The following is a 57,671-nucleotide window of genomic DNA, read 5'->3' as shown; positions in this document are numbered from 1 at the left end:
GTCATCCTTCTTCTCCAACAAGTTCCAGCGCTCCATCGAGGAGATGATGGTCTCGCCGATGCCCAACTGGGTTATCCTGACCGGCTTCGTGCTGGGGGGGATGGCGCGCGGGCTGGGCGTAGGGCTGATCGTGACCATAGTGTCGCTGTTCTTTACGCGTATCAGCATGGCCCACCCAATTTTGACCATCGTGGTGGTGGTGCTGACCTCGGCGCTGTTCTCCATCGGCGGCTTCATCAATGCGCTGCTGGCCGACAAGTTCGACGATATCTCCATCGTGCCGACCTTCATCCTCACGCCGTTGACCTACCTCGGCGGGGTGTTCTACTCGATCTCGATGCTGCCAGCGCTGTGGCAGGGGGTGTCGATGCTCAACCCAATCCTGTACATGGTCAACGTGTTCCGCTATGGCTTCCTGGGCGTCTCGGACATCCCGGTGGTCTGGGCGCTGAGCGCCATCGTGGCCTTTATCGTGGTGCTGTTCGGCATTGCGCTGTGGATGCTCGAACACGGCAAGGGAATTCGTTCATGAGCCAGCATCGTCCCGATACCCTGCAACACGCTCCGCTGGGCCGCGAATCGGCCTACCCGGAGCGCTACGACGCCACGCTGCTCTATTCCATCCCGCGGGCCGCCAACCGCGCGCCGCTAGGCATCGAGGAGGGCGCCTTGCCGTTCGTTGGCGAGGACGAGTGGCACGCCTTCGAGGTCTCCTGGCTCAACGCCCGCGGCAAGCCGCTGGTGGCGGTGGCGCGCTTCCGGCTGCCGGCGGACTCGCCGAATCTGATCGAGTCGAAGTCGTGGAAGCTCTATCTCAACGGCTTCAATCAGACCCGCTTCGCCAGCCGCGAAGAGGTGATAGCGAAGCTCGAGCGTGATCTGAGCGGCGTGGCCGGATCAGCCGTCGAGGTAGCACTATTCGGCGTCGACGACCAGGCGCTGGCACCGCGGCGCCTGCCCGGCGAGTGCCTGGATGACCTGGACATCGAGGTCGACGACTACACTCCGAGTGCCGCCCATCTGAAGGTAGGGGAGGAGATCGTCGAGGAGACGCTGCACTCGCACCTGCTCAAGTCCAACTGCCCGGTCACCGGCCAGCCCGACTGGGGCAGCGTGATGATCCGCTACCGCGGCCCCCGGCTCGACCGTGAAGGGTTGCTGCGCTACCTGATCGGCTATCGCCAGCACCAGGACTTCCATGAGCACTGCGTCGAGCACATCTTCAGCGACCTGATGGTCCGCGCCCGACCCGAACGGCTGCTGGTGCTGGCGCGCTACGTGCGTCGCGGCGGCCTGGATATCAGCCCCTGGCGCGCGACCCCCGGCGAGCGCCCGCCGGAGCCGCTGCGCCTGGCTCGGCAGTAAGCCACTGCGGTAAGCTGGTGGCCTATTCGACACCACTACGAGGAGACGCCGGATGGATGCCATGACGCTGCTGCACGAGCGCAGTTCCATGGGCAAGCTGATGGGCCCGCCCCCTGACGCCGCCCAGTGCGAGGCGCTGTACCGCGCCGCGCTGCGCGCGCCCGACCACAAGGAATTGACGCCATGGCGCTTCATCGAGTTCTCCGGCAAGGGCCTCGACCGCCTCGGTGAGCTGTTCGCCGAGGCCGAGTACCGCGACGACCCGCACAGTGGCGATGACACCCTGAACGCCGCGCGCAAGAAGCCCCTTCGCGCACCGATGGTGATCGCGGTGATTGCCAAGGTGACCCCGGATCTGCCCAAGGTACCGCCAGTGGAGCAGGTGATTTCCGCCGGCTGCGCCGCCCACGGCATCGTACTCGCCGCCCATGCCCTGGGCCTCGGCGCCATGTGGCGCAGCGGCCACTACGCCTTCAACAGCACCGTGCGCAAGGGGCTTGGCCTTGGCGAGCACGACGAGATCGTCGGCTTTCTTTACCTCGGTCAGCTGGCCGGGCGCCACAAGCCGCTTCCCGAGCGCGACCCGGCCGACTTCGTCGAGCGCTGGGACTGATGGATATACCGCGCCGCCCCGGCCAGCCACACCCGCGCCTGGCGCTGCCGAAGGCGGGGCTGGGGGATGACCTGGAGGCATTTCAGCACTGGCTGCAGCAGGCCATACCCCAGGTGGCGCATCTCGGCATCCAGCGCATGGGACTGGACGGTGAGGCGCTCGAATGGCATCTCGAGTTGGCTCCCAGCCTCAACGACAAGGGCACCGGCTTCGGCGGCGCCATGGCCTCTCAGGCCATCCTGATCGGCTGGTGCTGGCTGACCCTGTGGCTGCGCCAGCAGGGGCGTGCTCAGGACGTGGTCATCGCCGATGCCCGGCAGCGTTTCCTGGCCCCGGTCAGCGGCGACTACCGCCTGCGCTGCGAGCCCGCCTCGGCGGATGGCGTGGCCGCGTTGAGGGAACGACTCACCAACCGCGGCAAGGGCCGCATCAGTCTCGTTCAGCACCTCTACTGCGGCGAAACGCTCTGCTTCGAGGCTGGCGGCGACTATGCCGTACTGCCCTCATCGCCCACCTGACGCCCCGCCCGCAGCGGAAAAACGGCTTGCAATCACAGGCTTGGCTCGTTACAGTGTGCGCCGTTCTGACGCATAGGCCGAGCCGCTAACGCCGCCCGATCCTGCGAAAGAGCCACAATGTGGAGGGGTGTCCGAGTGGTCGAAGGAGCACGCCTGGAAAGTGTGTAAGTCGAAAGGCTTCGAGGGTTCGAATCCCTCCCCCTCCGCCACAAATATCGAGAAAGCCGCTGATTTCAGCGGCTTTTTCTTTTTCTGGCGGTGTCACTACCTCGCGTCCTTGCCCTTGCCCTTGCGCGAGTCGACGGCCTTTCTCGTTCAGCCCGGCATTACCCATCTCTTATGGGTTATGGGGTGGCACGCAACTGTCTGTTATTCGCTTCGTGCTCTTGTCGTAAATTCATCGCCGGCGGTGGCCAATCACCGTATGCAGGACGGCAGGCCAGCGGAGTGAATTACCTGCTACGCTTTGTAATGTTAAGCAAACTCCTGATAAGTAGAGAGACCTATCGTGGTGAGCATCATGATGGCTATCACGTGGGACCAAAAGAAGGAAGGAGGCTGATTTCTTGAATACATACAAGGCGAAATGTAACGGGAGGAGGTGAGCATGGCGATGAACGACTGGCGTCACAGGCAGTACCGCCTTGTTACGCGAATGAGTGACGCGAATAAAAAGCGGCGTTAAAAATGCGTGCCACCACCGGGCTCATCACGGGTAAAGCGTTTGCCTGACGGTGCTGGTTCTACCCTGACGAACGGGAGAACGTTCATGGCTACTGGTGTTTGGATTAGCTTGTTTGGTTACTTTGCGCTGATGATCGCCATCGGCATCTATGCCATGCGCAAAGCGACGGCCTCATCCGAGGATTATATGCTGGGTGGCCGAGGCCTCAGCCCGCAAGTGGCGGCGTTGTCAGCCGGCGCATCGGACATGAGTGGCTGGCTGCTGCTGGGGCTGCCCGGGGCAATGTTCGTCTCCGGCCTGGGCTCGGCGTGGATCGGTATCGGCCTGCTGGTGGGTGCGTTCTTCAACTGGACCCTGGTGGCGCCGCGGCTTCGTGAGCAGACCGTGCATTACGGCAATGCGATTACCATCCCGGCGTTCCTGGCCAACCGGTTTCCGACTCGGGCGCTCTCTCTGCGGACGGTGTCCGCCATCGTCATCGTGATCTTCTTTGCGGTCTACACCGCGTCAGGCTTGGTAGCGGGCGGCAAGCTGTTCGAAAGCGCGTTCGCCGGGATATACAACTTCGGCGACATGAGCAACTACGCCATGGGGGTCATGATCACCCTCGGCGTGGTGCTGATCTATACCGTCGTCGGCGGCTTCCTGGCCGTGAGCATGACCGACTTCGTGCAGGGCTGCATCATGATGCTGGCGCTGGTGATCATGCCGGCGGTGGTGCTCTTCGGCGAAGGGGGCGGCGGTTTTAGCCAGGCCTCACAGACCTTGAATGAAGTCGATCCCACGCTGCTCTCCTGGACCTCGGGGCTGACCTTTATCGGCTGGCTGTCGGCGGTGACCTGGGGGCTGGGCTATTTCGGTCAGCCGCATATCATCGTGCGCTTCATGGCGATCCGCTCGCTGAAGGACGTTCCGGTTGCCCGCAACATCGGCATGAGCTGGATGCTTATCTCGCTGATCGGTGCGGTCTCGCTGGGGATCTTCGGCCGCGCCTATGCGATCCGCAACGGCATGGACGTCGAGGACCCGGAAACGATCTTTATCATCCTCGCGGAGCTGCTGTTCCATCCGCTGATTACCGGCTTCCTCTATGCGGCGCTGCTGGCGGCCATCATGAGCACGATTTCCAGTCAGCTGTTGGTGTCGTCTTCGTCGTTGACCGAGGACTTCTACCGCCTGTTCCTGCATAAGAACGCGACCGAGCAGCAGTGCGTGGCCGTGGGCCGCGTGTGTGTGGTGCTGGTGGGTATCGTGGCCGCCGTGATTGCGTCCGATGAAGACTCTCAGGTGCTGGGGCTGGTCAGTAACGCTTGGGCGGGCTTCGGGGCGGCATTCGGCCCGCTGATCATTCTGTCGCTGATGTGGCCTCGCACCAACGGCGCCGGCGCCATCGCCGGCATGGTGGTGGGTGCCGCCACCGTGATGATCTGGATCACCCTGGGCTGGAACGGTGAGTTTATGGGTGGCCCCGGTGTATACGAGATTATTCCTGGCTTCATCGCTTCCTTTGTTGCCATCATGGTGGTGAGCAGCGTGACGGCCGATGCTGGTGAATATCAGCACATCACTCGCTAGCAGGGCGCAGTCCACGTAGTGAGAGAGCTCCTGCGGGAGCTCCAACTATGCGGCGCATCAATGCTACGTCTCGGGTAGCAAGGAGAGATTCAGCATGAACGACGCCAAGCGATATCTGCACATCGATTCGGCAGACCTCCGGGCACGCATCCGCGCCAACTACGACGCCGATGAAGCAGCGGTGCTGCAGGCGCTTGTCGAGCGTATCAAACTGTCGGAGGAGGAGCGCCGCGAGGTGGCCGCCGTGGGCGCCAACTATGTGGCACGGGTGCGCAAGGAGAGGTCGCCCTCGATGATGGAGGCGTTCCTGGCCGAGTACGGACTCTCGACCACCGAGGGCGTGGGCTTGATGTGTCTGGCTGAAGCGCTGCTGCGCGTGCCAGATGCGGAAACCATCGACGATCTGATCCACGACAAGATCGAGCCGTCCGACTGGGGTGCCCACCTGGGCAAGTCGTCCTCGTCGATGGTCAACGCCTCGACCTGGGCGCTGCTGCTGACCGGCAAGGTGCTGGAAGAGGATCCCAAGGGGCCGACGCGGGCGCTGCGCGGTCTGGTCCGCCGCATGGGCGAACCGGTGGTGCGCAAGGCCGTTGGCCAGTCGATGAAGATCCTCGGCCGCCAGTTCGTGCTCGGCCAGACCATCGAGGAGGGCATGAAGAATGCCCGCGAACTCGAGAAGCAGGGCTACACCTACTCCTACGATATGCTCGGCGAAGCGGCACGCACCGACGAGGATGCCGTCCGCTATCACCGGGCCTACGCCAAGGCGATCAGCGCGATTGCCAAGCAGGCCAAGGGCGATGTGCGCGGCAGCCCCGGCATCTCGGTGAAGCTCTCGGCGCTGCATCCGCGCTATGAATATACCCATCGTGACACGGTGATGGCGGAACTCGTGCCACGCGCCAGGGAGCTGGTGCAGCAGGCGGCCAAGGCCAATATCGGCTTCAATATCGACGCCGAGGAGCAGGACCGGCTCGACCTCTCCCTCGACGTGATCGAAGCGCTGATGTCGGACCCCAGCCTCGATGGCTGGGACGGTTTCGGGGTCGTGGTACAGGCCTATGGGCGCCGCGCCGCGCCGGTCATCGAGGCGCTCTACGAGCTTGCCGAACGCTTCGACCGCAAGATCATGGTGCGCCTGGTCAAGGGTGCCTACTGGGATACCGAGATCAAGCTGTCCCAGGAGATGGGGGTCAAGACCTTTCCGGTCTACACGCGCAAGGTCAATACCGACGTCAGCTATATGGCCTGCGCCCAAATGCTGCTCGACCGTCGTGACCGTATCTACCCACAGTTCGCCACCCACAATGCCCACACCTGCGCCGCCGTGGTGGCCATGGCCGGCGGTGACAAGGAGAGCTACGAATTTCAGCGCCTGCACGGCATGGGTGAATCACTGCACCATATCGTCAAGCAGGCGGAAGGCACGCACTGCCGTATCTACGCCCCGGTCGGCGCGCACCGTGACCTGCTGGCCTACCTGGTGCGCCGCCTGCTGGAGAATGGTGCGAACTCCTCGTTCGTCAACCAGGTAGTGGATAGCTCGATCCCTCCCAGCGAGGTCTCGAAGGATCCGGTGTCCGGGTTCCAGCAGCTTGGCAAGGACGTATCAAGCCCGCTGATTCGCCAGCCCGGCGAGCTGTTCGCGCCCGATCGCAAGAACTCCAAGGGCTACCGCATCAACGAACCCGCCTCGATCCTGCCGCTGCTCAAGGCGCGTGAGGCCTTTGCCGACGCCACCTGGACGGCAGGCCCCATGCTGGTGGGCAGTCCGGCACCGCAAGGGCCGGCTCGCGACGCCCTGTCGCCCGCCGACGGCTCGCGGGTGATTGGTAAGGTACATGAAGCGACACTGGAGGAGGTGGCCGCCGCCCTCGATGCCGCCGAGCAGGGCTTCCGCGAATGGTCGGCGCGCCCGGCGGCGCAGCGCGCCGAGGTGCTGCACCGCACCGCCGACCTCTATGAAGCGCACATCGCCGAGCTGACCGTGATCGCCACCCGCGAGGCCGGCAAGATGATGTTCGATGGCATCGCCGAAGTGCGCGAAGCGGTGGATTTTCTGCGCTTCTATGCCAACGAGGCCGAGCGGCTGGAGGCGGAGGAGCCTGGCAGTGCCCGCGGCATGTTCGTCTGCATCAGCCCGTGGAACTTCCCGCTGGCCATCTTCACCGGCCAGATCGCTGCGGCGCTGGCGGCCGGCAATGCCGTGTTGGCCAAGCCCGCCGAGCAGACGCCGCTGATCGCCGCCCGCGCCGTCGAACTGATGCGTGAGGCCGGACTGCCGGAAGCGGCGCTGCAACTGCTGCCTGGTGACGGGCCGACGGTGGGTGGTCCGCTGACCAACGATCCGCGGATTGCTGGTGTGTGCTTCACCGGCTCGACCCCGGTGGCGCAGATCATCCACCAGGCCCTGGCGCAGAATGCCGGGCCGGACGCGGTACTGATCGCCGAGACCGGCGGGCTGAATGCCATGATCGTGGACTCCACGGCGCTGACCGAGCAGGCGGTGCGCGACATCCTGATTTCCTCCTTCCAGTCGGCCGGCCAGCGCTGTTCGGCGCTGCGCATGCTCTACGTCCAGGAAGAGGCCCGCGAGCGGCTACTCCACATGCTCGACGGCGCCATGGACGCGCTGACCATCGGCGATCCGTGGAATACCGACACCGACGTCTCGCCGGTGATCGACGCCGAGGCCCAGGCCGACATCAGCGCCTACGTGGCGGAGCAGGAAAAAACCGGCAAGGTGATGAAGACGCTGCCGGTGCCGGACACCGGCACCTTTGTTACCCCGGCGGTGGTCGAGGTCGGCGGGATCGAGGATCTCGAGCGTGAGATATTTGGTCCGGTCCTGCACGTGGCCACCTTCAAGGCGCGCGACATCGACAAGGTGGTCGATGCCATCAACGACCGCGGGTACGGGCTGACCTTCGGCCTGCATACCCGCATCGACGACCGCGTGCAGCAGATCGTCGAGCGCATCCATGTCGGCAATATCTACGTCAATCGCAACCAGATCGGCGCCATCGTCGGCTCCCAGCCCTTCGGCGGCGAGGGCCTCTCGGGCACCGGTCCCAAGGCCGGCGGTCCGCTCTACGTCTCGCGCTTCCGGCGTACTGCACCCGCGGAGCGTTACGACGCACCGCAGGGCAAGGCCGTAACACTCGAGGCGCTGCAGCCGGCCCTCGACGGGCTCGACTCACGCAACTGGGCGGCGCGACCCGACCGGGTCGAGGTGCTGCGCCGCGCGCTGTCCGGCAAGGGCGGCGTGGTACGCAGGGCGCTCAATGAGACGGCGGCACTGGACATGACACCGCAGACCCTGCCGGGGCCGACGGGGGAAAGTAATCGATTGTCGCAGTACCCGAAGGGGCCGGTGCTGTGCCTGGGACCGACCCTGGATATCGCCCTGGCGCAGGCCGCCCAGGCGCTGGGCACAGGCTGTGCGGCGGTGGTGGTGGCGACAGGCGCCGAGCAGGCGGTGAAGCCGCTGATCGATGCCGGGGCGCCGCTGGTTGGGCTCGACGGCATCGTTATGCCGAAGGCGCTGAGCGACCTCAATGGCATCGCCGCAGTAGCCGCCGCCGGCGCCAGCGACTGGACCCGCGAGCTGCGGCTGGCCCTCGCCAAGCGCGACGGTGCGATCATCCCGCTCGAGACCCAGGTCATTGCGCCGGAACGCTACGTGGTGGAACGCCATCTGTGCATCGATACCACTGCCGCGGGGGGTAATGCCAGCCTGCTGGCGACGGCCGAATAGGCCCGCCGACTGGCATGGCGGCCCTGTGAATGGCCGCCTCCAGTCGCAGAGTGGCGGCGTCAAGTCGGGTAATATAAGGGGAGAGTGCTGTCTGCGGCGTGGATGTCACTCATGACGAAAAAGCCAAGCTGTGCTGTTATGCAGAAAACAGCATCAACCCGAGGGGCGGCATTCTTTAGTGCCATGGTGATTTTTCTATTAATGCCTTACGTAAATGGTTAGCGCCCCATCCTCTGCGGCGCATAGTGCGACATCCTATCTAGGCATTTCCCTCGCCTCACTCGAATTGATAGTAAGCCTTATCCGCCACTCCGACTGTGCGCTGGCGAACACCAGAGCAATATTTTCACTTATTTTTTGGGGGGTTACGCTGCGTGCTTGGCGTTATAGACCGTGCAGCATATCACCGGAAAAGAATTGGTAATTGTTGCGCCCCCGGCGCTTGCTGCAATACATGGCGGTGTCTGCGTGATGCATCAGCTCATACGGGGTCGTGCCGCTATCCGGATAGCGGCTGATACCCAGGCTGGCGGTGATGGTGATCGCCTGCCCCCCTACCGGGTGCGACGCTAGCAATGCGTCGAAGACGGCATCGGCGACGTGCCGGACACCATCGATATCCTGCACCTCGGTCAGTAGAATCAAGAATTCATCGCCGCCTAGGATGCCTATCGGCTTAAAGGCCAGCACATCAAGGATGAGTTCTATCGTGCCGCTGTGATGCAGCGGCTGCTGCTGCGATATACCCAGGCGCTACTGACGGAGATGGCCCAGACAGCGGTGTGCAATCGCCACCACAGTGTCGATCAGCAGCTGTGTTGTTGGCTGCTGCTGAGTCTCGATCGCCTGCCGGGTGACAAGCTGGTGATGACGCAGGAGTTGATCGCCAACATGCTGGGCGTACGTCGGGAAGGCGTCACGGAGTCGGCCGGCAAGCTGCAGCGGGCGGAGTTGATCTCCTTTCACTCCCCGTAGCTAACCAGCTGCTCGATGAATTACTGCCGAGTGAGCACGCCACCTTTGTCGCTGCCTGCGAGGTCGTTGAGCTTAGCTTTGGCGAGAGGCTGATTGAGCCTGGAGCGCTCGTTGAGCACGTCTATTTTCCACTCGATAGCTTTATCTCACTGATTGTCGGTCATGAGGGCGATAAGTGGCTGGAGGTCGCCATGGCCGGGCGCGAAGGGATGGTTGGTGAGTCGCTGCTCCTGGGCGTCGAGGAATTCCCACTGTGCGCGTTGGTACAAGGCTCAGGCTTGGCGCTACGCATGGACGCTGCATGTTTTCGGCGCATGATGCTGCGCTTTCCCGCCCTTCAGCAGCGACTCCAGCGCTATCTTTATGTGGTCATGGTTCAGCTTGCCCAAACGGCTGCCTGCACGCACTTTCACCAAGTCGAGGCGCGACTGGCGCGTTGGTTGCTGATGACCCAAGACCGTGCCAGCTCCAGCACGCTCCAGCTGACCCATGAGTTTCTCGCGGGGATGCTGGGCGTCAGGCGGGCGGGCGTTACGTCGGCGGCATTGGCACTGCAGCACCGCGACTTGATCAGCTACCATCGTGGCAACATTATCGTGCTCGACCGCGAGGGCCTCATAAACGCATCGTGTGGCTGCTATCGTGCTGATCGTGCGCTATATGACCAGGTGCTGTAAGCGCAGCGCTGAAAAATTCTATGCTAGAACACCAAGGAGAACAGCACCCCGAGTAGTGCACAGCCGCCCAGCACAGTGAGCATACCGACCTTGTAGCGGAAGATGGCAAGCATGGCCGCGGCAGACAGGAGCAGGGCAAGCGGCTCCAGCGAGGCCAGGTCCGGGATCAGCAGGCGAGCCCCCAGGGCGCGCCACTCTTCGACCTCGGCAAAGATCACGTGGAGCCCGAACCAGATCGCCAGGTTGAGGATCACGCCGACCACCGCCGCGGTGATGGCCGACAGCGCGGCACTGAGGGCGCGGTTGTCACGCAGGCGCTCCACGTAGGGCGCGCCGAGGAAGATCCACAGGAAGCAGGGCACGAAGGTCACCCAGGTGGAGAGCACTGCTGCCAGGGTCGCCGCCAGCATCGGATCGAGCCCAATGGCCTCGCGGTAGGCAGCCATGAAGCCGACGAACTGCACCACCTGGATCAGTGGTCCCGGGGTGGTCTCGGCCATGCCCAGGCCGTCGAGCATCTCCCCGGGGGCCAGCCAAGCGTAGTTTTGAACCGCTTCCTGGGTCACATAGCCGAGCACCGCATAGGCGCCGCCGAAGGTCACCACCGCCATCTTGCTGAAGAAGGTGGCGATCTGGCTGAAGACGTTTTCACCACCCAGCGTGATCAACAGCAGCGCCACCGGTGTCAGCCACAGCAGCAGGAAGATGGCCGAGATGCGCAGCGACCAGCCGGGGTTGGGCTGTGCGTGGGCCGGCAGCCCCTCACCGAGCAGCGAGTCGCGGTCGCTGAGTCCCTGGTCGTTGCCATTGCCATGGCCGCCGCCCACCTGAAAGGCCATCATGCCGCGCTTGCCGCCCCAGTAACCCAGCAGCGCCGCACTCAGGATGATCAATGGGAAGGCCACGTCGAAAAAGAAGATGGCCACGAAGGCTGCCGCTGCCAGGCCCAGCATGATCCGATTCTTGAGTGCCCGCTTGCCGATCCGTACCACGGCATTGAGCACCACCGCCAGTACGGCGGCCTTGAGGCCGAAGAACAGCCCCTCCACCAGCCCCACGTTACCCAGCGCCGCATAGAGGTAGCTGAGTGCCAGGATGGCGATGAAGCCGGGCAGCACGAACAGGCAACCGGCAACCAGGCCGCCCTTGGTGCGGTGCATCAGCCAGCCGATGTAGATCGCCAGCTGCTGGGCCTCCGGTCCTGGCAGCATCATGCAGTAGTTGAGGGCGTGCAGGAAACGCCGCTCGCCGATCCACTGCTTCTCCTCGACCAGGATACGGTGCATCACCGCGATCTGCCCAGCCGGGCCGCCGAAGCTCAGCATGGCGATGCGCAGCCAGACCATCACGGCCTCACGGAACGGAACCTGGTGGGGCGTTTCGGTGACAGGCGGCATGGCACACTCTCGGCTGATGGCAGGAGGAAGCGAGGCTACAACGGGGCCCTATCCTCGACGTGCTCGCCGCGCTTGTCCAGTCATCGATCGCCAGTGTCCTGTTCCTTATCGCAGTGGCGATGCAGCAGCCAATGAGCCCCCAGGCACAGTGCCATGGGTAGCAGCAGCCAAGCGCCGCCGCTCAGCGATTGGGCGCGCCACATCAGCAGCAGCATGACTGCCCCCATCAGCACCAGGCAGGCGGTCATCATCCAGTGGTGAAGGCGGTTCATTGGGCGTCTCCTTGCGGGGTCTCGCGGGTGAAACGCCGCTTGAGCAGCAGCGAGTTGCCGATCACCGACAGCGAGCTTGCGGTCATGGCGATCACGCCGATCATGGGATGCAGCAGGCCCAGCGCGGCGATGGGGATGGCCGCGATGTTGTAGCCGCTGGCCCAGATCAGGTTCTGCACGATCTTGCCGTAGGTGGCACGAGAGAGATGCATGGCGTCCACCACCCCGGTCAGCTCGCCGCTCACCAGTGTCACGTCGGCGGCCTCGATGGCGACGTCGGCGCCGGCACCGATGGCGATGCCGACGTTGGCCTGGGTGAGGGCAGGGGCGTCGTTGATGCCGTCGCCGACCATTGCCACGTGGTTGCCGTGTTTTTCCTGAAGTGCGCGAATGGCATCGACCTTACCTTCCGGCAGCACGCCGGCCTGGACCTCATCGATGCCGACCTCGACGGCCACGGCGCGGGCGGCGCGCTCGTTGTCGCCGGTGATCATCACCACGTGCAGGCCCAGCGCATGCATGCCGCGGATGGCCTCGATCGATTCTTCCTTGAGGGTGTCGGCCACGGCCACCAGGCCCAGCGCCTGGCCGTCGGCGGCGACGATCACCACGCTGCGGCCCTTGCCCTCGAGCTCGCTCATGGCGTCATCCAGTGACTCGAGGCCCTGCACACCTTCCTCTTCCAGCAGTCGACGATTGCCGATCAGCACGGTCTCCTCGCCGACCTTGCCTGAGACGCCGCGTGCCCCGGTGGAACGGAACTCGCTGACCTCGCCGGGTTTCACGTCGCGCTGCTTGGCCCCATCCACGATGGCTCGGGCGATGGGGTGCTCCGAGGCGTTCTCCACGCTCGCCGCCAGGGTCAGCAGGCGTGTCTCGTCGACGCCGTCGGCGGCGACCGCTTCGGTTAGCGTCGGCTCGCCGCGAGTAATGGTGCCGGTCTTGTCGAGCACCATGACCTTGACGTCCTTGAAGGTCTGGATCGCCTCGCCGGAGCGTATCAGGATGCCGCGTTCGGCACCGATGCCGGAGCCCACCATCAGTGCGGTGGGCGTGGCCAGGCCCAGCGCGCAGGGGCAGGCGATGACGAGTACCGCGATGGCGGCGAGGATGGCAAGGATCGGCGTGGCAGCCTCGGGGTTCACCCACGGCAGGAAGGTCGCGCCCCAGTCGAGGATCGGACGCAGGGCATCCGGGAACACTGCCCAGGCAACCAGGCTGGCCAGGGAGATGGCCAGTACCGCCGGCACGAAGCGCCCGGTCATGCGGTCAGCGAACTCCTGGATCGGCACCCGCGAGCCTTGGGCCTGGTCGATCAGCTTGACCACCTGTGACAGGAAGGTATCGCCGCCAACCCGGGTCGCCTTGACCCGCAAGCGCCCCTCCTTGTTGATGGTGGCACCGATCACGCTGTCGCCGCTGCTCTTGTAGACCGGGATCGACTCGCCGGTGGCGATGGACTCGTCGATATGGCTCTCGCCCTCGACTACCTCGCCGTCGGTGGGGATCTTGTCGCCGGGGCGCACGACCATGATGTCGCCGGGTGCCAACTCTTTCACTGCCACCTCGACCTCTTCGCCGTCGCGCTCCACCCGTGCCGTCTTGGCGCCCAGGGTCAGCAGGCGACGAATGGCCTGGGACGCGCGCCCCTTGGCCAGGGCTTCCAGGTAACGCCCCAGCAGGTGGAAGGTCATGATGGTGGCGGCCATCTCGATGAACGAGGTCATCGGGTAGACGAAGCCGATCAGGCCGATCAGGTAGGGCGGTAGGCTGCCCATGGAGATCAGCACGTCCATGTTGAAGGTGCCGTTCTTCAGCGAGCGCCAGCTCGATTTATGGGTGGCTGCCCCGCCGTAGAGGAACACCACCGGGAAGGCCAGCAGCGCCACGATCGCCAGATAGCCGGGAAGCGGCTGCCAGAACATGTGCGGCATCATCAGCAGCATGATCAGGGTGGTGGGCACGCCGGCGATCCATAGCCGCTTGCGGGCCTGGCTCAGATAGGCCTCCTCGATCTCGGCGTCGCTTTCGCCTTCCTCCGCCTCGTCGCTCTGCACGGCGGCGACATCGTAGCCGGCGCCCTCCACGGCGCTCTTGAGCGTGTCGCCATCGAGGTCGCCGCTAACGGTGACCGAGACACGGTGATTGGCGATATTGGTGTCGATCGACTCGACGCCCGACAGGCGTTCAAGCGTCTTGCGCACGATGCCAGCACAGTGGTCCGAACCCATGCCGGGCACCGTCAGGCGAATCTGTTGCTTGCCGCTATCGCCACTGACGGCGGCCACGTCATAGCCGGCGCCCTCCACGGCGCCTTTCAGTGTCTCTCCATCGGGGCCGTCATCGTCGATGGTCACGCTGACCCGATGGTTGGCGATATTGGTCTCGATCTCGCCCACGCCGTCGAGGCGTTGGAGCGTCTTGCGCACGATGCCGGCACAGTGGTCACTGCCCATGCCGGGCACCGTCAGGGTGATCTTGTTCGCGGTGGAATCGCTCAAAGCATGCCTCCTGCGGGCGGGGCCGAAGGGGCGGCCACTGGGTGGCCGCCGGAACATCCTGGCGCTGCTATCAACGCGGTTCAGTGATGGGCATCGTGGTCGTCGGGATTGGCGCCGCCCTCGGGCGTGGCCTGTTCGAGCTGCTGGCGCTGTTCGTCGCTCATCAGGTCATGCATGGCGTTTCGCATGCGCACCATCCCGGCCATCATTTCACCGTGCAGCTCGGCCATCTGGCCGTGTAGCGCCTGGACCTCATCAGGGTCGGGGCGTTCGCCGTGCATCTCGGCCATTAGGTCGTCGCGCAGGTTCATCATCTGCCCCATGCGCTCGAACTGGGCAGGGCGGTGCTCCTGCATCAGCTCGCGCATCGCACTGCGCTGCTCATCGTCGAGCATCGACATCATGCCCATGCCGGCGCCGCCGCCCATCATCGGGCAGGGCATCATGCCGCCAGCCATCATGCCCTTCATCATGCCGGGGCCCATGCCGCCCTGGTCGCCCCCCATCATTCCAGCCATCATGCCGGGACCCATGCCGCCCTGGCCGCCACCCATCATGCCGGAGCTCATACCGCCCTGGCTGCCGCCCATCATCCCCTGGGCGAGGGTAATGCCGGTGCCACTGGCAGCGAGTGCCACGGCGAGTGCGAGTGTCAACGTCTGCTTGCGAAGCTTCATGTTCATTCTCCCGTCGGGCGAGAGGCCCGATCGATTGCCATCGTCTACATTCTGCGAGCTGTGTGTTGCACGCAGGTCAATGTCGTTTCTTCAGCACCAACGATGAGTGAGTCTCGAGGCCTGAACCGCTGAGTGAGCAGGTAGATCGTAATGACCGGGGCAGGGCGGCAGTCCGACCCGCCTTGAGTCTGGGCATGTCGCGGGTTCGGCCAGGTCCATGGCGCGAGGCTCGACTGACAGGGTGGTGCACTCACCTTAGTTCAACGCCGCAACCTTTCCATTGATGCAGATCAAGCGAGCCGCGATGGTCAACCTGCGTGCAGGACGTCGGTTGCGAGCTTCCTTGAGGGCGTGAAATACTCGCCGCTGTTTTGGCTTGAATGGCCGTTTCAGCGCATGTCTCGACTCTGCTACCACTGGCTAATCTGCATGATGATGTCCCTTCTGATGGCTTTCGCACCGCCTATGGCCGCGGGCGGGCATCAGGGCGATGCCGTCTGTCAGGAGAAGCTGGCCACGCATGACCCGCAGGCCTGGGATCTGGCTGCAACGGCCGAGATGGGTGAGTCTCACCCCACTGCAGTGTCTCTTTGCTGCATGCCCTGCGCTCAGTGTGGAGCCTCCATGGCTCGGCTGGCCGCTGAGGCAGCGGTATCTTCCTCCCCCCTGCCCGGGCCAAGCCTGGGCTATCCGTCAGAGCCTCCCGCCCCCTTCGAGCGCCCTCCTCGCGCCTGAGCCTCTTACCCCCCCATGGCACCGTGATGATCGATCCACGGTGAGAGTGTTCATGTTATGAGGACAACTTAATGAATCGTCGCGAATTTTTGGGCTATTCGGCGCTAGGGGCCCTGGTGCTATCCACAACGGGCGGCATGGGCTTTGCCCTGTCTCGTCAATATCCCCATTCGGCTACACCCGCGGTGCTTGCCGCCTTGCCGGAGGGTGGGCTAGCGCTGCAGCCGCTGCCGCGCATCGTCAACCTGAGCGATGCTGCCGGCCATTTTCAAAGTACCTTGACCCCGGCTGCTCATGCAGTGCCATTGCACGACGAGTTGGAGGCCAGGCTGTGGCTCTATAACGGCAAGGTGCTGCCGCTGATAGAAGTGCGGGAAGGCGATGAACTGGATATCACCCTGTCCAATGAACTGTCGCATGAGACCACCGTGCACTGGCATGGCGTGCCGGTGCCGCAGGCCCAGGATGGCGCCCCATGGGACGCCGTGGTGCCAGGCGAGTCCCGCCAGTACCGCTACACCCTCCCCGAGGGCAGCGCCGGCCTGCACTGGTTCCATCCTCACCCACACCATGGCACCGCCCGGCAAATCGCCCACGGGTTGGCGGGAGCATTGCTGGTAAGGCCCGCTCAGGACGTGTTGCCGGCGGAGGTGGAAGAGCACCTGCTGATGGTCAGCGACCTGCGTCTCGATGTGGAGGGTGAGGTGGCAGCGCATACCGCCGAGGACTGGATGAACGGACGCGAGGGTGAGCTACTGTTGGTCAACGGACAGCGCGAACCGCGCCTGGATGTTGCGCCTGGCACGACCCTGCGGCTACGGCTGGTCAACGCCTGCGCTGGCCGATATTTGCGATTGCGCTTGGAGCAGCACGAGCTGACCTTGATCGGCACCGATGGAGGGTTGATCGAGCGGCCGCAGCCGCTAGAGGAGCTGCTGCTCACCCCGGGCGAGCGCGCCGACCTGCTGGTACGGGTCAGTGAGCGGGCCGATGGACGCTTCCTGCTGGCAAGCCACCCCTATGAGCGCGGCTGGATGGGCGCTCGGCCGCCTCATCTGGATCAGGTCGCACCGCTACTGTCGATCCATACTCTTAACGCCGGTGTCTTCCCTGCCATATCACTACCCGAGCGACTGGGGCGCGTAGCGCCCCTGGGCGAACCGGACGTGTATCGCCAGGTGGAGCTCACCGAGGTCATGCCGGACCATAACGATCACGGAATGGAACACGACGCCCCCCATGCCGCCCACGAAGGCGGCGGCAGCGGCAGCCGCCATGGCTCCCATGACCCAGGCGCCGGTCATGCGGACCACGGGGCCAGCCAGGGCGGTGATGCCCGCCCCGAGGTGGACTTCCTGATCAACGGTCGCGCCTTCGCCATGGACGAGATCCTCTTCGAGGGCCAGGTCGGCGAGGTGGAGGAGTGGGAGGTCTTCAACAACTCCCACATGGACCACCCCTTCCATGTCCACGGCACCCACTTCCAGGTGATCGCCACCCGCGATGCCGATGGCGAGTGGCGCGAGGCGCCCTGGCTGGCCTGGAAGGACACCATCAACCTGGTGCCCTACCAGCGCATGAAGTTGCGCATGGTGTTCCGCGAGCCCGGCGACTGGCTGTTCCATTGCCACATCATCGAGCACGAGGAACTGGGCATGATGGCGACGATCCGCGTGAACTGAGGCTGCCTCGGCACCTGCGATACCGTGGCCGGCCAGGGGGAGCTTTATGTCTTCATGGTAGGGGGCGGCTTGCTGGGAGTCGAGGAAGCAAACCGCGAGTGGGACGTCGTAAAGCGAGGCTGGGGTGAGCGCTACTTGCTGCACCTGGCGGTGGATCCGAACGCCCCCCAGCGTTTGGTGGTGGCCGATGAGCAGGGACAGTTATTGATCAGCGGCAATGGCGGACGTGACTGGTCGCGTCTCGAATGAACCGGAAGCTAGCGCATGGTGTAGGGTTGACCGTAGAGTGGTAACGGCATCAGCCAGTAGGCTTGAGCCCCGCGGCGATACCCGAGAGCCGAACTTCGTCATAGACGTTGCAGTTGAGACAGCGCAGGCAGGTGAGTTATACGCCGAACGCGTGAGAGATGACGTCGATAGGTGCATGGGATCCCTCCTTGGTCGCGGGGGTCGCTACTCAGTCTCTTTCTATGCCTTTTTCTTTGCCACTCCTTAACCTGGGTTAGCTTAATGACGCGCTGAGCATGCGAAGGTGGTGACCGTTGAGCAAGGAGTCGCTCAGCCAAGGAAGACAAGCGCCAGGGAGGCGCACCAGCACAGGGAAGTATGGGCAGGACGCCCATGGAGGCAGCAAGGAGTGCAACGCTGAGAAGGGCCCGGCCACCAAGGTTGGGCCCTACTTGTGTGGTGGGGCGCTTTTGCATGACGCCACGCCTGGGCTAAGCTGTCGGGACACCGCGCCTGTTGCAAGGCGTCACTCACTGTTTCGGAGGTTGTCCCATGCTGTTACGTGCCCTGGCGTCTGCCGCGCTGCTCGCCCTGCCCCTTGCCGCGTTGGCGGAGTCCCCCAATCTCGAGCCGGGCGAATGGGAGTTCACCAGCACCACGACCGTGGAGGGCGACTTCCCGATTCCCGATGAAACCGATACCCACCGCGAGTGCCTGACCCAGGATGCCATCGACGAGGCCAACTCGGCGTTCATCCAGGAAGAAGAGGGCTGCGAGTTCCTCGAGCAGGAGGCCAGCAGCGAGAGCATGAGCTACCGCATGTCGTGCCAGGGCGAGGGCGGTGAAGCCATGGTGGTGGGCGAGATGCGCTACTTCTCGGACCGCATGGAGGGCGACATGCAGGTCGACACCACCACGCCGATGGGCGACATGGTCATGAATACCAGCATGCAAGGCGAGCGTCTCGGCGACTGCTGAGCCCCAGTGGCGGCCAAACTCAGCCTGCCGTGGCGCCCGCCGCGGCAGGCTCGGGTGCCTCGGGCCGGTGGCGTGCCCACTCCAGCGCGGTGGCGTGCTGCCGAGTGGGGAAGACACGCATCTCCAGCGAGCGAAACAGCCGATCCTCCAGTCGCACCACACGTCTTACCCAGCGCTTGTCGCTGACCACCGCGGCGCGGTAATAGTGCGATAGCTCACTCAATTGGGTCAGCCCATAGCCGACATCGCGCAGCAACGCAGTGGCGGTCATCCAGCGCATCTGGTCGAGCTCGGCGTAGAAACTGATGCGCGGCTGCTGGCGCTTGGCCTCCTCGATGGCGTCGATGATGACTTGCAGGTCGTCAACATCGACGCGGCCGCTGACGCGCATCGCGACCAGATGGGCGGCGCCTGACGGAAGTAGTTCGATCATCTCATGGCCTCCTGTTGGACCCGCCGCGCGATGCTGGGGCGGGGCTCAACAGCAGCATAGCAGCCGTCTGCTTAGTGCGTGTCGGCGGCGACAGTGTGATGGTCGTCCATCTCGCGCTGCAGGCGGCGCTGCACGTCCCCCGGCGAGCCGGTGTTGCGAGCCAGCAGGTCATAGGCCACTGGCACCACGAACAGCGTGAACAGTGTCGCCGCCGCCACCCCGCACATGATCACGGTACCGATCACCAGGCGCGTCTCGGCGCCGGCACCGCTGCCGATGATCAGCGGAACGGAGCCCGCCATGGTGGTCACCGCGGTCATCAGGATCGGGCGCAGGCGGGTCACGGCGGCGTCGACCAGTGCCTCCTGGAAGGCCACGCCCTGGTCGCGCAGCTGGTTGACGAACTCGACGATCAGGATGCCGTTCTTGGCCGCCAGGCCGATCAGCATCACCAGCCCCACCTGGCTGTAGATGTTCAGCGATTGGCCGGTGAGGAACAGCCCGAGCAGCGCGCCGCTCATCGCCAGCGGTACGGTGAGCATGATCACGAAGGGGTGCACGAAGCTCTCGAACTGGGCGGCCAGCACCAGGAATACCACCAGCGCCCCCAGCAGCAGCAGGAAGGTGGTGGCGCCGCTGGCCTCCTGGAAGTCTCGCGAGGGGCCGTCGACGTCGGTCTGCGCCTCGGCGGGCAGGATCTCGTCGGCGGTCTGCTGCAGGTAGTCGAGGGCTTCGCCGAGCGGATAGCCGCCCGCCAGGTTGGCCTCGAGGGTGATCGAGCGCACCCGGTTGAAGCGGCTCAGGGTGCTGGGGCCGGCGAAGTCGGTCAGTGTTACCAGGCTGGCCAGCGGGATCAACTCGCCGGAGCGCTGCGAGCGTACCTGGATGTTGTCCAGCGCGCGAGCGCTGCGCTGGGCGCTACGATCACCCTCGAGGATCACGTCATACTCCTCGCCATCATCAACGTAGCGGGTCACGTTGCGCCCGCCAAGCAGCGTCTCCAGGGTGCGGCCGATCTCGGTCACGGTGACGCCGAGCGAGGCGGCGCGCTCGTAGTCGATATCCACGCGCAGCTGCGGTTGGGTCTCCTGGTAGTTGCTGTCCAGCGCGGTGAGGCGGGGGTTGTGCTCACGGATATGCTCGAACATCATATCGCGCCATTCAGCCAGCTCCTCATAGGTGCCGCCGCCGAGCACGAACTGCACCGGTTTCTGGATGCGCTGGCCAAAGCCCTGGCGCATCACCGGTGAAGCGGTCACCCCGGGCAGGTCGCGCAGCTTGGCGCGCACCTCGTCCATGATCTCCCAGGCGCTGCGGCGGCTGCCCCAGTCGGCCATGTTGACGATCACGAAGCCGTTGTTGAAGTTCTCGATATTGCCGAAGCCGCGTGGCGCGCGGATCACCACCCGCTCCAACTCACCCGACTCGACCATCGGCTCCAGGCGGCTCTCGATCTCGTCCATATAGTCCATGATGTAGTCGAAGGTCGCACCCTCGGGGCCGTTGACCAGGATGATGAAGTTGCCGCGGTCCTCTTGGGGGGTGTACTCGTTGGGCAGGACGCTGGCAAGCCAGCCGGTGCCCGCCACCAGGGCGATGAATAGCGCCAGTACCAGCAGGCGCAGCTTGAGTACCGTGAGCAGCATGCGCCGATACAGCCGCTGGCTGAACTCGAGCAGCGTCTGCACGGCGTGGGCCAGGCGGCCTTCGTGCATGTTGGGGCTGAGAATCTTCGAGGCCATCATCGGCGTCAGGGTCAGCGCCAGCAGGCTGGAGATGGCCACCGCGGCCGCCAGGGTCAGGGCGAACTCCGAGAACAGCCGGCCGATATCACCCTGCAGCATGCTTAGCGGCACGAACACGGCGATCAGCACCAGGGTGGTGGCGATCACCGCGAAGGCGATCTGGCGGGTGCCGCGGAAGGCCGCCACCAGCGGCGTTTCGCCGTAGGCCTGCATGCGGCGGTTGATGTTCTCGAGCACCACGATGGCGTCGTCGACGATCAGGCCGATGGCCAGCACCAGCGCCAGCAGGGTCAGCAGGTTGATCGAGAAGCCCAGCGCGGCCAGTGCGATAAAGGCGCCGATCAGCGCGATGGGCACGGTCACCGCCGGCACCAGGGTAGTGCGCAGGTTGCCCAGGAACATGAAGATCACCACCACCACCAGGCCCATGGCGATGAACAGAGTGATCACCACCTGCTGGATGGCGCCGGAAACGAACACCGAGGAGTCGAAGTTCATGCTCAGCTCCATGCCCTCGGGTAGGGTGTCCTGCAGGCGCTGCATCTCGGCAGTGACGCCCTGCGAGACTTCCAGCACGTTGGCGGTGGACTGCTTGATCATGCCCAGCCCGACCAGCGGCACGCCGTTGGCGCGGAATACCGAGCGATCCTCCACCGAGCCGATCTCGATGCGCGCCACGTCGCCTAGCCGCACGATATAGTCGTCGCTGCGCGACAGCGCCAGGGCGCGGAAGTTGTCCGGCGTGGCGAAGCTGCGCGGCAGCCGCACCACGAACTGGCGCTCGTCGGACTCGATGGAGCCCGCCGGCAGCTCGACGTTCTCGGCGCGCAGCGCATTCTCGACGTCGCCGGCGGTGAGGTCGCGCGCCGCCAGGGCGTTGCGGTCGAGCCACACGCGCATGGCGTAGTCGCGGCCGCCGCCGACCCGCACCCGGGCCACGCCGGGCTGCACCGAGAAGCGGTCGACCAGGTAGCGGTTGGCGTAGTCGGTCAGTTCGGGAATGCTGTAGTCCTCGCCAGAGAGGCTCAGCCACAGGATCACGTCCTCGCTGCTGTCGGCCTTCTGCACCTCGGGCGGGTCGGCCTCGTCGGGCAGGTTGCGCAGGGCGCCGGAGATGCGGTCGCGGATGTCGTTGGCGGCGGCATCGATGTCCATTTCCAGGCCGAACTCGATATTGATCCGCGAGCGGCCATCCTCGCTGGAGGAGGTGATCAGCTGGATGCCTTCGACCCCGGCGATGCGATCCTCGAGCACCTGGGTGATGCGGGTCTCGACCACGCTGGCCGAGGCCCCGGGATAGCGGGTATCGATGCTGACCACCGGCGGGTCGATGGAGGGATACTCCTGCAGCGGCAGGCGTTCGAGGGCTAGGAATCCGAAGGCCACGATCAGCAGGGCGAGGACCGTGGCCAGAACCGGGCGTTGAACCGAGACATCCGAGAGGCGCATCAGGCATCATCCCCGCGATGTTGCTCGAGGATCTCGCGGATCGAGTGCTCGTCGTCGGCGATGCCCAGCAGTCTGACGCGGTCGCCGTCGCGGACGCGCTGCACGCCGTGGCCGACCACCAGATCGCCGGGTTCGAGCCCCTCGAGCACTTCCACCTGGCCGGTGCGGCGCTCGCCGATCACGATCTCATGGCGGCTGATGCGGTTGTCGTCGCTCTCATCGATGAGCATCACGTACTGTCGCTCGCCACTGGGGACCAACACGCTCTCGGCGACCACCACGGCATCCCGCGGGCTGCGCTGCAGTACCACCTCCATCAGCATGCCGGGACGCAGGATCAGCTCGGCGTTGTCGAACTCGGCGCGTACCTGGACGCTGCGGGTGACCGGGTCGACCCGGGCGCCGATGCTGGCGACCTCGCCCATGAAGCGCTGGTCGGGAAAGGCCACGCTGTGGGCGCTGAGGTTGAGCCCCGGGCGCAGCATCGACAGGTATACCTCGGGCACGCTGAAGTCGAGTTTGACCACATCCAGCTTGTCGAGGGTCACCAGTTCCATGCCCGGCGTGACCAGCGCGCCGCTGCTGATATTGCGAAAGCCCACCACGCCGTCGAAGGGGGCGCGAATGCGATGGCTGGACAGGCGTGCCTCGATGGCTTCGATTTCGGCCTCGACTTGGCGCAGACGCGCCTGGCTGTCCTCGACGTCGGCCCGTGAGCCGAGATTGCGCGACTCCAGCTGCGAGGCGCGGGAGACGGCGTTGCGGCGCTCGTCGCGCAGCGCCTGGGCGGCGCGTAGCTGGGCCTGCTCTTCGCTGTCATCGAGTCCCACCAGCAGCTGGCCGGCCTCGACCCGCTCGCCGTCGACGAAGTTCAACTCGCTGACGATCTCGGTGACGGTGGCGGAGAGCGTCACGCTCTCGTCGGCGCGCAGGGTGCCGAGGGCTTCGAGGGGATCTGACCAGCGTTGCTGGTCGGCGCGGGCGCCAATCACCGCGGTGCGCTCGTCGGATAGGACGACAGCGCTGAAAAGGGGCAGGGAGAGCGTCAGGGCAAGCGCCAGCCAGGCGCGTGGCGCCATCGGAATAAGGGTCATGATGTCTCTACACGGTCGATGAGTCGGCAGGCGCACCTCCTGTGCTCCCTGTCATTAGGCTACTTACCACTGTGGCCGGGAATGTGGCAATAATGAGGCATTTTGCCCAGCTTACTTAATGATGCGCCAGTTATACAGAATATATTGCGCCGTATAAGTTCGCTCGGCGCTGGCAGGCGACGCCCGCTGTTCAGCTTGCTAGAATGCCGCGCCTGAGCCAACGCGCCTCACCAAGAGGCCATGTACGGGAGCCCGCCTGCCCATGACCTATGACGTCGCCGTGATCGGCGCCGGTGCCGCCGGCCTGATGTGTGCCCTTACCGCCGGCTACGCCGGGCGGCGGGTGCTGGTGATCGATCATGCCAACAAGGCTGGCAAGAAGATCCTGATGTCGGGGGGCGGGCGCTGTAACTTCACCAACATGGCGACCTCGCCAGCGAACTTCTTTTCGGGCAATCCGCCTTTCTGCATCTCGGCGCTCAAGCGCTATCGGCCCGAGCACTTCGTCGAGCTGGTCGAGCGCCACGCCATCGAGTACGTCGAGAAGGCCCCCGGCCAGCTGTTTTGCGCCGACTCGGCCAAGCAGATCGTCGCCATGCTGCTCACCGAATGTGAGTGGGCCGGCGTCGAGGTGGCGCTCAAGACCTCGCTTACGCGGGTCGAGCGCTGCGGTGAGAGTATGCGCTTGCTTACCTCACAAGGACCTATCGATGTGGGGGCAGTCGTGGTGGCCTGCGGTGGCCTGTCGATTCCGACCATGGGCGCTAGCGGCTTCGGCTACGATCTCGCCCGCCAGTTCGGCCTGACGGTCACCGAGACGCGCCCGGCGCTGGTGCCCTTTACCCTGACCTCACAGTGGAAGGATCGCGCCAACGAGCTTGCCGGGGTGGCCTGCGAGGTGAGCGTTCACTGTCGCCGCGACGGCCAGCGCCATGGGCACTACCGCGAGCCGCTGCTGTTCACCCATCGTGGCCTGTCGGGGCCGGCGATGCTACAGATCTCCAGCTACTGGCAGCCCGGCGACGAGCTGGAAGTCGACCTGCTGCCGGGCCTCGACGTGGCACCGGCGCTGGCCGCGGCGCGGCGCGAGACACCGCGCCGCCAGCTGATGACCTGGCTGAGTGAGCACTTACCCCGGCGCCTGGCCACGGCGATTGGCGAGTGGTATGGCGAGTCGCCAACCCTGGCCGAACTCTCCAACGCTCAATTGGAAGCCTGGCAGCAGCGCCTGTCGGGATGGCGGGTAAAGCCCGCCGGCACCGAGGGTTGGCGCACCGCAGAGGTGACGATGGGCGGCGTCGATACCCGGGCGATCTCATCCAAGACCTTTGCCGTTAACGACATGCCGCAGCTGCGCTTCATTGGCGAGGTGCTCGACGTCACCGGCGAACTGGGCGGCTACAACTTCCAGTGGGCCTGGGCATCGGGGGTGGCCTGCGGGCAGTCGCTCTGAGGGTAATGAACGCTCAGCGGCGGAGCATCTTGAGCAGCCGCTGGGCGCGACGCAATAGCAGCACGCCGGCGATGCCGCGCTGGGCGAAGCGCACCAGGGCGTGGGGATGGCGTGCGCTGGCCAGCAGTGCCAGGCCGCCCAGGGCGTAGGTGGGAAGCTTGAAGCGCTGAAAGGTGCTGTCGATCTGCTGTGTTGCCCCGAGCCAGCGGCTCGACTCGACCATCAGGTCGACGCGCTGCTGCTCGATCTGCGTTTCCAGTGCAGCCTTGCGCTGGCGGCGCAGTTGGCGAGCAGAGGGGGACTTAGTCGTCACGCGAGGTCTCCATCAGCGCGCGGTCGGTAGCCAGGTGCCTGAGGGTACTCTTGAGCAGCGTCGGCCGCTTGGCCAGATGTACCACCCAGGCGCCGAGCGCCAGGCCGCCGCCGAGCAGCACCAATGCGCTGGCGGCGATCGCCAGCAGGCGATGGGTCTCCCAGAACAGCACTACCACGAATAGCGTCAGCACGGTCAGTCCCAGCATCACCATCAGCAGACTGATGCCCGCCAGCAGCAGCAGGGTGACCAGCCGCGCGCGCTCCTCCTCGAGCTCAACGACAGCGAGGCGCAGACGCGCCTCGCCGTTGCTGAGCAGGCTGGCAATCAGCCGCTTGGTGGCGCCGAACAGCCGCTCGGCCGGTCCTTGGCCGTGGCTCATCAGCGCCGCCCGATCAGCAGGCCAATGACCATCCCGGCGGCGGCGGCGATGCCGACGCTGGACCAGGGGTTTTCGTGGACATAATGATCGCAGGCATCGACCTGCTCGCGCACCGAGTCGCGGGCTTCGCCGTAGAGGCGCTCGCCGCGGGCTTCGAGACGGTCTCGGGTGTCGTGCAGACGCTTCTCGGCGCGCTCGCGGAGTTCCTTGATATTGCTGCGCGAGTCGTCGGCGGTGGCGTTGACCAGCTCTTCGATGGTCTGGGTCAGGTGATGTAGGTCAGCTTTGAGCTGCTCGGTACTGGCATCGGTGTTGGGTTTGCGGCTTGCCATCGGGGTCTTCCTTTGACGGTGAATGACGCCCTCAGCATAGCAGGTAGCCATGCGACTTCAATCAGCCCGTGGGCTGCGCTACAACTCCGGGCGCCCGGCAAACAGCGGGTTGAGGCTGAAGCCGACGCTGAGGCGGTGGTTGGAGTTGTCGTAGTCGATCATGCTCTCGCCGTAGCCGACGTAGTACTGCACATGGCCGCGGATGTTGCCGAACAGCGGCCAGGAGTAGTCGACCTGGGAGCCCAGGTTGCCGGCGCTGGGATTGCCGCGCACCAGCATGCTGGCCTCGTGGTCGTTAGCGAAGCGGCGTGCCACCTCGATGTCGCCGTAGCCCATATAGCGGTCGATATCGGGATTGTCGTCGTCGCCGTCGGATTCCGGGATTCGCCAGTGCGGGGTCACGGTGAGTGCCCAGTCACCGCGCTGGAAGGTGCTCTCGAGATAGATCCGGTTCCAGCTCCGTGACAGTTCGCTGGAGCGGCCGTTGGAGAGATGGTTGAAGGCCAGCCGGTTACGGGTGTTGGTCCAACCGAACAGTCGCGAATCGTTATCGAAGCTCAGGAAGGCCTCGGGCTCGTAGTTGGTCTCGCGAAAAGGTGACGAGGCCATGGAGTTGTAGGCTTGCCACCAGCTGCGCTGGGTATAGGCGAAATAGAGGTCGGCGCGGTCGCCGAACAGTCCCTCGGCCAGGTTGACCTTGGCGCTGAACTGGAACTTGACCTCGATATCGTCGACGCCGTTCTCCTCGCTGATCAAGCGGAAGTTGTCGGGATTCTGGCGCGCGTTATAGCTCACCGGCAGCAGGTAGTTGCGCCGGTAGGCGGTGATGGCCAGCGGGTTACGATCCGACTCTCGCTCCAGCTCACGCCGCTCCTGGGCCAGCTGCAGCGTCTCGGCGGTGGTCTGGTCGACCTCCGGCGCGGCTTGCTCGTCGGGGATCGTCTCGAGCTGCGACTGCAGCCTCTCTAGCTCCTGGTGGAGAGCATCGATGCGATTTTCGATCTCGGCACGCCGGGTATCGGCGTGGGCCCCTGCCGTGACGACCAGGCTGAGGATGGCCAGCGCGGCGCCTACAGTGGCAGTGGTGCGAAGCAGGGTCATGAACAAGTGCTCACAAGGGGATATGAGCCACCGTTCTACCACGCCCGGAGGGCAAGTCAACTGGTCTTGCATCGGAATGCAAAGAGATTGCCATGGCGACGCCTGGGACCCAAAATCGCCCCTTGGACCACCATCGGGTCCGTGGGGAGATTGCCGTGATCTGTCGTCGCCTTCGCGCCTTGCCTGTCGCCGTCCCCGTGTGGCTGGGCGGGCTTGTGCTGTTACTGCTGTGCTTACCATTGCCGGTCCTGGCGCAGGCCGAGTTGCCCGAGCTGGAGCAGCTCGAAGCGCGGCTGGCCGAGCTCGAGCCCGGCGAGGGCGAGACCTTGAGCCAGGCTCAGCAGCGCCAGCGCGATGCGCTGGAGGATGCCATCGATGCCCTGCAGCGCCTCGAGGACGTCGAGGAGCGCTTGGCCGCGCTCGACCGCCGTCTGCAGGAGGCTCCTGCCGAGCTGATGCGCCTGGAGCGCGAGCTGCAGGATGAGGAGCAGGCGGCGGGCGAGCTCTCCGCCGCGGATCTCGACGACCGGCCCTTGGCCGAACTCGAAGATCGCCAGCAGGAGGCGCTCGGCGAGCTGCAGCGCTTGCAGGACCGCGTGGCCGAGGTCAATGCTCAACTGCTGACCGCCCAGACCCTGCCCGAGCGGGCCCAGCAGGCCATCGCCGATGCCATGCAGCGTGCCGAACAGGCGCGCCGCGCCCAGGATGAGCTGGCCGGACGCGATATCCCCGACGACGACCCCCGAATGCTGGCGCTGCGCGCCGAGCGGCAGTTGGCCGAACGCGAGCAGCGCCTATACCAGCGTGAGCTGGGCTCGAATACTCGCCTGCGCGAGCTTGCCCAGCAGCGCCGTGAGCTGCTCACCGCCCAGACCGGTCATCAGGAGAGCCTGCTGCTACTGTTGCAGAGCGTGATCGACCGCCAGCGCCGCCTGGCCTCGGAGCAGGCCATCGCCGACGCCGCCCGCGACGACCCGCTGATCGCGGCAGGCCACCCGGTGCTGGAGCGTGCCCAACAGGTCAACCAGGACCTCAGCCTGGAGCTGCTGCGCGCCAATGATCGTCGTAATGCGCTGCTACGTGAGGCGATCACGGTGCGCAGTCAGCTCGACCAGGTCACTCAGCTGCAGCGTAGCCTCAACGAGCAGATCAGTGCGGTGCGCGGCAGCCTGCTGCTGGCACGGATCCTGCGCGAGCAGCGCCAGTCGCTGCCCCAGGTGGCGGCGCGCCGCGACCTGCAGGACGAGATCGCCGACCTGCGCCTGCGCCAGTTCGACCTGGGGCGCCAGCGCGACCTGCTGCGCCAGGGCGAGCGGCTGGCCAACCAGCGCCTGGAAGAGGCCGGCGTGGAGATCACCGAGGGCCTGGTGGATTCGCTGCAGCGGCTCTATCAGTCGCGCCGCGAACTGGTCGACCAGCTCGAGCAGACCTACGGCGAGTTGCTCAGCACCGGTATCGAACTGCAGCTCAATCAGCAGCAGCTGCTGGAGAGTGCCCAGGCGCTGCGCACCACCATCGATGAGCAGCTGTTCTGGGTGGCCAACAGCCGGCCACTGGACTGGCAGTGGCTGCGCCAGCTACCGTCCAACCTGGTGCTTGAATGGCACGAGGGCGAGTGGCGCGCAGGCTTGCCACAGCGCTGGCGGCTGCCGAGTCTCGAGGCGCTGCTGGGGTTACCCTTGCTGTTGATAGCAGCGGGGCTGCTGGCGGCGCGTCGCCGGCTGCGCGCGCGTCTGGCACTACTCAACGATCAGATCGGTCGATTGCGCAGCGACACCCAGGGCCACACGCCCCAGGCGGTGGCGCTGAACGCGCTGCTGGCCCTGCCCATGTCGCTGGGCCTGGCCGGGGTCGGCACTGGTCTGGTGGCCGGCGGCGAGGGGATCGCTGTCGCGCTGGGCCATGCCCTGTGGCATCTGGCGCTGGCCTGGGCGGTGATTGCCTGGTCACGGCGGCTGCTGGTCAAGGACGGCGTGGCGATGCGCCATTTCTACTGGCCGGCCGGCTATGTCGCGCGGCTGCGCTGGCTGCTGCTGTGGCTGGGCGTGGCGCTGGTGCCGGTGCTGATGGTCACGCCGCTGGTACGCGATACCGAGGTCACCCTGGCGACGCGTCCGCTGGCGCTGGCGCTACTGGTTGGTGGCCTGGTGGCGATGAGCGTGCTGTTGGCGCGCTTGATCCTGGCGCATGTCCCCTATTTCGGCGTTAAGCTGTTCCGCCTGCTGTTGGGGCTGACGCTGGCGCTGGTGCCGCTGTTGCTGGTGGGGCTGATCGTCGCCGGCTACGAGTACACCGCGCTGAGCCTGGTGGGCCGCTTCGTGATCACCCTCTACCTGTTGGGGCTATGGATCCTGGTCGAGGCGGCGGTGGTGCGTGGCCTGGCGGTGGCGGCACGCCGCCTGGCCTACCGGCGTGCGCTGATGCGCCGCCGAGCCCAGGTACAGGAGGGCGCCGAGGGCGGGCTCGAGGTGGTAGAAGAGCCACCGCTCGATATGCAGCAGGTCAATCAGCAGTCGCTACGGTTGTCCAAGCTGATCCTGCTGATCGGCTTTGCCGCGCTGTTCTATGTGGTCTGGGCTGACCTGCTGACGGTGCTCGGCTACCTCGACCAGGTGGCGATCTGGGAAGCTGCCGACGGCGACAGCGCTGAGTTGGTGACCAGTGCGGTGTCGGTATCGGACATCGTCACCGCGCTGCTGATCGTGGCGCTGACGCTGATGCTGGCCGGCAACCTGCCGGGCCTGCTGGAGGTGATGGTACTGTCACGTCTGACCCTCAAGCAGGGCAGCGCCTATGCGATCACCTCGCTGCTCTCCTACACCATCGTCGGCACCGGCCTGGTGATGTCGCTGGCCACCCTGGGGGTGGCCTGGAACCAGCTGCAGTGGCTGGTGGCGGCGCTGGGCGTGGGCCTGGGCTTTGGCCTGCAGGAAATCTTCGCCAACTTCATCTCGGGGCTGATCATCCTCTTCGAGCGGCCGGTGCGGATTGGCGACACCATCACCATCGGCAACCTCACCGGCACGGTCAGCAAGATCCGCATCCGCGCCACTACGGTGACCGACTTCGATCGCAAGGAGATCATCATCCCCAACAAGACCTTCGTCACCGACCAGCTGATCAACTGGTCGCTGTCCGACAGCGTCACCCGGGTGGTGCTCAACTACGGCGTCGCCTACGGTTCCGACCATCGCCTGGTGCATCGCTTGCTACGCCAGGCCGCCGACGAGAATCCGCGAGTGATGGCCGATCCCGAGCCGCAGGTGTTCTTCATGGACTATGGCGACAGCACCCTCAACTTCGAGCTGCGGATCTTCGTCAACTCCCTGGGCGACCGGCTGTATGCCACCGACGAAATCAACTGCCGGGTCGGCGAGCTGTTCGATGAGCATGGTATCGATATCGCCTTCAACCAGCTCGACGTCTGGCTGCACCGCAGCGGCGCGGCGCAGAAGGTGCAGAGCCTTGCCGGCGGGCAGGTCACTAACCCCGACTTCCCGCCGCCGGGGGCCACGGGCGATCCAGGGGATATCGACGTCGATGGCGGCGACGGCCGTTAGCCGGTGGTGGAACCGCAGGGTGGCGCCGTCGCAGTGGGCGCCTTCCTGGGGCTGGGGCGCGTCGCTCATGGGCTCTCTCCGGTGGCGTCATCGGCGGCATTCAGGCGGCTCAGGGTGCTGACCAGGCGGTGGCAGAGGGCATCGAGGCGCTGGCGCACGGCGTCTTCCTCCAGGTCGCCGTCCTCGCCGAAGGCCTGGGCGGCGCGGGGCAGGGCCAGGGGGTTGGGTAGCACCATCACCCCCAGGTTGCCGAGCAGCTGGCGGGTCAGGCCCAGGCTGCGCATGCCGCCCAGGGCCCCGGGGGAGGCCGCTACCACTGCCGCCACCTTGTCGGCGAACAGGGCCAGGCCGCTGCGCTCGCCATCGGGACGGGTCATCCAGTCCAGGGTGTTCTTGAGCAGCGGGGTGGGGAAGCCGTTGTACTCCGGCGAGGCGATCAGCAGCCCCTGGTGCTCGGCGAGCAGGGCCTGCAGGCGCCGGGCCTGGGCTGGTAGCCCCTCGGTGGCCTCCAGGTCGCCGTCATAGAGGGGCAGGGGGTAGTCCTTGAGGTCGATCCGGGTGACCCGGGCGCCGTGGCGCTCGAGGTGCTCGGCGGCGAGCCGGGCCAGGTGGGTGTTATGGGAGCCGCGCCGGGTACTGCCGGCGAAGACCAGGATGCGGGGGCTGTCGCTCATGGGGCCTCCTTGGCGGGGTCGAGAAGAGAATCAGGCTTTCCAGGGCAGCGGCGGGGCGGTCAGCCGCGGGCCGTCGAACTCGGGAATGGTGCCGAAGCGGGGGCTCTCGGCCTCCCAGTCGCGCTGGGCCTCGGCGATCTCGGCCTTGCTGTGGCCGACGAAGTTCCACCAGATCAGGATCTCCTCGCCCAGGGGCTCGCCGCCCACCAGCAGGACCCGGCCGCCGGCGGGCAGGGTCACCGTCACCTCGTCGCGGTCGCGGCCCAGGTAGGCCAGCTCATGGGTGGCGAAGGTCTCGCCCTCGATCGCCAGGTCGCCCTCCAGGGGCAGCAGGCCGTACTCGAAATCCGCGCGCAGCGGCAGGCGCAACGGGCCGCCCCGGGGGCTGGCCAGGTCGAGGGCCACCAGGGGAGAGAAGGTCAGGGTCGGGGCCCGGTGGCCGGCGAAGTCACCCACCAGCAGGGTCAGCTCGGTGCCTTCCTCTTGCCAGCGTGGCAGGGTCGGGTAGTGGTCGAAGCGCGGGTCGGTGGCGCGATCCGCCTCGGGCAGGGCGATCCATAGCTGGGCGGCGTGCAGGGTCGCCTCGCCGGGGAGTGACTCCTCGGTATGGCTGATGCCGCGGCCGGCGGTCATCAGGTTGACCTGGCCGGGGCGGATCACCTGGGCGGTGCCCAGGTTGTCGCGGTGGAGGATCTCGCCCTCGATCATCCAGGTGAAGGTCTGCAGGCCGATATGCGGATGGGGGCCGACCCTGAGGCCGGGGTCGTCTGCGGCGAAGTCGGCGGGACCGATATGATCGAGGAAGCACCAGGCGCCGATCAGCCGGCGCTGGCGGCGGGGCAGGGCACGGTTGACGGGGATGCCGCCCACCTCGGCGCTATGGGGCGTGACGTGCTGCACCTGGCGCTTGCCATCGACGACGGGGCAGTCGAGGGAGGTGGCGAGCTCGCGTTCGTTGACGAGATTGCTCATGGTTCGGGACTCCTGTGGGCAAAAGGAGAGAGGCTCGGCCTTCTAGCATAGGCCCTTCCAGCTGTTGGCAGGGAGCGAGCATTGCTGCGAGACCAATGACACGGCCAGGGCGCGGGATCCGCCCTGGCCGGTCGCTGCCTAGCCCAGCTGGCTCTGCTGGTTATAGCTTTGCATCAGGTTGGCATAGGCGGCCAGGTGGCCGGGCTGGTGGTCCACCATCAGCAGGGCCACGTCATCCTTGTCGAGTCGGTTGTAGGTAAAAGACATGATCGTGCTCCTTTCGCTGTCAGGGCCTGCCCGGCGACCATCGCCGGGCAGGGACGGGGGCATGAGTCGACTCAGGCGCCCCTCGGCTTGCCGAACTTCCCGGCGTGGAAGTCGGCAAAGGCTTGGTGGAGCTCGGCCTGGTGATTCATCACGAAGGGCCCCTGACCGGCCACCGGTTCATCAATGGGCTCGCCGCTCAGCAGCAGCAGCTTGGCGTCGTTGTTGGCCTCCAGGTGGAAGGCCTCGCCGCGGCGCTCGAAGGCCACCACGCTCTCGTCGCGGACGATGCGCTCGCCGTTGACCAGCAGCGTGCCCTCCAGCACCACCAGCAGGGTGGTATGCCCCTCGGGAACCTCGAGCTGGGCATCGCCGCCGGCCACCAGGCGCAGGTCCCAGACATTGATCGGGGTGAAGGTGCGCGCCGGGCCCGTTCGATCAAGATAGCGGCCCGCGACCACCCTGACCTGCCCGGCCTCATTCGGAAGGGCGATCCGCGGGATCTCGCCGTCGAGCAGGGGCTGGTAGGCCGGTGGGGCGGACTTGTCCCGGGCCGGCAGGTTGACCCACAGCTGCACCATCTCCAGCAGGCCGCCGGACTGGGCGAACTCAGGGGCGTGATACTCCTCGTGGACGATGCCGGCGCCGGCGGTCATCCACTGGACGTCGCCTTCGCCGATCCGGCCGCCATGTCCCGCCGAGTCGCGGTGCTCCAGTTCCCCCTGGTAGACCAGGGTCACGGTCTCGAAACCGCGGTGAGGGTGGGGGCCCACGCCCCGCGAGTGGCGGGTTGGCCCGAAGCGATGCGGGCCGGCATGGTCGAGCAGTAGGAAGGGGCTGAGATGCGCGGCGCCCAGGCGGTCGTAGCTGAGCAGCGAGCGCACCGGAAAGCCATCGCCGACCCAGTGGCCGTGGGGGGCACCGTATACGGCTTGAATCTTCTTCATAAGAGACTCCTGTCAGAGCGTGGGAAGTGTTTTTCCCGATAACAGGAAGCCTATTTCATGAACAAAGAAGCCACTAGATGGCTAAAATAACACTCAGTGTTTCAATAATAGGACAGTAGGATGCGGGATCTTAACGACCTCTACTACTTCGTGCAGGTGGTGGATCATGGCGGCTTCGCCCCGGCCGGGCGCGCCCTGGGCATTCCCAAGTCGAAGCTGAGCCGGCGAATCACTCAGCTCGAGGAGCGCCTCGCCACCCGCTTGATCCAGCGCTCCACTCGCCACTTCTCGGTCACCGAGCTGGGGCAAGCCTACTATCGCCACTGCCTGGCCATGCTGGTGGAGGCGGAGGCCGCCGAGGAGCTGATCCAGCGTCATCACGTTGAGCCCCAGGGCACGGTACGGCTAAGCTGCTCGCCCAGCGTGCTGCACTATCTGATCACGCCACTGCTGGTGCGCTTCATGGCGCAGTGCCCCAAGGTGGAGGTGCAGGTGGAGGCCACCAGCCGTCGCGTGGACGTGGTCAAGGAGGGCTTCGACCTGGCGATTCGGGTGCGTTTCCCGCCCCTGGAGGACAGCGACCTGACCATGAAGATGCTGGCGTCGAGCCCTCAGCGGCTGATGGCCGCTCCCGGTCTGTTCGATGACCGGCCGCGGCCGCGCAGCCCGGCGGACCTGGCCGAGTTGCCGAGCCTCGACTTCGAGCAGCATGACCATCGCCACTGTTGGGACCTGGTGGGGCCCGATGGCGCCAATGCGCAGATTCCCCACCACCCTCGCCTGGTCACCGATAGCGCCGAAACCCTGCATGCCGCGGCGCTCGAGGGACTCGGGGTGGTCAAGCTGGGACTACTGGTGGGTGCCCAGGATATCCGGGTGGGGCGGCTGGTAGATGTTCTGCCGGGGTGGGAACCCCGGGGCGGGATCCTGCATGCGGTCTTTCCCTCTCGGCGTGGGCTGTTGCCGGCGGTGCGGGCGCTGCTCGACTTTCTCGATGAGCGGATTGCCGAGGAGGACTTCGCCAGCCGGGAGGCGCTGATCAACCGGGCGGATGACGCCTGACGCTTATCGACGCGCGGCGTTATTCAGGTCGTCTGCGGTGCAGCCTGTCGCTCCGCGTGGAGCAGGAACTCGCGGTTGCCGTCGCCGCCGCGCAGCGGGCTCTCCTGCCAGTGGCGGATGTACAGGTCGTGGGCCGCGCAACAGTCGCGGATGCGCGCCTCGACCTCGGCGTAGCGCGCCGGCTCGCTGACGATGCCGCGGGCATTGACGCCGCCGCGGCCGACCTCGAACTGCGGCTTGACCAGGCTCAGCAGCTCGCCGCCCGGGGCCAGCAACGCGGTCAGCTGAGGCAGGATCAGCGTCTGCGAAATGAACGACACGTCCATTACCGCGCAGTCGAGGCCGGCCGGCGCCTGGGCGGCGAGGGCTGCGGCCAGACGCGCATCGCCGGCCATGGACCGGGCGTTGAGCCCCTCCAGGCAGGTCACCCGCGGGTCGTCGCGCAGCGCCGGGTCGAGCTGGCCGTGGCCCACCTCCACGCCGATCACATGGTGGGCGCCGTATTGCAGCGCGCAGTCGCTGAAGCCACCGGTGGACTGGCCCACATCCAGCACCACGCGTCCCTCCAGGCGCAGCCCCAGGCGGTCGAGTAGCGCCTCGAGCTTGAGGCCGGCGCGTGACACATAGCGCTCCTCGGGGTCGGCCTCGACCCGCAGGCGCACGTCGTCGGCCAGCTTCTCGCTGGGCTTGCTCAAGACCCGGCCGTCGTCCTCGAGGCTGACCCGGCCGTGCCGTATCAGGCGCTGGGCGCGGGTGCGTGTGCGGGCCAGACCCTGGCTGACGAGAAGCTGATCGAGACGCGGCATGGCGGTTTCCTGGGACGATATCGGCGTCGATTATAGCGCCACTGTCAACGTCTGGCGCCGAACGTGTAATACTGAGGATTCGTTAGCCGGTTAATTAAGGAGGGGGGGTGTCACATGCCTCGCTGAAGGCCCTGCTACGTGCGCTTGCGATCGGGGCGCTGGGCGGGCTGCTGTTCGCGCTGCTCAACCTGCCGCTGCCGTGGATGCTGGGCCCGCTGGTCGCGAATCTGCTCGCCTCCGGGCGTGGCATCGACGTGCGCGTGCCGGAGGGCCTGCGTGAGGCTTTCCTCGGCGTGATGGGGCTGGTGCTGGGCAGCCAGGTCACCCCGCAGCTGGCCGAGCGGCTGCTCGACTGGCCGCTGTCGGCGGCACTGCTGCTGATCGGGGTGGCGGCGTCCACGGCGGTGGCGGCGGCCTGGTACCGGCGCTGCGGCTTCGATCCGGTCAGCGCCTGGTTTGCCGCGGCCCCGGGAGCGATGCCGACCATGATCCTGCTCGGCGAGAAATGCGGTGGCGATCCGCAGCGGGTCGCGGTGGCTCAGTCGCTGCGCATCGTCCTGGTCATCCTGCTGCTGCCGCCGCTGTTCTGGGCCTTTGAGGGCGGCACAGCGGCGCAAGCGGCGGAGAGCCAGCCGGCGACCCATCTATGGATGCTGCTGGCGCTACCGCTGGTGATCCCGCTGGGCAACTGGCTGCGGCTGCCGAGTGCCTCGCTGCTGGCGCCACTGGCCTTCGCCGCGCTGCTCTCGGGCAGCGACCTGGCCAGCCTGCAGCTGCCGGAGTGGGGCATGAACGTGATGTTGTGGGGGCTGGGTAGCGCCATCGGCTGCAAGTTTCGCGGGCTGTCGCGGCGCCGCTTCGGCAAGTACCTGTGGCAGGCCGCCCTGGCGACGCTGCTGGCACTGCTGGTGCTGGGGGTGTTCGCCGAAGTCATCCATCGCCTGCTGGGGGTGCCGCGGGACGTGGCGCTGCTGGCCCTGGCGCCAGGTGGCATCGGTGAGATGGCGATACTCGCGGTGGCGCTCGACATCGACCCGGTGTTCGTCGCTTTTCACCATATCCTGCGCATGGTGGCACTGATGGTCGTGGCGCCGTTCTGGGCACGCTATCTGGCGCGGCGCTACCCGACGCCCGGCGCTGACACTGCCCGGCGGGCGGCAGCGCCGCCGCCGGGCAAGCGGTGATCAGGCGCCGTCGATCCCGGGACTGGCCTGCAGGTCGGTGGCCGGCACCCGGCCGGCGCCCCAGCTGCGGTGCACGTGGCCGATCACCCGGTCGAGCTCCTGCTGGGTGATGGTGGCCAGTTCGCCGCGCTCGAGCGGATCGAAATGGAAGATATACAGCCGCGAGGCGAGCTGCTCGAAGGGCAGCGAGGCCTCGCCGAAGCGTTCGCCTTGGCCGGCAGTGCTGACCTTGACGCCATCGCCCCAGTCCTGGCCGCTGTCGTTGTTGGGATTGTAGAAGTAGACACGCATCACGTCCTGGGGGTCGAGGTTGACGCGCAGCAGGGTGATGGCGTGCCAGCCGATGAAGCGTGCCGCGCTGTCGGTCACGGCGATACCCGCCGGCTGCGGGTGGATCAGTGGCTGGTTGCCGTTGTAGTAGGGGTGGTAAGCAGCATAGAAGTGACGCAGGAAGTCCTCGAGGTCTGCCAGTTGACCGGTTGCCACCTCGACGTTGATGCGAAAGCCGCGGCCCGACCACCAGCCGTGGAACTCGGGGTTGACCCAGCGGTGTGGGTCGCCGTCGCGGCCGATGCAGCGCCGCCCCATCTCGGCGTAGATGCGATCGAGGTGAGGTACCACCAACAGCGACACCGCATCCAGATCCATGGGCAGTTCGGTGGCAACCCCAGAGAGGCTCTCGCGGGACGAGATCGGCTGGCCCTCGAAGTGCATTATGATCTCGTCGTCACGCGCCGCCCAGGCGACCATCTGCAGCAGATAGTCAGGATCGTTGTAGGCCCACATCGACAGCGCGCGAGCCGACTGACAGGTGGGGTTGTTGCCCTGGCCCACGCCGAGGGGCAGCCCCAGCATGCACAGCACGCCCTCTAGCAGCCGCGCGCGCGGTGAGACCGCGTCGCCGTGGGCCATCTTCAGGCGCTGCTGCGACCACTCCGAAAGCGTTAATCCGAGCTGGCGCCACATGGCCGGTGCGACCGGCGGCTGATAGAGAATGCCGCGCTCGAGCAGCAGCGCCAGGCCGTAGATGGCCTGCGGCGTGGCCGGGTAGACGCCACCGCGGATCAGCGCATGGACCAGCTCGCGATAGCACATCAGGCAGTCGCGGCCGGTGGAGGAGAGCCCCAGCGCCTCGGCCAGCAGGTGGTCGCTATGCTCGAGCAGGTGGCGCATCAGTACGCTGTGGTAGGGCGAGACCAGGCCGGTGTCGTGCATGGCGCGGGCAAAGCCGCTGGCCTCGTACTGCAGGGCGGCCTGGTCCATGCTCTCCAGCCGCTGCCGGTAGATATCGATACCCGGATCTTCGCGGCATGCCTGGGTCGGTCCGAACAGCGAACTGACCAGGCGGTCTGCGCCCTGGCCGCTGGCCCCCAGGTCGATGGCCGGGTTGGCCTGGCAGATGGCGATCTGGGTGATCATCTGCTTGACCGGTTCGACCTGCAGGGGGCGCTGGCGCAGGATGCGCCATATTTCATCGATCAGCTGGTCGACGATATGTTCGTAACCGATGCGCTCGGCGAGGTGCTGAAACAGCAGGCGGGGCAACTGTGCCAGGCGCCCCTGGGTCTCGCGCTCGGCTTCGCTGGGTGCACCGAACAGCAGCCACAGGTTCAGCGCCATCACCTGGGTCAGGTAGTGGTGGGCCTGTTCGGCGGAGATCAGCGGGTGCTGGTAATCGCCCATGGCCACCGCCAGCAGGCGCAGTTCGCTGAGCGACTCGATGACCACGCTGTTGGGATCGGCGCTCTTCAGCGCGTAGGTGGTCAGCGAGGGCACCAGGTACTGCGGTGTTGCCCAGTCGGAGCCGACGAACACTCCAGCCGACTCCAGCGCCTCGGCGCGGGCTTCCACCGCGGCACAGCCGCCGGGCTGCATCATGACCCGGCGCGCCGTATCGAGCACCCGCCCCAGCTTGCCTGGCTTGGCGAACTCGCGGGCCGTATCGAGCAGCTGTATCGCTTCGTCCAGCTTGGCCAGCAGGCCGGTCAGCTTGTCCCCGTCGGTTGGGGGTTGTGTTGCACTGTTCGTATCAGGGTGCTCGCTCACACCGACTCCTTATCCCGGTTTCTGCCAGGGATTATACATAGAAGTCCAGACCCTCCTGGTGCTTGAGCAGGTCACGCAGCTGATGAGGATCCTCGCCCTTGAAGTAGATCAGCCCCCAGTGGGTGCCGAAGGCGGTACGCTTGGTCACCGTCTCTTCCATTGGCGGCGTCAGCTCGTGGGACTCGAAGTAGGGGTGGTCCTCGACCTCTTCGGGGATCTCCAGGCGGCTGACCACGCGGCGACGCGGGTAGACGCCGAAGCAGCCGGCATAGCCGTTGGCATCCTCGACCTCCCTGGGGAAGAATGCCTTGACCTCCTCGGTGCTGGCCTTGGGGTCGAACACCAGCATCGAGGCCTGATAGGCGTTGAAGCCGTAGACCCGCTCGAGCAGTTCGAAGACCTTGAAGCCCGGCGGGCGGTAGGCGACTTCGCCGAAGTACATCTCACCGTCGCTGGTGACGAAGTACTCGGGGTGGATCAGCCCGAACTCGATGTCGAAGGTCTTGATCAGTTTCTCGATCTGCGCGGTGATCTGGGGGCGATAGCGCTCCAGCTCCGGCGAGGCCGGGACGAACACCGAGTAGCCCAGGGTCACGTACTCGGAGATGTTGAGGAAGACGATCTTGCCGTTGTGGATCCAGGCCTCGACGGCGAACTCCCAGCCATCGAGGTGGGACTCCATGAGCACCGGGAACTCCTCGTCGGGGATCGAATCCACCTCGTCTGGGGTACGGATCACCCGGTGACCGAGGCAGCCGGCCTTGTCGAAGGCCTTGAGGTGGATCGGGTCGTTGGGGTCACCGTCGAGCTTGAGCAGGGTCTGGTTGACGCGCTTGAGGAAGCGCACCACATCTTCTTTGTCGTGGGCTTCCTCGAAGATACCCACGCGAATGCCGCCGAGCTGGGCACGGCGCTTCATCAGCGCCTTGTCGCGCAGCAGCAGCGACTGGCCATAAAGACGCGGGTTGTCGAGCAATACCGAGTTGATCGCCCCAGCCCACTCGACGGTCTCTTCATACAGCGGGATGGCCACGTCGACGCCCATCTCCTGCAGCGTTTCGGCGATCTCCATGGAACGGTCGTTCAGGCGCTCGAAGTTCCACGATAGGTAGGGTATATCGTGCTTCTCGCAATATTCCTCGGCCCAGTCCGGGGCCACTACCACGTAACGGCGGTCGAAGTTTTCGGCGGCTTCTACCGCACTCAAGCTCCAGCCCAGAAGCGCGATATAGCCCTTGTTGGGATCCTTGGTCATGGTAGTGCCTCCGTTGGAAATTGGTTGAACATGACTCTATACGCTACACCTTGTGACACGAACTTGATAGCCAGCGGGCCTGCCAAGCGGCATGGAGACGTGAGGCTAGGACGCAGGTGGCGGGCAAGGGCAGCGTGCAAGACGATGCGGTTGCGAGGCCGTGGGGGCGCTGTTATAGTGCGCCTCGCTCGGCCCGATGACGTAACCATTCGCTGTAAATGTCACGTCGGACGTCGAACGTTATGGTGGCCCTCGTCGGTCCTCCCGCAACGCTAAACTGCGAACCCCGCCAGGCCCGGAAGGGAGCAACGGTAGTGGTGGCTGCGTGTGCCGGGATGTGGCTGTCGGGGGCCACCTCCATTCTGGGTGGTCGGTTCCGGCTGCCTGGCGCTGTCGCTTTCCCCTGCGAGTCCCAGCCGCTAGAATGAATGCCCTGTCATGACAGCGCTTGCCGGCCTCGGCTAGGCGCCATCTTCGTCGTGAACCCGGCCGCAAGGATTCTGCCCGCAATGAGCTATCAGGTACTGGCCCGCAAGTGGCGCCCGCGCACCTTCCACGAGCTGGTCGGCCAGGACCATGTGCAGCGCGCGCTGGTCAACGCCCTCGACCAGGGGCGCCTGCACCACGCCTATTTGTTTACCGGTACCCGCGGCGTGGGCAAGACCACTCTGGCGCGGATTCTCGCCAAGTGCCTCAACTGTACCGCCGGCGGCCACGACGACAGCGCCGTGACCTCGACCCCCTGTGGCCAGTGCGAGAGCTGCCGCGCCATCGACGAGGGGCGTTTCGTCGACCTGATCGAAGTCGATGCCGCCTCGCGGACCAAGGTCGAAGACACCCGCGAACTGCTCGATAACGTGCAGTACGCGCCGACCCAGGGCCGCTTCAAGGTGTACCTCATCGATGAGGTGCACATGCTCTCGACCCACAGCTTCAATGCGCTGCTCAAGACCCTCGAAGAGCCGCCGCCCCACGTCAAGTTCCTGCTCGCCACCACCGATCCGCAGAAGCTGCCGGTCACGGTGCTGTCGCGCTGCCTGCAGTTCACCCTCAAGAACATGCCGCCGGAGCGCATCGTCGAGCACCTCGGCAAGGTGCTGGGTGCCGAAGGTGTGGCGTTCGACGAGTCAGCGCTGTGGTTGCTGGGGCGTGCCGCCGACGGCTCGATGCGCGACGCCATGAGCCTTACCGACCAGGCCATTGCCTTCGGCCAGGGCTCAGTGCACCAGGTCGACGTGGCGGCCATGCTCGGCACCCTCGACCACCGCCATCTGCTGGCACTGGTCGAGGCGCTGGCCGAAGTCGACGCCGCCCGGGTGCTCAGCGAGGTGGCGGCCCTCGCCGAGCAGGGCCCCGATTTCGCCGGCGTGCTCGACGACCTGCTCGGCACCCTGCACCGCCTGGCGGTGGCGCAAATGGTCCCCGACGCCCTCGACAACGGCCACGGCGACCGCGAGTCGCTGCTGGCCCTGGCGGCACGCTTTACCGCCGAAGACGTGCAGCTCTACTACCAGATCGGCCTGCAGGGCCGCGGCGACATGGACCACGCGCCGGATGCCCGCACCGCGCTGGAGATGACCCTGCTGCGTATGCTGGCCTTCCGCCCCCAGGGCGTGCCCAAGCCGGCCAGCACACCGCTGCCGATCAGTGGCACGGCGCCGCAGCAGGGCAAGCCTGCTCCCCAGCAGGCGCCGCCTGCCGCTGCCGAATCGTCGCCCCCGGCGCCCAGCGCGTCGGAGGCGCCGCCGCCGTCACCAGGCGCGGCCGAGCCCAGGCCCGACGCTGACACAGCCGCTGCCTCCGCGTCGCCGAGCGTGGAGCCGCCGCCGTGGGAGATGCCGAGCGAACCCCCTGCCCAGCCTGCGGCAGCAGCGATGCATGAGGCGGTTGAGCCGCATGCTGCAGCGCCTGCCGAGCAGGCCGCAGCCGAGCAAGACGCGCCGGTCGCCGATGAGGCGATACCCGCAGCGGCGCCGGCCGAGCAGGTGACGGCCGCGCAGGACGCGTCGCTTGCCGAGCAGGTCGAGCCCGCGGCGCAGAGCGCCGAGCCCGGCCCCGCGGCCGAGCATCGCGGCACCTTCGACCACGCCACCTGGCTGGCGCGTTTCGACGACCTGGGACTGGGTGGGCTGACGCGCAACCTTGCCGCCCACTGCCTGGTCGAACATGACGACGGCCAGCGCCTGCAGCTGCGGCTCGACCCCAGCCAGGCGGCGATGAATGCCGAGGTCCACGTCGAGCGGGTCGAGAAGGCGCTGCTCGGGCTGGGGGTTTCGCGCAAGGTCAGCATCGAGCCCGGCGAGCTGCCCGCCGATATCGAGACGCCGCGGGCGCTGGCCGACCGCCTCAATGCCGAGCGCCATGCCGCCGCAGTCAAGTCGCTGGAGGCAGACCCCCACGTACAGGAACTCCGCGAGGCCTTCGGTGCCCGATTGCTGGAAGCCTCGGTATCCCCACAGCAGCGCAGCGGCGAGGCCGCGCGCTGATCACTTCGATCCAGGAGCATGAGCCATGATGAAGGGCGGAATGGGTAACCTGATGAAGCAGGCCCAGGAAATGCAGGAAAAGATGCAGCGCATGCAGGAAGAGGCGCAGAAGGCCGAAGTCAGCGGCGAGGCCGGTGCCGGCATGGTCAAGGTGACCATGAACGGGCGTCACGATGTCAGCAAGGTGGACATCGACCCCAGCGTGCTGGAAGAGGACAAGGAGCTGCTCGAGGACCTGCTGGCGGCTGCGGTCAATGACGCGGTGCGCAAGGTCGAGGAGAACACCCAGGCGCGGATGGAGGAGGCCACTGCCGGCATGAACCTGCCGCCGGGCTTCAAGATGCCGTTTTAATGAGCTTTTCTCCGCTCGTTGATCGTCTGCTCGAGGCGCTGCGGGTGCTGCCCGGGGTCGGGCCCAAGAGCGCCCAGCGCATGGCGCTGTATCTGCTCGAACGCGATCGCGAGGGTGGCCAGCGCCTCGCCGCGGTGCTCGCCCAAGCCCTCGATGAGGTCGGCTACTGCCAGCGCTGCCGCACGCTGACCGAAGAGACGCTGTGCGGGCTGTGCCGCAGCCCGCGCCGCGACGACAGCATCCTGTGCGTGGTCGAGTCGCCGGCCGATATGCTGGCCATCGAGGACGCCGGTGGCTATCAGGGCCAGTACTTCGTGCTCCACGGCCATCTGTCGCCGCTGGACGGCATTGGCCCCGAGGATATCGGCCTCGACCAGCTCGAGGCGCGTATCGACGCCGAGGCGGTCAGCGAAGTGATCCTGGCCACCAACCCTACCGTCGAGGGTGAGGCCACCGCCCACTACATCGCCGCGCAGCTCGCCGACCGCGACCTGCGGCTGTCGCGCCTCGCTTACGGCGTGCCGATGGGTGGCGAGCTGGAGTACGTCGACGGCGGCACCCTCAGCCGCGCCTTCAACGGCCGCCTGCCATTTCAAAGTGAATGAGCCGCGCCGCGGCCAGGACACCTCCTTGACGATGCCTAATTATGCCTAATACCGCCCCCGGGCTTGCCACTCCCGATATTCGCTGGGTCGACACCCCGGCGGCGCTGGATGCCGCCTGTGCCGATCTGGCCAGCGCCGAGACCCTGGCGCTGGACACCGAGTTCTTCCGCGAGTCGTCCTTTCATCCGGTGCCGGCGCTGGTCCAGCTTACCGCCGGTGGGGCGGTCTACCTGATCGATCCCCAGGCCCTCGAGGCCAGTGCGGCGCTGCGCGATCTGCTGGGCGGCGGGCCGCTCAAGCTGCTGCATGCCAGCAGCGAAGACCTCGAGGTGCTGCGCAATTGGGCGGATGTACTGGTGGCCCCGCTGGTCGATACCCAGGTCGCGCAGGGGCTGCTGGGCGAAGATCCGGCGATGGGTTACCAGCGCCTGGTCGAGCACTGGACCGGCGAGACCCTGCCCAAGGAGGAGACCCGTTCCGACTGGCTCGAGCGGCCGCTGTCCGAGGCCCAGTGCCGCTATGCCGCCCTCGACGTGGTCTATCTGCTCGAGGTATGGAAGCAGCAGCGGGCGCGGCTGGTCGAGCTCGAGCGGCTGGCCTGGCTGCACGCCGACTGCGCCGAACTGCTGGCCCAAGCCGGACGCAGCGGCGATGCCGACGGCCAGTGGTACCTGCGTCAGCGCCAGCTATGGCGCCTGACTCCGCGCCAGATCGAGGCCTATCGGCGCCTGACCATCTGGCGTGAAGGCGAAGCGCGGCGGCGCAATCTGCCGCGCGGCTGGCTGGTCAACGACAAGCTGCTCTACGCCATCGCCGAGGCGCTGCCGCAGCATCGCCAGGCGCTAGCCGCCATCGAAGGCATCAAGCCGACGCTGGTCAAGCGCGAGGGCGACACCCTGCTGGCGCTGGTCGGCGAGGCGCGACGGGTCGAGGAGGGGCAGCTGCCCGAGGCACTGCCCTCGCCGCTGGCCGGCGCCTTCAAGAAGCGCTTCAAGGCCCTCAAGCAGGTGGTGGCCGCCGAGGCTGAGGCGCTGGGGGTGGCCCCGGAAGTACTGCTCAGGCGCCGCGACCTGGAAGCGATGGTCGCCGCCGACCTGCAGGGGCGCAGCCTGCCGCTGCCGGGCGGTTGGCGCGGCGAGCGGCTCTCGGCTGGGCTGTCGGCGGCGCTGTCGCAGGGAGATGAGGGATGAGTGCCGACAAACTGATATGCGAGATATACAAGAGCTCGCGCAAGGACGAACTGTATCTCTACGTCGACAAGCGTCAGGGGCTCGCCGAGGTGCCGGAGCAGCTACTCGAGCATTTCGGCACGCCGCTGCCGGTGACCACCATGCTGCTCACCGCCGGCAAGCGCCTGGCACGCGCCGAGGCCAGTGAGGTCATGGCGCAGATCGCCGAGAAGGGGTTCTACCTGCAGATGCCCCCGGCCAAGGAGCCGTACCTGCTCGATCTCTACCGTACGCCGACGCAATCACGCTATTGAGCGCCGCTGGCGCCGGGGGAGTATGGAGATGCGCGAACTGTTCTGGGAGCGCTACCGTCTCGACGAGCTGACCGACGAGGAGTGGGAGGCGCTGTGCGACGGCTGCGGCCAGTGCTGCCTGCTCAAGTTCCAGGACGAGGACAGCGGCGACCTGGCGGTACTCAACGTTGCCTGTGAGCTGCTCGATATCGGCAGCTGCCGCTGTGGCGACTACGCCAATCGCTTCGAACGGGTGCCCGACTGCACCCAGCTCACCCCGGCGCGGATCGACGAATTCCGCTGGCTGCCGGGCTCCTGTGCCTATCGCCGCCTGGCCGAGGGGCGCAGCCTGGCGCGCTGGCACCCGTTGATCAGCGGTGACGGCCGCCGCATGCATCGCAAGGGCATCAGCGTGGCCAGCTTTGCGGTCTCCCAGCGTGACGTGCCCGAGGCCGATTACGACGAGCATATCATCGCTATCCTGCCCATCGACGGTTAGCGCCCGCCAGCCGTTTCTACCAGCCGGACCACCTCTTTTCAGCCGCCGGGGCTGAGCGAATTGGTACGCCACAATCAGGCAGCTTTCTGATTGTGGTGGCCTGGCATGCCAGCGATGCTTATCAGTGTATGTAACAGCGTGTTGCTGGGCGCCTGGGCGCGCCGGCGATGGGGATCTGCACGGGGGGTTGAGCATGAAACGCTATCGGGGGATAGGCCTGTCGCTGGTGTGCCTGATGCTGGCGGCACCGGCTGCATGGTCGCAGTCGAACAGTTGGGGTGAGGTTGCAGGACCCGGCGAGCTTGACTCGCTGGATGATGAGGCGCTGTTGGAGATGATCGACGATCTGCCACCTACTGCCGCGGGCGGGGGCGGGGGCGGTGGCTGCGGTGCCGGCGGCGGCGAAGAGGGCGGCGGCTGTGGAGGTGGCTTCCTGTTCAGCGTCAATACCAGTGCCGACGCCGTTGCCCCCACGCCTGCACCGGTGGCAGAGCCGGTGGATACCGGCAATCCGTCCACGCCGAGCAATGGCGGCCCGGGTGGCGGCAACAGTGGCGGTAATGGCGGCGGCGGTAACGGCGGCGCGGGCGGTGGCAATGGCGGCGGTGCTGGAGGTGGCAATGCCGGCGGCGGCTCAGGCGGCGGTGGCAACGGTGGTTCGGGTGGCGGTAGCGGCGGTGGCGCAGGCGGAGGTAACGGCGGTGGTTCGGGTGGCGGTAGTGCCGGCGGCGGCTCGGGCGGCGGTAGCAACGGTGGCTCGGGTGGCGGTAGTGCCGGTGGCGGCTCGGGCGGTGGTGCCAACGGTGGCAGCGGCGGCAATGGCGGTGGCGGTTCAGGCGGTGGTGCCAATGGTGGCAGCGGCGGCGATAGCTGAGATATGGCCACCGCGCGATACGCGGTGGCCAGGGTGTGCGACTAGTCGACCATGCCCAGCGCCCACAAGATGAAGGCATCCTGGCGGGCGCCATCCTGCCAGGCCTTGAAGCGCCCCGAGGCGCCGCCATGGCCGGCCGCCATGTCGGTGCGCAGCACTACCGGGCCGCGGGCACTGCCGAGTTCGCGCAGGCGAGCATAGAGCTTGGCCGGCTCCCAGTAGGGCACCCGCGAGTCGTGCCAGCTGCCCTGCAGGAAGACGCTGGGGTAGGGCAGCGGTGCGAGGTTGTCGAGCGGTGAGTAGTCGCGTATGCGCTTGCGCACCGCCGGCTCGTCGGGATTGCCCCACTCGGTATACTCAGCGGTGGTCAGCGGCAGGTCGGGGTTCTCCATGGTGCGTAGTACATCGACGAACGGCACGTCGAGCACTGCGGCGCAGAAGGCTTCAGGCGCTAGGTTGAGACTGGCGCCGACCAGCAGCCCGCCGGCGCTGGCGCCGTAGGCGGCGATGCGCGCCGGGTCGCTGAGCCCGGTGTTGGCCAGGGCGTCGCGCGCGGCCAGAAAATCGCGAAAGCTGTTCTGCTTATGCTCCATCTTGCCGGCCAGGTACCACGGTTCGCCTCGGTCGCCACCGCCGCGCACGTGGGCCACGGCGAAGGCTACGCCGCGCTCGAGCAGTTCGAGCCGCGCCACCGAGAACCACGGGTCGAGCACCTCGCCATAGGCGCCATAGCCGTATAGCAGCGTGGGCAGCGGTGCCTGGCCGAGGCGATCGGCGCGGGCCACGATGGAGACCGGGATTTGCTCGCCGTCGTGGGCGGTGGCCCACAGGCGCCGGCACTCGAGCTGCTCGGGGAGCAGCGAGCCGTGGATCGGCTGCTGCTTGAGCAGACGCCGCTCGCCGCTGTCGAGGTCGTGCTCGAGCCAACGTACCGGCAGCGTGAACGATTCCTCGCGCAGGCGCAGGCAGCGCGCCGTGAAATGCGGCATGTCGCCGAGCATCAGGCTGCAGGGCGCCTCGGGCAGCGGCAGGCGCTCGTCGCGGTGGATGCCGTGATCGGCATCCAGTTCGATGACGCGCATCCGCACCTGGGCCTGCTGGTGGTCGCGCTCGGTGATCACCAGCCCCCAGCTGAAGGCGTCCACTCCCTCCAGGGTGGCATCGTCGCGGTGGCTCAGCAGCGGCTGCCAAGTAGCCTCGGCGTGCTCGGCAAGGCTTGCCGCTTGCTCGACCCGGTCGAGCTGAAAGTGCGGTGCGCCGCGGTTGTGCAGCACGTAGAAATGCCCTGGGCGATGGTCCAGCGAGTACTCCACGCCGCTCTCACGGCGTCTGAAGCAGTGCGGTGGGGTGCTGGGAGCGTCGGCGGGTATCAGGTAGCACTCGGTGGTGTCCTTGGACGCCGACTCCAGCACCAGCCACTGGCGCGAGCGGGTCTTGCCCAGGCCTAACCAGAACTCCGGGTCGTCCTCGCGCAGGATCAGGCTGGACTCACTGGCCCGGCCCGTGGCATCGATGGCCAGCCGCCACACGCTATCCGGGCGCTGGGTGGCATCGAAACGGGTGAACAGCAGGGTGGTGTCGTCCTCGGCCCAGCTCAGCTCCGGGCCGATCGCTTCCAGCACGCGCTGCGGCGTGCCGTCCGGCAGCCGCTTGAGCCACAGCTCGAAGGTCTCGTCGCCGCGGGTATCCTCACTCCATGCCAGCCACTGCTCGTCGGGGCTGAGTGCCATGTCGCCGAGCTCGAAGAAGTCATGCTCGGCGGCGCGGGCCTCGAGGTCGAGAAAGCAGTGGCGCGCCTCGGGCTGCTCGAGCGGGTAGCGCCACCAGCGCGGAAAATCGGCGTCGGCGGCGGTCTCGCTCCAGTAGCAATGGTAGTCTAGTGGGCTGGGCAATCCGTCGACGGCCAGTTCGCGGCGCGCCAGATGGCCGCGATAGAGTGCCTCGGTGAGTGCCTCGAGGGGAGCGAACCAGGCGTCGGATTCGCGGTTGGCGGCTTCCAGGAAGGCGCTGACCTGCGGGTCGTCGCGGCTTTCGAGCCAGTGCCATCGTGGGTCATCGGCGCGACGGTAGTCGGCGACCGGCGAACCGGCTGCCTGGCTGAGCGGATTGTGACGCGGCGGCTGTGCTTTCATCGGGTGCGGTGTACCATAATGAGTCATGAATGTGGCAACGCTGCGTCCGCGCTGACGCAGGTCTGGAGAGTTCGATGCTGATATCCGATTCAATCCCTCTACTCTGGCTGATTTATGCGCTGATGTCGCTGGTGGTGCTGGGCACCGGCTATATGGCGGTCCGCTTCCTGCCGCGCCTGCCACGACTGGTGCTCGTCGGGGTGGTCGCCGGGGCGCTGTGGATGCCGACTCGCTTTCGCCTGCCGCTGCTCGAAGAGGGCGAATTCTATAGCGGTTTTGCCCCGGCCGTGGTCGTCGCCGGGATCACTTTTCTGCAGCGCGATGGCGGCAGCATGGCCACCGCAATGATTCTGCTGGTGCTGGGGGTAGGACTGGGCGCGCTGGCCGGTGTGGCGCTGTGGCTGCTGGGCCGCGGTGGCGTCAAGCCCGAGGCGCAGGATGCGCCCGCCGAACGTCCGTCCTCCAGCGAGCGTCGGGAGCCGGTCATCGGCTAAGGAAGCGTCATGCGCGCCGTGTTGAAGCTGGGGGTATGGTGGTTGTTGGCGGTGGCAATGCCGCTGATGGCACAGCCCGCCGTGGAGCTCGCCACCGACAGCGGCCAGCCGCCGCTGCTGCTGGTCGAACGCAGCGGTGAGCGCAGTGAGGCGGCCGATGTGCGTGTGGTCATCGACGTCTCGGGCAGCATGCGCAGCAACGATCCCGACCAGCTGGCGGCCAGCGCCCTGGAGTTGCTGGTGGCGCTGCTGCCCCATGGCATCCACGGCGGTATCTGGACCTTTGGCGAGTCGGTCGACAACCCGCTGCCGGTGTCGCCGGTCGATGCCGAGTGGCGCCAGCAGGCGCTGGCGCTGCGCCCGGCACTGGTCGATTATCAGCTGTTCACCGATATCGAGGCGGCAGTACGCGACGCCTCCGGTGATGCCGACAACGGTACCCGCCACCTGATTCTACTGACCGACGGCATGATCGACCTGCCTGCCGCGGGCCAGGACAAGGCCGCCCGCGATGCGGCCTCGCGGCGAACGCTGAGCGATGAGTTGACCCCGCGACTGGCCGAGGAGGGCGTGGTGATCCACGCCGTGGCCTTCTCCGCCGATGCCGACCTGGCGCTGGTCGAGCTGCTCGGCCAGCGCAGCGGTGGCCTGGCCGCCCTGGCCGAATCCCCCGACGAGCTGCTGCGTGCCTTCCTGGATATCTTCGACCGTATCTTTCCCGGCGACCGGGTGCCGCTGGAAGAGGGCCGTTTCAGCATCGATGATCAGGTCGAGTCGTTCTCGGCGCTGCTGTTCCACGACCCCGATTCGCCGCCGCTGACCCTGATCGGCCCCGACGGCCAGCGCTACAGCCGCGACGACCACCCCGACGATGTGCGCTGGCAGAGCGAGCCGCGCTTCGACCTGATCACCGTGCCTAGCCCCGCTGAGGGCGAGTGGCGCGTCGAGGGCCCGATTAGTCTCGACAGCCGCATCAGTGTCGCCTCGACCCTGACACTGCGCAGCGCGGAATTGCCAGCGACCCTCTATCAGGGGTTCGAGGTGCCGATCGAGGCCTGGCTCGACCTCGACGGCGAGATATTGCCGTCACCGGCTTGGCCTGACGATCTGCGGCTGCGCGCCGAGCTGCAGGACCTGGAGGGTAACGTCCAGTCGGCGACCCGGCTGGCGGTCGACGAGCAGCGCTTCCGGGGTGTGCTGCCGGCGCCGGCCCTGACCGGCAATGCGCGGCTGATCATCGACGCCGACAGCGTGCGCTTCCAGCGCCAGCGGGTGCAGGCGGTCAACGTGCTGCCGGCGATTGCCGCCGAGGTCGATGAAGCGGTGTCGCAAGTCAGCCTGCACGCCGAGCACCCGCGGCTGAGCGTCGACAACACCCAGATTCACGCCGAGCTGCAGGGTGAGACGCTGGAGGTCGAGGCACTGGACGAGCGCCAGTGGCAGATCGCGCTGCCCTCGTTGCCCGACGATACCCGCCTGCCGCTGCTGCTCAGCGCCACGGTGACCCTCGACGACCAGCGTCTCGAGCTGAGTCTGCCGCGGCTGGTCCTCAATCCCCAGGCGCGCATCGGCGTGGATGCCGCGCTGCGTGATGGCGCGAGGCTGGAAGCCGAAGCGCTCGAGGCATCGGCGGCCGAGGAGCCCGAGCCGTTACCCGAGCCCGACCTTGCCGAACGTCTGGTAAGCGCCATCAACCAGTTGCCGCGCCAGGCCCAGGCGCTATGGCGCGATACCTTGCCGCGCCTCGAACGGGCCGGCGATGAGCTTGGCCTGGACGCCGAGCAGAGCCTGCGCTGGGGCGCTGGGCTTGCCGCAGCACTGATCGCGCTGCTGGTGCTGGGCGGCTGGTCGCGTAGCCGGCGGCGGCCTGCGCGCCGAGAGGATCCGCATGTGTGAATTGCTGGGCATGAGTGCCAATGTCCCGACCGATATCTGCTTTAGCTTCACCGGCTTTCTGCATCGTGGTGGCGGCACCGGCCCGCACCGCGATGGCTGGGGGATCGCTTTCTACGAAGCCGGTGGCTATCGCGACTTCCGCGACCCGCACCCCTCGGTAGACTCGCCGATCGCGCGCTTGATCTGCGACTATCCGATCAAATCCCATGTGGTCATCAGCCATATCCGCCAGGCCAATGTCGGCCAGGTGCAGCTGGCCAATACCCACCCCTTTACCCGCGAGATGTGGGGGCGCCAGTGGTGCTATGCCCACAACGGCCAGCTCGCCGGCTGGGAGTCGCTGCCGCTGGCGGTGTATCGCCCGGTGGGTAGCACCGACAGCGAGCACGCCTTCTGCTTCCTGCTTGGCGAGCTGCGCCGGCGCTTCGACGACCTGCCGGCGTCGCCCGAGGCGATCTGGTCCTGCCTGCACGCGCTGTGCGAGCGGCTGCGCGGCCTCGGCGTATTCAACCTGCTGCTCTCCGACGGCGTCCATCTCTACACTTACTGCTCTACCAAGCTGGCGCATATCACCCGACGCGCGCCGTTCGGCAAGGCGCAGCTATCGGATGCCGAGCTCAGCGTCGACTTCGTCGAGCACACCACCGAGCACGACGTGGTCTCGGTGCTGGCCACCGAGCCGCTCACCGATAACGAGCAGTGGGTGCGCATGCTGCCCGGCGAGTTGCTGGTGTGGCGCGATGGCGAGATCGTCGCGCGCTACCTTGATCATGGCGAAACCGCCCAATAAACCATAGGCTTGGGGTAATGCTGGCCTAAAGTGGCATGGCATTTGACGCCGCGACCTGTCACCTTCCAACGTCAGTTTCAAGCGATCGTTTGACGAACAGCAAGAGTCGACAGGGTGTCGATCATCTCAACAGCGGAGAGTAGCCCATGAGCGAGCACGCCACTGCCCCGGTACTCAATGGCCCGGCCCTGGAAGGCCTCGACGACTACGCGTCGGTGATGGACGTCTTCAAGGTGTCGGCCAGCAAGTTCGCCGACAAGCCGGCCTTCACCTGCATGGGGCAGACGCTGACCTATGCCGAACTGGACAAGCAGTCCCAGGCCTTTGCCGCCTGGCTGCAGCATGAAACCAGTCTCGAGCCTGGCGACCGCATCGCCATACAGCTGCCCAACGTGCTGCAGTTCCCGGTGGCGGTGTTCGGTGCCATGCGCGCCGGCCTGGTGGTGGTCAACACCAACCCGCTCTACACCGAGCGCGAGATGGCCCACCAGTTCAAGGACTCCGGTGCCAAGGCGATCCTGATCCTCGCCAACATGGCCGACAAGCTGGAGAAGGTGCTCGAGCGTACCGATATCCAGCATGTGTTGGTCACCGAGCTTGGCGATATGCACGGCTTCCCCAAGCGGTTGCTGATCAACGCCGTGGTCAAGTACGTCAAGAAGATGGTGCCGGCCTACTCGCTACCCACCGCGGTGGGCTTTCGCGACGCCCTGAGCAAGGGCGCGAACCTCTCGCACCAGGAGGTCGAGTGCACCCCCGATGACGTCGCCGCGCTGCAGTACACCGGCGGCACCACGGGCTTGGCCAAGGGCTCGATGCTGACCCACCGCAACCTGATCGCCAATATGTTGCAGGCGCGCGCGGCGATCGGCCCGGCGCTCGAGGACGGCCAGGAGACGGTGATCGCACCGCTGCCGGTCTATCACATCTACACCTTCACCGTGAATTGCCTGTTCCTGGTCGAAACCGGCAACCACTCGATCCTGATCACCAACCCGCGCGATCTCGACAACTTCGTCAAGGAGCTGAAGAGCATCAAGTTCAGCGGCTTCATCGGCCTCAATACCCTGTTCAATGCGTTGTGCAACCGCGACGACTTCAAGCAGCTCGACTTCTCGCGGCTCAAGCTCACGGTGTCGGGGGGCATGGCGCTGACCAAAGCCGCCGCCCAGCGCTGGGAGGAGGTCACTGGCTGTGCCATCGCCGAGGGCTACGGCATGACCGAAACCTCGCCGATCGTCACCTTCAACCCGGTCGATGCCATCCAGCTCGGCACCATCGGCAAGCCGGTGGCCGGTACCACGGTCAAGGTGATCGACGCCGACGGCCAGGCACTGCCCTACGGTGAAGCCGGGGAGCTGTGCGTGCAGGGGCCGCAGGTCATGAAGGGCTACTGGAACCTGCCCGAGGAGACCGCCAAGGCGATGGACAGCGATGGCTGGATTCGCACCGGCGATATCGCCGTGCTGCAGGAGGATGGCTACGTCAAGATCGTCGATCGCAAGAAGGACATGATCATCGTCTCCGGCTTCAACGTCTATCCCAACGAGATCGAGGACGTGGTCGCGGGCCATCCGGACGTGCTCGAGGCCGCGGCGGTGGGGGTGCCCGACGAGGATGCCGGCGAGGCGATCAAGCTGTTCGTGGTGTCGCGCAACCAGGACCTCGACGGTGAGAGCCTGCGCCAGTGGTGCAAGAAGGAGCTCACCGGCTACAAGGTGCCCAAGTTCGTCGAGTTCCGCGACGAGCTGCCCAAGACCAACGTCGGCAAGGTGCTGCGTCGCGAGCTGCGTGACCAGGAGACCGAGCAGAGCGCCTGATTGCCGCTGTCGAGTCAGCCTCCGAGCGATGCGGCATAGGGTGGCATCCGGGAGTGTCGCCTACAGCTAGCACCGCTCGAACTGATCCGTCGACAGGCCTACGAGGAGGCGCTGTAAACCTTCCCTGGGCGCTCCCGATGCCATCCATGGCATCGAAACCTCCTCTTCGGCCTGTCCCCGGCGTTCTTCGCTCAGGGGCAGCCGCTCGTTTTGGTGCAACACCACTGAATTAGGCGCGGCCAGGCCCCAAGCGTTACACTATGCTGCCCGCTCCGGTACTGCCGGGGCGGGCAGTGTCATTTCAACCTGTGAGGCTGCCTTGAGCACCACCGCTTCCCGCTCCACTGCATCCCCCGACCTGACTCGTCTGCGCGACCTCGAGGCGCGGCTGGGCGACTGCCTGGGCGGCGACGCCGTGCGCCTGGGCAAGCGCCTGGCCGGGCTCGAACGGCGCGCGCGGGATGGCAAGCCGGTGGATCGTGGCCTCGGCGAGATCGAGCGGTTGATCGAGGCCTCGGCGAGCAAGGTCGCCGCGCGGCGTGCCCAGCCGGTCACCCTGCGCTACCCGCCCGAGCTGCCGGTGGCCGAGCGCCGCGACGATATTCTCGCCGCGCTGCGCGAGCACCAGGTGGTGGTAGTGGCCGGCGAGACCGGCTCGGGCAAGACCACCCAACTGCCCAAGCTGTGCCTGGAGCTGGGCCTGGGGCGGCGTGGGCTGATCGGCCACACCCAGCCGCGCCGGCTGGCGGCGCGCTCGGTGGCCACGCGCCTGGCCGAAGAGCTCGAGGTGCCGCTCGGCGAGCAGGTCGGCTACCAGGTGCGCTTCAGCGACCAGAGCAACGAGCGCACCCTGATCAAGCTGATGACCGACGGTATCCTGCTCGCCGAGACCCAGCACGATCCCGATCTGAGTCGCTATGAAGCGATCATCATCGACGAGGCCCACGAGCGCAGCCTCAACATCGACTTCCTGCTCGGCTACCTCAAGCGCCTCACCGCGCGCCGCCCCGACCTCAAGATCATCATTACCTCGGCGACCATCGACGTCGAGCGCTTCGCCGCCCACTTCGGCGAGCCGGGCCGCCCGGCGCCGGTGGTCCAGGTCTCCGGGCGTACCTACCCGGTGGAGCTGCACTACCGACCGCTGGTGCGCGACGCCGACGACGAGGAGGACCGCACCCTGCAGGAGGGCATCCTGCAGGCGGTGGAGGAGATCGAGCAGATCGAGCGCGACAAGCGTTGGTGGCACGGCCCCCGCGACGTGCTGATCTTCCTGCCCGGCGAGCGCGAGATCCGCGAGACCGCCGACACCCTGCGCCGCGCCGACCTCAAGGGCACCGAGATCCTGCCGCTCTATGCGCGGCTCTCCAACGCCGAGCAGAACCGCGTCTTCCAGCCCCACGCCGGACGCCGCATCGTGCTCTCCACCAACGTCGCCGAGACCTCGCTGACGGTGCCCGGGATCCGCTACGTGATCGACCCGGGGCTGGTGCGCATCAGCCGCTACAGCTACCGCTCCAAGGTCCAGCGCCTGCCGGTGGAGCCGGTCAGCCAGGCCAGCGCCGACCAGCGCAAGGGGCGCTGCGGGCGCATCGCCGAGGGCGTTTGCATCCGTCTCTATGCCGAGGAGGATTTCCTGGCGCGGCCGGCCTTCACCGAGCCCGAGATCCAGCGCACCAACCTCGCCTCGGTGATCCTCTCGATGCTGTCGCTCAGGCTCGGCGACATCGAGGCCTTCCCGTTCGTCGATGCGCCGGATGCGCGCTTCATCAAGGATGGCTTCCGGCTGCTGTTCGAACTGGGGGCGGTGGACGAGGCCCAGCGCCTGACCGCTACCGGCAAGCGCCTGGCACGACTACCCATTGACCCGCGGCTGGCACGCATGGTGCTGGCCGGCGCCGAGCAGGGCGCACTGCGCGAGGTGCTGATCGTGGTCTCGGCGCTGGCGGTGCAGGACCCCCGCGAGCGCCCCGCGGACAAGCGCCAGGCCGCCGACCAGGCCCACCGCCGCTGGCAGGACCCGGAGTCGGACTTCGTCGCCTGGCTCAACTTGTGGCACGGCTTCGAGGCGGCCCGCGACGAACTCTCCGGCAACCAGCTCAGGCGCTGGTGCCGCGACAACTACCTGAGCTACCTGCGCCTGCGCGAGTGGCACGACACCTTCCGCCAGTTACGCCAGCTGCTGCGCGACATGGAGATCCAGGTGCCGCCGGCCGCGCCGCGCAGCGCCGATGACGACCCCGAACAGCGCGCCGAGGCGCGCCGCGAGAGCGCGGTCAAGCTGCATCAGTCGCTGCTCACCGGGCTGCTCTCCAACCTTGGCCAGCTCACCGAGAACCGCGAGTACCTCGGCGCACGCAACCGCAAGTTCGTGATCCACCCAGGCTCCGGGCTGGCCAAGAAGTCGCCGAAGTGGCTGATGGCCGGCGAGCTGGTCGAGACCTCGCGGCTGTTCGCCCGCGAGGTGGCGCGCATCCAGCCGCAGTGGATCGAGCCGCTGGCCGGGCATCTGGTCAAGCGCAGCTACAGCGAGCCGCACTGGGAGATGAAGCGCGCCCAGGTGGTGGCCTTCGAGCAGGTAACACTGTTCGGCCTGCCGATCGTCAACCGGCGCAAGGTGCATTACGGGCCGATCGCCCCCGGCGAGGCCCGCGAGATCTTCATTCGCCGCGCACTGGTGGAGGGCGAGTTTCGCACCCGCGGCGAGTTCTTCGCCCACAACCGCGCGCTGATCGACGAGGTCGAAGACCTCGAGGACCGGGCTCGCAAGCGCGATATCCTGGTCGACGAGGAGGCGCTGTTCGACTTCTACGATCAGCGACTGCCGGCCGAGATCATCAACGGCAAGGGTTTCGAGGCGTGGCGCAAGCAGGCCGAGGCCGACGACCCGGCGATCCTCAAGTTCGACCGCGACGCGCTGATGGCCCGCGATGCCGGCGACGTCACCGTCGAGCAGTACCCCGACGAGCTGCTGCTGGGCGGGGTGCGCTATCCGCTGGCCTACCACTTCCAGCCCGGCGCCAGCGACGACGGCGTGACCCTGACGGTGCCGGCAGCGATGCTGGCGCAGTTGCCCGAGGCGCGCCTCGAGTGGCTGGTACCGGGCCTGCTGCGCGAGAAGTGCATTGCGCTGATGAAATCGCTGCCCAAGGCGGTGCGCCGTCAGGTGGTGCCGATTCCCGACTGGGTGGACGCTGCCCTCGAGACCCTGGTGCCCGACGACGTGCCGTTGGGCGCGGCGCTGGGCGAGTTTCTGCGCGTCAAGACCGGGCTGCGCCTGAGCCCCGACGACTGGCGCCACGACCAGCTCGAGCCGCACTTGATCATGAACCTGCGCGTGGTCGACCACGACGGCCGGGTGCTGGGGGAGGGGCGTGACTTGCAGGCGCTGATCGAACGCTTCAGCGAAGCGGCGAGCCAGGGCGCGCGAGCGCTGACCGACGCCACTGGCGGCAGCGAAGCGGTCGAATCGCTGCCCGAGCAGGCGCTACCCGAGTCGCGGGTGACCACCCAGGCGGGGATACGCGTCGAGGCCTATCCGGCGCTGGTCGCCAAGGGCGATGCGCTGGCCGTGGAGCTGTTCGACCACCCCGACAAGGCCCTGGCGGCGCATCGCCGCGGGGTCACCCAGCTGGCGATCCAGCGTCTGCCCGACCAGGCACGCCATATCGCCCGCCTCAAGGGGCTCGAGCGCTGTGCGCTGCTGTTTGCCAAGGTTGGCAGCAAGCGCCAACTGGTCGATGACGTGGTGTTCGCCAGCGTCCAGCAGGTGGTGGCGGTGGACCCGCTGCCGCGCTCGCGGAGCGACTTCGAGACGCGCCTCGAGGCCAGCCGCGCCGAGCTGGTACCCCACGCCGAGGCGCTGGTGAAGACCCTGGAGCAGGCACTCAAGGGCCATCTGGCAGTGACCAAGGCGTTGAAAGGCAACCTCAGCTTCGCCCTGGCGCTGGTTTACAGTGATTTGCAGGCGCAGATGCAGCGGCTGGTCTATCCCGGCTTCGTCACTGACGCCGGGGGCTGGCTCGAGCAGTATCCGCGCTATATGCAGGCCGCCGAGATTCGCCTTGAGAAGGCACCCCGCGAGCGCAACCGCGACCAGATGCTGATGCTCGAGGTGCACGACTTCGAGCGCCGCCTGGAGGAGCGTCGCGAAGCGAGCCGACGCGCTGGCGTCAGCGACCCGGCACTGGACGAGTTCGGCTGGTGGATCGAGGAACTGCGCGTGTCGCTGTTCGCTCAGCAGCTCGGCACCCTGATGCCGGTATCGACCAAGCGTCTGGCGCGGCGCTGGGCCGAGATCACCGGCCGACACCACTGAACACGACAGGATGCTAGCAGTTGCCCCCGAGCGAGGGACGCCGGGGACAAGCCGAAGAAGAGGTTCTACACCAGGGACGGTGTAGGTAGCGCCCAGGGATGGGTTTACAGCGCCTCCTCGTAGGCTTGTCGACGGATAAGTTCCGAGCGATGCCGCCAACAGCGATAGCCCTGCTGAATATGATTGATAATACGACGGCCAGGAGTCTCGATGCCGTCGCCAGGAGACATGCC

At 66.5% G+C, this 57,671-nt stretch carries 47 protein-coding genes, 1 tRNA gene and 1 other RNA gene (1 of these 49 only partly in view); 29 read left to right on the top strand and 20 right to left on the bottom strand.

Annotation, left to right across the window (positions count from 1 at the left end):
- The 7 genes from CK498_RS04490 to putA form a co-directional block, all read left to right on the top strand.
- Nucleotides 1-532, top strand: partial view of an ABC transporter permease gene (locus tag CK498_RS04490; RefSeq protein ID WP_095619679.1) — the 3' portion only. It extends 242 nt beyond the left edge of the window; the window shows 532 of its 774 coding nt (coding positions 243-774); its start codon lies beyond the left edge, outside the window; the stop codon is at nt 530-532.
- The gene (queF, locus tag CK498_RS04485) at nt 529-1,365 is read left to right on the top strand and encodes an NADPH-dependent 7-cyano-7-deazaguanine reductase QueF (RefSeq protein WP_095619678.1); all 837 of its coding nucleotides are present in this window, start codon (nt 529-531) and stop codon (nt 1,363-1,365) included. Before CK498_RS04490 ends, queF begins: the two co-directional genes overlap by 4 nt.
- Before the next feature lie 52 nt (nt 1,366-1,417).
- Nucleotides 1,418-1,978 (top strand): nitroreductase family protein, encoded by a 561-nt coding sequence (locus CK498_RS04480; RefSeq protein ID WP_095619677.1) that lies wholly within the window; start codon nt 1,418-1,420, stop codon nt 1,976-1,978.
- Nucleotides 1,978-2,496: a YiiD C-terminal domain-containing protein gene (locus tag CK498_RS04475; RefSeq protein WP_095619676.1), complete on the top strand. Its 519-nt coding sequence runs from the start codon at nt 1,978-1,980 to the stop codon at nt 2,494-2,496. The genes CK498_RS04480 and CK498_RS04475 overlap by 1 nt, the downstream gene beginning before the upstream one ends.
- 121 nt (nt 2,497-2,617) lie before the next feature.
- A tRNA-Ser gene (locus CK498_RS04470) sits at nt 2,618-2,705 on the top strand.
- Nucleotides 2,706-3,265: 560 nt separating this feature from the next.
- Entirely contained in the window at nt 3,266-4,756 is a 1,491-nt protein-coding gene (gene putP, locus CK498_RS04465; protein ID WP_095619675.1) for a sodium/proline symporter PutP, read from the top strand.
- 94 nt (nt 4,757-4,850) lie between these two features.
- On the top strand, nt 4,851-8,516 hold the full coding sequence (gene putA, locus CK498_RS04460; protein ID WP_095619674.1) for a bifunctional proline dehydrogenase/L-glutamate gamma-semialdehyde dehydrogenase PutA: 3,666 nt from the start codon (nt 4,851-4,853) through the stop codon (nt 8,514-8,516).
- 384 nt (nt 8,517-8,900) lie between these two features.
- Here putA and CK498_RS04455 read toward each other — a convergent pair whose 3' ends face one another.
- Complete coding sequence (locus CK498_RS04455; protein ID WP_407645833.1) at nt 8,901-9,206, bottom strand: diguanylate cyclase domain-containing protein; 306 nt, start codon at nt 9,204-9,206, stop codon at nt 8,901-8,903.
- A gap of 30 nt (nt 9,207-9,236) precedes the next feature.
- Here CK498_RS04455 and CK498_RS04450 point away from each other — a divergent pair, with 30 nt between their 5' ends.
- Both CK498_RS04450 and CK498_RS04445 read left to right on the top strand, forming a co-directional pair.
- Entirely contained in the window at nt 9,237-9,491 is a 255-nt protein-coding gene (locus tag CK498_RS04450; protein WP_229358960.1) for a Crp/Fnr family transcriptional regulator, read from the top strand.
- Between the two features lie 191 nt (nt 9,492-9,682).
- Nucleotides 9,683-10,168, top strand: a complete 486-nt coding sequence (locus CK498_RS04445) for a Crp/Fnr family transcriptional regulator (RefSeq protein WP_229358959.1) — start codon at nt 9,683-9,685, stop codon at nt 10,166-10,168.
- 23 nt (nt 10,169-10,191) lie between these two features.
- On the opposite strand, the gene chrA is transcribed toward CK498_RS04445, so the two are convergent.
- From chrA to CK498_RS04425, 4 genes are all read right to left on the bottom strand, one after another.
- On the bottom strand, nt 10,192-11,565 hold the full coding sequence (gene chrA / locus CK498_RS04440) for a chromate efflux transporter (protein WP_095619671.1): 1,374 nt from the start codon (nt 11,563-11,565) through the stop codon (nt 10,192-10,194).
- A gap of 80 nt (nt 11,566-11,645) precedes the next feature.
- Complete coding sequence (locus tag CK498_RS04435) at nt 11,646-11,837, bottom strand: hypothetical protein (RefSeq protein ID WP_095619670.1); 192 nt, start codon at nt 11,835-11,837, stop codon at nt 11,646-11,648.
- Entirely contained in the window at nt 11,834-14,338 is a 2,505-nt protein-coding gene (locus CK498_RS04430; protein ID WP_217987688.1) for a heavy metal translocating P-type ATPase, read from the bottom strand. The genes CK498_RS04435 and CK498_RS04430 overlap by 4 nt, the downstream gene beginning before the upstream one ends.
- An 80-nt stretch (nt 14,339-14,418) precedes the next feature.
- A complete protein-coding gene (locus CK498_RS04425; RefSeq protein WP_095619668.1) occupies nt 14,419-15,015 on the bottom strand; it encodes a Spy/CpxP family protein refolding chaperone in 597 nt (198 codons plus the stop codon).
- An 806-nt stretch (nt 15,016-15,821) separates the two neighbouring features.
- Between CK498_RS04425 and CK498_RS04420 the strand changes: the two genes are divergently transcribed.
- The 3 genes from CK498_RS04420 to CK498_RS04410 all read left to right on the top strand — a co-directional run bounded on the left by CK498_RS04420 (nt 15,822) and on the right by CK498_RS04410 (nt 18,638).
- A complete protein-coding gene (locus CK498_RS04420) occupies nt 15,822-17,432 on the top strand; it encodes a multicopper oxidase family protein (protein ID WP_095619667.1) in 1,611 nt (536 codons plus the stop codon).
- Between the two features lie 54 nt (nt 17,433-17,486).
- Nucleotides 17,487-17,681 (top strand): hypothetical protein, encoded by a 195-nt coding sequence (locus CK498_RS04415; protein WP_095619666.1) that lies wholly within the window; start codon nt 17,487-17,489, stop codon nt 17,679-17,681.
- A gap of 531 nt (nt 17,682-18,212) precedes the next feature.
- A complete protein-coding gene (locus tag CK498_RS04410; RefSeq protein ID WP_095619665.1) occupies nt 18,213-18,638 on the top strand; it encodes a DUF3617 domain-containing protein in 426 nt (141 codons plus the stop codon).
- A gap of 19 nt (nt 18,639-18,657) precedes the next feature.
- Here the strand turns inward: CK498_RS04410 and CK498_RS04405 are convergent, their stop codons facing one another.
- The 3 genes from CK498_RS04405 to CK498_RS04395 all read right to left on the bottom strand — a co-directional run bounded on the left by CK498_RS04405 (nt 18,658) and on the right by CK498_RS04395 (nt 23,359).
- Nucleotides 18,658-19,071: a SpoIIAA family protein gene (locus CK498_RS04405; RefSeq protein ID WP_095619664.1), complete on the bottom strand. Its 414-nt coding sequence runs from the start codon at nt 19,069-19,071 to the stop codon at nt 18,658-18,660.
- 71 nt (nt 19,072-19,142) lie between these two features.
- Nucleotides 19,143-22,265 (bottom strand): efflux RND transporter permease subunit, encoded by a 3,123-nt coding sequence (locus CK498_RS04400; RefSeq protein WP_095619663.1) that lies wholly within the window; start codon nt 22,263-22,265, stop codon nt 19,143-19,145.
- The gene (locus CK498_RS04395; protein ID WP_229358958.1) at nt 22,265-23,359 is read right to left on the bottom strand and encodes an efflux RND transporter periplasmic adaptor subunit; all 1,095 of its coding nucleotides are present in this window, start codon (nt 23,357-23,359) and stop codon (nt 22,265-22,267) included. The genes CK498_RS04400 and CK498_RS04395 overlap by 1 nt, the downstream gene beginning before the upstream one ends.
- A 262-nt stretch (nt 23,360-23,621) precedes the next feature.
- On the opposite strand from CK498_RS04395, the gene CK498_RS04390 reads away from it, so the two are divergent.
- Nucleotides 23,622-24,812 carry a BaiN/RdsA family NAD(P)/FAD-dependent oxidoreductase gene (locus CK498_RS04390; RefSeq protein ID WP_095619662.1) on the top strand — a complete coding sequence of 397 codons (1,191 nt, stop codon included), beginning with the start codon at nt 23,622-23,624 and terminating at the stop codon, nt 24,810-24,812.
- A gap of 13 nt (nt 24,813-24,825) precedes the next feature.
- Here CK498_RS04390 and CK498_RS04385 read toward each other — a convergent pair whose 3' ends face one another.
- The 4 genes from CK498_RS04385 to CK498_RS04370 all read right to left on the bottom strand — a co-directional run bounded on the left by CK498_RS04385 (nt 24,826) and on the right by CK498_RS04370 (nt 26,940).
- Nucleotides 24,826-25,125, bottom strand: a complete 300-nt coding sequence (locus tag CK498_RS04385; protein WP_095619661.1) for a YqjK family protein — start codon at nt 25,123-25,125, stop codon at nt 24,826-24,828.
- Nucleotides 25,115-25,507, bottom strand: a complete 393-nt coding sequence (locus tag CK498_RS04380) for a phage holin family protein (protein WP_095619660.1) — start codon at nt 25,505-25,507, stop codon at nt 25,115-25,117. The genes CK498_RS04385 and CK498_RS04380 overlap by 11 nt, the downstream gene beginning before the upstream one ends.
- Nucleotides 25,507-25,839 carry a DUF883 family protein gene (locus CK498_RS04375; RefSeq protein ID WP_095619659.1) on the bottom strand — a complete coding sequence of 111 codons (333 nt, stop codon included), beginning with the start codon at nt 25,837-25,839 and terminating at the stop codon, nt 25,507-25,509. The genes CK498_RS04380 and CK498_RS04375 overlap by 1 nt, the downstream gene beginning before the upstream one ends.
- Before the next feature lie 78 nt (nt 25,840-25,917).
- Nucleotides 25,918-26,940, bottom strand: a complete 1,023-nt coding sequence (locus CK498_RS04370) for a phospholipase A (RefSeq protein ID WP_095619658.1) — start codon at nt 26,938-26,940, stop codon at nt 25,918-25,920.
- Nucleotides 26,941-27,095: 155 nt separating this feature from the next.
- Between CK498_RS04370 and mscK the strand changes: the two genes are divergently transcribed.
- Nucleotides 27,096-30,500, top strand: coding sequence for a mechanosensitive channel MscK (mscK, locus tag CK498_RS04365; protein ID WP_407645832.1), 3,405 nt, complete (start codon nt 27,096-27,098; stop codon nt 30,498-30,500).
- 65 nt (nt 30,501-30,565) lie between these two features.
- On the opposite strand, the gene CK498_RS04360 is transcribed toward mscK, so the two are convergent.
- The 4 genes from CK498_RS04360 to CK498_RS04350 all read right to left on the bottom strand — a co-directional run bounded on the left by CK498_RS04360 (nt 30,566) and on the right by CK498_RS04350 (nt 33,357).
- Entirely contained in the window at nt 30,566-31,174 is a 609-nt protein-coding gene (locus CK498_RS04360; RefSeq protein WP_095619656.1) for an NADPH-dependent FMN reductase, read from the bottom strand.
- Nucleotides 31,175-31,204: 30 nt separating this feature from the next.
- Nucleotides 31,205-32,146: a pirin family protein gene (locus CK498_RS04355; protein ID WP_095619655.1), complete on the bottom strand. Its 942-nt coding sequence runs from the start codon at nt 32,144-32,146 to the stop codon at nt 31,205-31,207.
- A gap of 138 nt (nt 32,147-32,284) precedes the next feature.
- Complete coding sequence (locus tag CK498_RS26680) at nt 32,285-32,413, bottom strand: hypothetical protein (protein WP_267873733.1); 129 nt, start codon at nt 32,411-32,413, stop codon at nt 32,285-32,287.
- A 71-nt stretch (nt 32,414-32,484) separates the two neighbouring features.
- The gene (locus tag CK498_RS04350; RefSeq protein ID WP_095619654.1) at nt 32,485-33,357 is read right to left on the bottom strand and encodes a pirin family protein; all 873 of its coding nucleotides are present in this window, start codon (nt 33,355-33,357) and stop codon (nt 32,485-32,487) included.
- A 120-nt stretch (nt 33,358-33,477) separates the two neighbouring features.
- On the opposite strand from CK498_RS04350, the gene CK498_RS04345 reads away from it, so the two are divergent.
- Nucleotides 33,478-34,419, top strand: a complete 942-nt coding sequence (locus CK498_RS04345; RefSeq protein ID WP_095619653.1) for a LysR substrate-binding domain-containing protein — start codon at nt 33,478-33,480, stop codon at nt 34,417-34,419.
- Between the two features lie 23 nt (nt 34,420-34,442).
- Here the strand turns inward: CK498_RS04345 and CK498_RS04340 are convergent, their stop codons facing one another.
- The gene (locus CK498_RS04340) at nt 34,443-35,225 is read right to left on the bottom strand and encodes a TlyA family RNA methyltransferase (protein WP_095619652.1); all 783 of its coding nucleotides are present in this window, start codon (nt 35,223-35,225) and stop codon (nt 34,443-34,445) included.
- Nucleotides 35,226-35,332: 107 nt separating this feature from the next.
- Here CK498_RS04340 and CK498_RS04335 point away from each other — a divergent pair, with 107 nt between their 5' ends.
- The gene (locus CK498_RS04335; protein WP_095619651.1) at nt 35,333-36,409 is read left to right on the top strand and encodes an AbrB family transcriptional regulator; all 1,077 of its coding nucleotides are present in this window, start codon (nt 35,333-35,335) and stop codon (nt 36,407-36,409) included.
- Here the strand turns inward: CK498_RS04335 and CK498_RS04330 are convergent, their stop codons facing one another.
- Nucleotides 36,410-38,455 (bottom strand): hypothetical protein, encoded by a 2,046-nt coding sequence (locus CK498_RS04330; protein ID WP_095619650.1) that lies wholly within the window; start codon nt 38,453-38,455, stop codon nt 36,410-36,412. It lies immediately after the preceding gene.
- A 31-nt stretch (nt 38,456-38,486) separates the two neighbouring features.
- On the bottom strand, nt 38,487-39,710 hold the full coding sequence (locus tag CK498_RS04325) for an ATP-grasp domain-containing protein (RefSeq protein ID WP_095619649.1): 1,224 nt from the start codon (nt 39,708-39,710) through the stop codon (nt 38,487-38,489).
- A 253-nt stretch (nt 39,711-39,963) separates the two neighbouring features.
- On the opposite strand from CK498_RS04325, the gene ffs reads away from it, so the two are divergent.
- The 8 genes from ffs to CK498_RS26115 all read left to right on the top strand — a co-directional run bounded on the left by ffs (nt 39,964) and on the right by CK498_RS26115 (nt 45,988).
- An RNA gene (gene ffs, locus CK498_RS04320) (signal recognition particle sRNA small type) lies at nt 39,964-40,060 on the top strand.
- Nucleotides 40,061-40,219: 159 nt separating this feature from the next.
- Nucleotides 40,220-42,196 (top strand): DNA polymerase III subunit gamma/tau, encoded by a 1,977-nt coding sequence (dnaX, locus tag CK498_RS04315; RefSeq protein WP_095619648.1) that lies wholly within the window; start codon nt 40,220-40,222, stop codon nt 42,194-42,196.
- Between the two features lie 25 nt (nt 42,197-42,221).
- Nucleotides 42,222-42,548 carry a YbaB/EbfC family nucleoid-associated protein gene (locus CK498_RS04310; protein WP_095619647.1) on the top strand — a complete coding sequence of 109 codons (327 nt, stop codon included), beginning with the start codon at nt 42,222-42,224 and terminating at the stop codon, nt 42,546-42,548.
- Nucleotides 42,548-43,153 carry a recombination mediator RecR gene (gene recR / locus CK498_RS04305; protein ID WP_095619646.1) on the top strand — a complete coding sequence of 202 codons (606 nt, stop codon included), beginning with the start codon at nt 42,548-42,550 and terminating at the stop codon, nt 43,151-43,153. The genes CK498_RS04310 and recR overlap by 1 nt, the downstream gene beginning before the upstream one ends.
- Before the next feature lie 41 nt (nt 43,154-43,194).
- Nucleotides 43,195-44,343 (top strand): ribonuclease D, encoded by a 1,149-nt coding sequence (gene rnd, locus CK498_RS04300; RefSeq protein WP_095619645.1) that lies wholly within the window; start codon nt 43,195-43,197, stop codon nt 44,341-44,343.
- Entirely contained in the window at nt 44,340-44,636 is a 297-nt protein-coding gene (locus CK498_RS04295; RefSeq protein WP_095619644.1) for a YcgL domain-containing protein, read from the top strand. The genes rnd and CK498_RS04295 overlap by 4 nt, the downstream gene beginning before the upstream one ends.
- A 28-nt stretch (nt 44,637-44,664) precedes the next feature.
- Nucleotides 44,665-45,114, top strand: a complete 450-nt coding sequence (locus tag CK498_RS04290) for a YcgN family cysteine cluster protein (protein ID WP_407645831.1) — start codon at nt 44,665-44,667, stop codon at nt 45,112-45,114.
- Nucleotides 45,115-45,307: 193 nt separating this feature from the next.
- Nucleotides 45,308-45,988: a hypothetical protein gene (locus CK498_RS26115; protein ID WP_176475716.1), complete on the top strand. Its 681-nt coding sequence runs from the start codon at nt 45,308-45,310 to the stop codon at nt 45,986-45,988.
- A gap of 41 nt (nt 45,989-46,029) precedes the next feature.
- Here CK498_RS26115 and CK498_RS04280 read toward each other — a convergent pair whose 3' ends face one another.
- Entirely contained in the window at nt 46,030-48,120 is a 2,091-nt protein-coding gene (locus tag CK498_RS04280; RefSeq protein WP_095619642.1) for a S9 family peptidase, read from the bottom strand.
- Nucleotides 48,121-48,194: 74 nt separating this feature from the next.
- Between CK498_RS04280 and CK498_RS04275 the strand changes: the two genes are divergently transcribed.
- From CK498_RS04275 to hrpA, 5 genes are all read left to right on the top strand, one after another.
- On the top strand, nt 48,195-48,614 hold the full coding sequence (locus CK498_RS04275) for a hypothetical protein (protein ID WP_095619641.1): 420 nt from the start codon (nt 48,195-48,197) through the stop codon (nt 48,612-48,614).
- A 9-nt stretch (nt 48,615-48,623) separates the two neighbouring features.
- Nucleotides 48,624-50,510, top strand: a complete 1,887-nt coding sequence (locus CK498_RS04270) for a vWA domain-containing protein (RefSeq protein WP_095619640.1) — start codon at nt 48,624-48,626, stop codon at nt 50,508-50,510.
- A complete protein-coding gene (locus tag CK498_RS04265) occupies nt 50,503-51,300 on the top strand; it encodes a class II glutamine amidotransferase (RefSeq protein ID WP_095619639.1) in 798 nt (265 codons plus the stop codon). The genes CK498_RS04270 and CK498_RS04265 overlap by 8 nt, the downstream gene beginning before the upstream one ends.
- Nucleotides 51,301-51,446: 146 nt before the next feature.
- A complete protein-coding gene (locus CK498_RS04260; protein ID WP_095619638.1) occupies nt 51,447-53,120 on the top strand; it encodes an AMP-binding protein in 1,674 nt (557 codons plus the stop codon).
- 319 nt (nt 53,121-53,439) lie between these two features.
- Nucleotides 53,440-57,438 (top strand): ATP-dependent RNA helicase HrpA, encoded by a 3,999-nt coding sequence (gene hrpA, locus CK498_RS04255; RefSeq protein WP_095619637.1) that lies wholly within the window; start codon nt 53,440-53,442, stop codon nt 57,436-57,438.
- The last annotated feature ends 233 nt before the right edge of the window (nt 57,439-57,671 follow it).

Source organism: Halomonas salipaludis (assembly GCF_002286975.1).
Lineage (GTDB): Bacteria > Pseudomonadota > Gammaproteobacteria > Pseudomonadales > Halomonadaceae > Franzmannia > Franzmannia salipaludis.
This window is presented reverse-complemented; position numbering and strand designations above follow the sequence as displayed.

Bases quoted from the DNA above. Each gene is read 5' to 3' on its own strand.
- queF (WP_095619678.1), top strand. From the start codon at position 529: ATGAGCCAGCATCGTCCCGATACCCTGCAACACGCTCCGCTGGGCCGC.
- CK498_RS04480 (WP_095619677.1), top strand. From the start codon at position 1,418: ATGGATGCCATGACGCTGCTGCACGAGCGCAGTTCCATGGGCAAGCTG.
- CK498_RS04475 (WP_095619676.1), top strand. From the start codon at position 1,978: ATGGATATACCGCGCCGCCCCGGCCAGCCACACCCGCGCCTGGCGCTG.
- putP (WP_095619675.1), top strand. From the start codon at position 3,266: ATGGCTACTGGTGTTTGGATTAGCTTGTTTGGTTACTTTGCGCTGATG.
- putA (WP_095619674.1), top strand. From the start codon at position 4,851: ATGAACGACGCCAAGCGATATCTGCACATCGATTCGGCAGACCTCCGG.
- CK498_RS04450 (WP_229358960.1), top strand. From the start codon at position 9,237: ATGCAGCGGCTGCTGCTGCGATATACCCAGGCGCTACTGACGGAGATG.
- CK498_RS04445 (WP_229358959.1), top strand. From the start codon at position 9,683: ATGGCCGGGCGCGAAGGGATGGTTGGTGAGTCGCTGCTCCTGGGCGTC.
- chrA (WP_095619671.1), bottom strand. From the start codon at position 11,565: ATGCCGCCTGTCACCGAAACGCCCCACCAGGTTCCGTTCCGTGAGGCC.
- CK498_RS04435 (WP_095619670.1), bottom strand. From the start codon at position 11,837: ATGAACCGCCTTCACCACTGGATGATGACCGCCTGCCTGGTGCTGATG.
- CK498_RS04425 (WP_095619668.1), bottom strand. From the start codon at position 15,015: ATGAAGCTTCGCAAGCAGACGTTGACACTCGCACTCGCCGTGGCACTC.
- CK498_RS04420 (WP_095619667.1), top strand. From the start codon at position 15,822: ATGAATCGTCGCGAATTTTTGGGCTATTCGGCGCTAGGGGCCCTGGTG.
- CK498_RS04415 (WP_095619666.1), top strand. From the start codon at position 17,487: ATGGTAGGGGGCGGCTTGCTGGGAGTCGAGGAAGCAAACCGCGAGTGG.
- CK498_RS04410 (WP_095619665.1), top strand. From the start codon at position 18,213: ATGCTGTTACGTGCCCTGGCGTCTGCCGCGCTGCTCGCCCTGCCCCTT.
- CK498_RS04405 (WP_095619664.1), bottom strand. From the start codon at position 19,071: ATGATCGAACTACTTCCGTCAGGCGCCGCCCATCTGGTCGCGATGCGC.
- CK498_RS04400 (WP_095619663.1), bottom strand. From the start codon at position 22,265: ATGCGCCTCTCGGATGTCTCGGTTCAACGCCCGGTTCTGGCCACGGTC.
- CK498_RS04395 (WP_229358958.1), bottom strand. From the start codon at position 23,359: ATGACCCTTATTCCGATGGCGCCACGCGCCTGGCTGGCGCTTGCCCTG.
- CK498_RS04390 (WP_095619662.1), top strand. From the start codon at position 23,622: ATGACCTATGACGTCGCCGTGATCGGCGCCGGTGCCGCCGGCCTGATG.
- CK498_RS04380 (WP_095619660.1), bottom strand. From the start codon at position 25,507: ATGAGCCACGGCCAAGGACCGGCCGAGCGGCTGTTCGGCGCCACCAAG.
- CK498_RS04375 (WP_095619659.1), bottom strand. From the start codon at position 25,839: ATGGCAAGCCGCAAACCCAACACCGATGCCAGTACCGAGCAGCTCAAA.
- CK498_RS04370 (WP_095619658.1), bottom strand. From the start codon at position 26,940: ATGACCCTGCTTCGCACCACTGCCACTGTAGGCGCCGCGCTGGCCATC.
- CK498_RS04360 (WP_095619656.1), bottom strand. From the start codon at position 31,174: ATGAGCGACAGCCCCCGCATCCTGGTCTTCGCCGGCAGTACCCGGCGC.
- CK498_RS04355 (WP_095619655.1), bottom strand. From the start codon at position 32,146: ATGAGCAATCTCGTCAACGAACGCGAGCTCGCCACCTCCCTCGACTGC.
- CK498_RS26680 (WP_267873733.1), bottom strand. From the start codon at position 32,413: ATGTCTTTTACCTACAACCGACTCGACAAGGATGACGTGGCCCTGCTG.
- CK498_RS04350 (WP_095619654.1), bottom strand. From the start codon at position 33,357: ATGAAGAAGATTCAAGCCGTATACGGTGCCCCCCACGGCCACTGGGTC.
- CK498_RS04345 (WP_095619653.1), top strand. From the start codon at position 33,478: ATGCGGGATCTTAACGACCTCTACTACTTCGTGCAGGTGGTGGATCAT.
- CK498_RS04340 (WP_095619652.1), bottom strand. From the start codon at position 35,225: ATGCCGCGTCTCGATCAGCTTCTCGTCAGCCAGGGTCTGGCCCGCACA.
- CK498_RS04325 (WP_095619649.1), bottom strand. From the start codon at position 39,710: ATGACCAAGGATCCCAACAAGGGCTATATCGCGCTTCTGGGCTGGAGC.
- dnaX (WP_095619648.1), top strand. From the start codon at position 40,220: ATGAGCTATCAGGTACTGGCCCGCAAGTGGCGCCCGCGCACCTTCCAC.
- CK498_RS04310 (WP_095619647.1), top strand. From the start codon at position 42,222: ATGATGAAGGGCGGAATGGGTAACCTGATGAAGCAGGCCCAGGAAATG.
- recR (WP_095619646.1), top strand. From the start codon at position 42,548: ATGAGCTTTTCTCCGCTCGTTGATCGTCTGCTCGAGGCGCTGCGGGTG.
- rnd (WP_095619645.1), top strand. From the start codon at position 43,195: ATGCCTAATACCGCCCCCGGGCTTGCCACTCCCGATATTCGCTGGGTC.
- CK498_RS04295 (WP_095619644.1), top strand. From the start codon at position 44,340: ATGAGTGCCGACAAACTGATATGCGAGATATACAAGAGCTCGCGCAAG.
- CK498_RS04290 (WP_407645831.1), top strand. From the start codon at position 44,665: ATGCGCGAACTGTTCTGGGAGCGCTACCGTCTCGACGAGCTGACCGAC.
- CK498_RS26115 (WP_176475716.1), top strand. From the start codon at position 45,308: ATGAAACGCTATCGGGGGATAGGCCTGTCGCTGGTGTGCCTGATGCTG.
- CK498_RS04280 (WP_095619642.1), bottom strand. From the start codon at position 48,120: ATGAAAGCACAGCCGCCGCGTCACAATCCGCTCAGCCAGGCAGCCGGT.
- CK498_RS04275 (WP_095619641.1), top strand. From the start codon at position 48,195: ATGCTGATATCCGATTCAATCCCTCTACTCTGGCTGATTTATGCGCTG.
- CK498_RS04270 (WP_095619640.1), top strand. From the start codon at position 48,624: ATGCGCGCCGTGTTGAAGCTGGGGGTATGGTGGTTGTTGGCGGTGGCA.
- CK498_RS04265 (WP_095619639.1), top strand. From the start codon at position 50,503: ATGTGTGAATTGCTGGGCATGAGTGCCAATGTCCCGACCGATATCTGC.
- CK498_RS04260 (WP_095619638.1), top strand. From the start codon at position 51,447: ATGAGCGAGCACGCCACTGCCCCGGTACTCAATGGCCCGGCCCTGGAA.